The 57671-nt window shown below is 47.4% G+C and carries 51 protein-coding genes, 2 tRNA genes and 1 other RNA gene (1 of these 54 only partly in view); 47 read left to right on the top strand and 7 right to left on the bottom strand.

The genetic code is table 11. The features are described 5' to 3' along the window. The 11 genes from pta to ilvA all read left to right on the top strand — a co-directional run. On the top strand, positions 1-40 hold the end of the coding sequence (gene pta / locus DWX00_RS06880) for a phosphate acetyltransferase (RefSeq protein ID WP_022462726.1). Its footprint begins 956 nt before the window's first position; the window shows 40 of its 996 coding nt (coding positions 957-996); the start codon falls outside the window, past its left edge; the stop codon is at positions 38-40. 99 nt (positions 41-139) lie between these two features. Further along, positions 140-1336: an acetate kinase gene (locus tag DWX00_RS06875; RefSeq protein WP_118594899.1), complete on the top strand. Its 1197-nt coding sequence runs from the start codon at positions 140-142 to the stop codon at positions 1334-1336. 74 nt (positions 1337-1410) lie between these two features. Further along, positions 1411-1938 carry a YceD family protein gene (locus tag DWX00_RS06870; protein ID WP_055267341.1) on the top strand — a complete coding sequence of 176 codons (528 nt, stop codon included), beginning with the start codon at positions 1411-1413 and terminating at the stop codon, positions 1936-1938. A gap of 2 nt (positions 1939-1940) precedes the next feature. After that, positions 1941-2120 (top strand): 50S ribosomal protein L32, encoded by a 180-nt coding sequence (rpmF, locus tag DWX00_RS06865; RefSeq protein WP_022462729.1) that lies wholly within the window; start codon positions 1941-1943, stop codon positions 2118-2120. A 207-nt stretch (positions 2121-2327) separates the two neighbouring features. Further along, entirely contained in the window at positions 2328-3113 is a 786-nt protein-coding gene (locus tag DWX00_RS06860; RefSeq protein ID WP_055218872.1) for a hypothetical protein, read from the top strand. 228 nt (positions 3114-3341) lie between these two features. Continuing rightward, entirely contained in the window at positions 3342-4382 is a 1041-nt protein-coding gene (gene plsX, locus DWX00_RS06855) for a phosphate acyltransferase PlsX (RefSeq protein ID WP_118594898.1), read from the top strand. Next, the gene (acpP, locus tag DWX00_RS06850; protein ID WP_117802558.1) at positions 4372-4605 is read left to right on the top strand and encodes an acyl carrier protein; all 234 of its coding nucleotides are present in this window, start codon (positions 4372-4374) and stop codon (positions 4603-4605) included. The genes plsX and acpP overlap by 11 nt, the downstream gene beginning before the upstream one ends. Before the next feature lie 105 nt (positions 4606-4710). Beyond that, complete coding sequence (gene rnc, locus DWX00_RS06845; protein ID WP_055218876.1) at positions 4711-5403, top strand: ribonuclease III; 693 nt, start codon at positions 4711-4713, stop codon at positions 5401-5403. Positions 5404-5410: 7 nt separating this feature from the next. Further along, positions 5411-8971 (top strand): chromosome segregation protein SMC, encoded by a 3561-nt coding sequence (gene smc / locus DWX00_RS06840; RefSeq protein WP_118594897.1) that lies wholly within the window; start codon positions 5411-5413, stop codon positions 8969-8971. 60 nt (positions 8972-9031) lie between these two features. Continuing rightward, positions 9032-9973 (top strand): signal recognition particle-docking protein FtsY, encoded by a 942-nt coding sequence (gene ftsY / locus DWX00_RS06835; protein ID WP_022462735.1) that lies wholly within the window; start codon positions 9032-9034, stop codon positions 9971-9973. A gap of 35 nt (positions 9974-10008) precedes the next feature. Next, positions 10009-11220 carry a threonine ammonia-lyase gene (gene ilvA / locus DWX00_RS06830; protein ID WP_055219017.1) on the top strand — a complete coding sequence of 404 codons (1212 nt, stop codon included), beginning with the start codon at positions 10009-10011 and terminating at the stop codon, positions 11218-11220. 124 nt (positions 11221-11344) lie between these two features. On the opposite strand, the gene DWX00_RS06825 is transcribed toward ilvA, so the two are convergent. Together DWX00_RS06825 and DWX00_RS06820 are read right to left on the bottom strand one after the other, a co-directional pair. Then, a tRNA-Leu gene (locus DWX00_RS06825) sits at positions 11345-11429 on the bottom strand. Between the two features lie 25 nt (positions 11430-11454). Next, a tRNA-Leu gene (locus DWX00_RS06820) sits at positions 11455-11539 on the bottom strand. 203 nt (positions 11540-11742) lie between these two features. Between DWX00_RS06820 and DWX00_RS06815 the strand changes: the two genes are divergently transcribed. The 18 genes from DWX00_RS06815 to DWX00_RS06730 all read left to right on the top strand — a co-directional run bounded on the left by DWX00_RS06815 (position 11743) and on the right by DWX00_RS06730 (position 29787). After that, the gene (locus tag DWX00_RS06815) at positions 11743-12750 is read left to right on the top strand and encodes a deoxyguanosinetriphosphate triphosphohydrolase (protein WP_055218880.1); all 1008 of its coding nucleotides are present in this window, start codon (positions 11743-11745) and stop codon (positions 12748-12750) included. 16 nt (positions 12751-12766) lie between these two features. Continuing rightward, on the top strand, positions 12767-14545 hold the full coding sequence (dnaG, locus tag DWX00_RS06810; RefSeq protein WP_055228390.1) for a DNA primase: 1779 nt from the start codon (positions 12767-12769) through the stop codon (positions 14543-14545). A 105-nt stretch (positions 14546-14650) separates the two neighbouring features. Next, positions 14651-15793 (top strand): RNA polymerase sigma factor RpoD, encoded by a 1143-nt coding sequence (gene rpoD, locus DWX00_RS06805; RefSeq protein WP_055228389.1) that lies wholly within the window; start codon positions 14651-14653, stop codon positions 15791-15793. 22 nt (positions 15794-15815) lie between these two features. Beyond that, on the top strand, positions 15816-16514 hold the full coding sequence (locus DWX00_RS06800; protein WP_118594896.1) for a tRNA (adenine(22)-N(1))-methyltransferase: 699 nt from the start codon (positions 15816-15818) through the stop codon (positions 16512-16514). 118 nt (positions 16515-16632) lie between these two features. Beyond that, entirely contained in the window at positions 16633-18288 is a 1656-nt protein-coding gene (locus DWX00_RS06795) for a nucleoside kinase (RefSeq protein ID WP_243037597.1), read from the top strand. Positions 18289-18379: 91 nt separating this feature from the next. Continuing rightward, positions 18380-18730: RNase P RNA component class A (rnpB, locus tag DWX00_RS06790), an RNA gene on the top strand. 182 nt (positions 18731-18912) lie between these two features. After that, positions 18913-19509, top strand: coding sequence for a Maf family protein (locus DWX00_RS06785; protein WP_117510305.1), 597 nt, complete (start codon positions 18913-18915; stop codon positions 19507-19509). Between the two features lie 16 nt (positions 19510-19525). Further along, positions 19526-21700, top strand: a complete 2175-nt coding sequence (locus DWX00_RS06780) for a M3 family oligoendopeptidase (RefSeq protein ID WP_118594895.1) — start codon at positions 19526-19528, stop codon at positions 21698-21700. Positions 21701-21933: 233 nt separating this feature from the next. Beyond that, positions 21934-22143: a FeoA family protein gene (locus tag DWX00_RS06775; protein ID WP_022462744.1), complete on the top strand. Its 210-nt coding sequence runs from the start codon at positions 21934-21936 to the stop codon at positions 22141-22143. A gap of 19 nt (positions 22144-22162) precedes the next feature. Beyond that, positions 22163-22384 (top strand): FeoA family protein, encoded by a 222-nt coding sequence (locus DWX00_RS06770; RefSeq protein WP_022462745.1) that lies wholly within the window; start codon positions 22163-22165, stop codon positions 22382-22384. 116 nt (positions 22385-22500) lie between these two features. Beyond that, positions 22501-24651, top strand: coding sequence for a ferrous iron transport protein B (gene feoB, locus DWX00_RS06765; protein WP_022462746.1), 2151 nt, complete (start codon positions 22501-22503; stop codon positions 24649-24651). Positions 24652-24748: 97 nt separating this feature from the next. Beyond that, on the top strand, positions 24749-24883 hold the full coding sequence (locus DWX00_RS06760) for a FeoB-associated Cys-rich membrane protein (RefSeq protein ID WP_022462747.1): 135 nt from the start codon (positions 24749-24751) through the stop codon (positions 24881-24883). A 33-nt stretch (positions 24884-24916) separates the two neighbouring features. Then, positions 24917-25372: a transcriptional repressor gene (locus DWX00_RS06755; protein ID WP_022462748.1), complete on the top strand. Its 456-nt coding sequence runs from the start codon at positions 24917-24919 to the stop codon at positions 25370-25372. 176 nt (positions 25373-25548) lie between these two features. Next, positions 25549-25860 (top strand): DUF6110 family protein, encoded by a 312-nt coding sequence (locus DWX00_RS06750; protein WP_022462749.1) that lies wholly within the window; start codon positions 25549-25551, stop codon positions 25858-25860. Between the two features lie 97 nt (positions 25861-25957). Continuing rightward, positions 25958-28045 carry a heavy metal translocating P-type ATPase gene (locus tag DWX00_RS06745; RefSeq protein ID WP_118594894.1) on the top strand — a complete coding sequence of 696 codons (2088 nt, stop codon included), beginning with the start codon at positions 25958-25960 and terminating at the stop codon, positions 28043-28045. A 364-nt stretch (positions 28046-28409) separates the two neighbouring features. Beyond that, a complete protein-coding gene (locus tag DWX00_RS06740) occupies positions 28410-28700 on the top strand; it encodes a DUF2325 domain-containing protein (protein WP_022462751.1) in 291 nt (96 codons plus the stop codon). Positions 28701-28718: 18 nt separating this feature from the next. Then, on the top strand, positions 28719-29273 hold the full coding sequence (locus DWX00_RS06735) for a DUF3793 family protein (RefSeq protein WP_055228382.1): 555 nt from the start codon (positions 28719-28721) through the stop codon (positions 29271-29273). 91 nt (positions 29274-29364) lie between these two features. Then, complete coding sequence (locus tag DWX00_RS06730) at positions 29365-29787, top strand: flavodoxin (RefSeq protein WP_022462753.1); 423 nt, start codon at positions 29365-29367, stop codon at positions 29785-29787. Between the two features lie 94 nt (positions 29788-29881). Here DWX00_RS06730 and DWX00_RS06725 read toward each other — a convergent pair whose 3' ends face one another. Further along, positions 29882-31036, bottom strand: a complete 1155-nt coding sequence (locus tag DWX00_RS06725; RefSeq protein ID WP_022462754.1) for a DUF4317 domain-containing protein — start codon at positions 31034-31036, stop codon at positions 29882-29884. Positions 31037-31311: 275 nt separating this feature from the next. Here DWX00_RS06725 and DWX00_RS06720 point away from each other — a divergent pair, with 275 nt between their 5' ends. The 4 genes from DWX00_RS06720 to nadC all read left to right on the top strand — a co-directional run bounded on the left by DWX00_RS06720 (position 31312) and on the right by nadC (position 36056). Then, on the top strand, positions 31312-32526 hold the full coding sequence (locus DWX00_RS06720; RefSeq protein ID WP_242991186.1) for an AI-2E family transporter: 1215 nt from the start codon (positions 31312-31314) through the stop codon (positions 32524-32526). A 384-nt stretch (positions 32527-32910) separates the two neighbouring features. Beyond that, a complete protein-coding gene (gene nadA, locus DWX00_RS06715; protein WP_118594893.1) occupies positions 32911-33819 on the top strand; it encodes a quinolinate synthase NadA in 909 nt (302 codons plus the stop codon). Between the two features lie 40 nt (positions 33820-33859). Next, positions 33860-35236 carry an L-aspartate oxidase gene (locus DWX00_RS06710; protein ID WP_118594892.1) on the top strand — a complete coding sequence of 459 codons (1377 nt, stop codon included), beginning with the start codon at positions 33860-33862 and terminating at the stop codon, positions 35234-35236. After that, positions 35202-36056 (top strand): carboxylating nicotinate-nucleotide diphosphorylase, encoded by an 855-nt coding sequence (gene nadC / locus DWX00_RS06705; protein ID WP_022462757.1) that lies wholly within the window; start codon positions 35202-35204, stop codon positions 36054-36056. Before DWX00_RS06710 ends, nadC begins: the two co-directional genes overlap by 35 nt. 141 nt (positions 36057-36197) lie before the next feature. Here the strand turns inward: nadC and DWX00_RS06700 are convergent, their stop codons facing one another. Both DWX00_RS06700 and DWX00_RS06695 read right to left on the bottom strand, forming a co-directional pair. Further along, on the bottom strand, positions 36198-36830 hold the full coding sequence (locus DWX00_RS06700) for an SdpI family protein (RefSeq protein ID WP_022462758.1): 633 nt from the start codon (positions 36828-36830) through the stop codon (positions 36198-36200). Continuing rightward, complete coding sequence (locus tag DWX00_RS06695; protein WP_022462759.1) at positions 36814-37098, bottom strand: autorepressor SdpR family transcription factor; 285 nt, start codon at positions 37096-37098, stop codon at positions 36814-36816. The genes DWX00_RS06700 and DWX00_RS06695 overlap by 17 nt, the downstream gene beginning before the upstream one ends. Positions 37099-37292: 194 nt before the next feature. Between DWX00_RS06695 and DWX00_RS06690 the strand changes: the two genes are divergently transcribed. Then, positions 37293-38474: an MFS transporter gene (locus DWX00_RS06690; RefSeq protein ID WP_022462760.1), complete on the top strand. Its 1182-nt coding sequence runs from the start codon at positions 37293-37295 to the stop codon at positions 38472-38474. 60 nt (positions 38475-38534) lie between these two features. On the opposite strand, the gene DWX00_RS06685 is transcribed toward DWX00_RS06690, so the two are convergent. Both DWX00_RS06685 and pyrB read right to left on the bottom strand, forming a co-directional pair. After that, positions 38535-38972 (bottom strand): aspartate carbamoyltransferase regulatory subunit, encoded by a 438-nt coding sequence (locus DWX00_RS06685; RefSeq protein ID WP_022462761.1) that lies wholly within the window; start codon positions 38970-38972, stop codon positions 38535-38537. Between the two features lie 19 nt (positions 38973-38991). Beyond that, the gene (pyrB, locus tag DWX00_RS06680; RefSeq protein ID WP_022462762.1) at positions 38992-39912 is read right to left on the bottom strand and encodes an aspartate carbamoyltransferase; all 921 of its coding nucleotides are present in this window, start codon (positions 39910-39912) and stop codon (positions 38992-38994) included. Between the two features lie 413 nt (positions 39913-40325). On the opposite strand from pyrB, the gene pheA reads away from it, so the two are divergent. The 13 genes from pheA to tnpB all read left to right on the top strand — a co-directional run bounded on the left by pheA (position 40326) and on the right by tnpB (position 57420). Further along, a complete protein-coding gene (gene pheA / locus DWX00_RS06675; protein ID WP_055222099.1) occupies positions 40326-41456 on the top strand; it encodes a prephenate dehydratase in 1131 nt (376 codons plus the stop codon). A 76-nt stretch (positions 41457-41532) separates the two neighbouring features. Beyond that, positions 41533-42861, top strand: coding sequence for an ATP-binding protein (locus tag DWX00_RS06670; protein ID WP_055222098.1), 1329 nt, complete (start codon positions 41533-41535; stop codon positions 42859-42861). A gap of 83 nt (positions 42862-42944) precedes the next feature. Continuing rightward, the gene (locus DWX00_RS06665; RefSeq protein WP_022462390.1) at positions 42945-44486 is read left to right on the top strand and encodes a Ppx/GppA phosphatase family protein; all 1542 of its coding nucleotides are present in this window, start codon (positions 42945-42947) and stop codon (positions 44484-44486) included. A gap of 13 nt (positions 44487-44499) precedes the next feature. Beyond that, positions 44500-46686, top strand: a complete 2187-nt coding sequence (locus DWX00_RS06660) for an RNA degradosome polyphosphate kinase (RefSeq protein ID WP_022462391.1) — start codon at positions 44500-44502, stop codon at positions 46684-46686. Between the two features lie 605 nt (positions 46687-47291). Continuing rightward, positions 47292-48446 carry an ABC transporter ATP-binding protein gene (locus tag DWX00_RS06655; RefSeq protein ID WP_118594891.1) on the top strand — a complete coding sequence of 385 codons (1155 nt, stop codon included), beginning with the start codon at positions 47292-47294 and terminating at the stop codon, positions 48444-48446. Between the two features lie 55 nt (positions 48447-48501). Continuing rightward, positions 48502-49329, top strand: coding sequence for a carbohydrate ABC transporter permease (locus DWX00_RS06650; protein WP_118594956.1), 828 nt, complete (start codon positions 48502-48504; stop codon positions 49327-49329). Positions 49330-49430: 101 nt separating this feature from the next. Then, a complete protein-coding gene (locus DWX00_RS06645; RefSeq protein ID WP_416388118.1) occupies positions 49431-50243 on the top strand; it encodes a carbohydrate ABC transporter permease in 813 nt (270 codons plus the stop codon). Between the two features lie 53 nt (positions 50244-50296). Beyond that, a complete protein-coding gene (locus DWX00_RS06640) occupies positions 50297-51715 on the top strand; it encodes an ABC transporter substrate-binding protein (protein ID WP_118594955.1) in 1419 nt (472 codons plus the stop codon). Between the two features lie 478 nt (positions 51716-52193). Beyond that, a complete protein-coding gene (locus DWX00_RS06635; RefSeq protein WP_117802584.1) occupies positions 52194-52922 on the top strand; it encodes a glycerophosphodiester phosphodiesterase in 729 nt (242 codons plus the stop codon). Continuing rightward, positions 52919-53743, top strand: a complete 825-nt coding sequence (locus tag DWX00_RS06630; RefSeq protein ID WP_243037976.1) for an HAD-IIA family hydrolase — start codon at positions 52919-52921, stop codon at positions 53741-53743. The genes DWX00_RS06635 and DWX00_RS06630 overlap by 4 nt, the downstream gene beginning before the upstream one ends. A 258-nt stretch (positions 53744-54001) precedes the next feature. Then, on the top strand, positions 54002-55558 hold the full coding sequence (locus DWX00_RS06625) for an ABC-F family ATP-binding cassette domain-containing protein (RefSeq protein WP_117802549.1): 1557 nt from the start codon (positions 54002-54004) through the stop codon (positions 55556-55558). 324 nt (positions 55559-55882) lie between these two features. Beyond that, complete coding sequence (tnpA, locus tag DWX00_RS06620; RefSeq protein ID WP_055222090.1) at positions 55883-56296, top strand: IS200/IS605 family transposase; 414 nt, start codon at positions 55883-55885, stop codon at positions 56294-56296. A gap of 5 nt (positions 56297-56301) precedes the next feature. After that, positions 56302-57420: an IS200/IS605 family element RNA-guided endonuclease TnpB gene (gene tnpB / locus DWX00_RS06615; RefSeq protein ID WP_117802548.1), complete on the top strand. Its 1119-nt coding sequence runs from the start codon at positions 56302-56304 to the stop codon at positions 57418-57420. Positions 57421-57671: the final 251 nt, after the last annotated feature.

Raw genomic sequence — 57671 nt, 5'->3', positions numbered from 1 at the left:
TGTTGTAGCAATCACTGCTGTACAGTGCCAGGCACAGTAAGCACGAAACAAAACCAATTACAAGCGGTTTTCTGGCCGGCTGCGGAGAACAGGCCGGCCAGAAGTTTTAATAAGACTTTTAAAATAGGAGAATTTAGAAATGAACGTATTAGTAGTAAACTGCGGAAGTTCCTCTCTGAAATTCCAGCTGATCAATTACGATAACCGTGACGTCCTGGCAAAAGGACTCTGTGAGAGAATCGGTATCGACGGACGCCTCGTTTATGAGCCAAAGAACGGCGAAAAAGAGGTAACAGAAGCAGCAATGCCGACACACGTAGAGGCAATCCAGATGGTTCTGGACGCTCTGGTAAACGAGAAGAGCGGCGTCATCAAGAGCCTGGAAGAAGTAGATGCCATCGGACACCGCGTTCTGCACGGCGGAATGAAGATCACAAACTCTGTTATCATCGATGACGAAGTAATCAAAGTTATCGAGGAGTGCGCTGACCTTGGTCCTCTGCACAATCCGGCAAACCTGATGGGAATCAATGCCTGCATGAAACTGATGCCGGGCGTTCCAAACGTAGCAGTATTTGATACCGCATTCCATCAGACCATGCCTCCGAAAGCATATATGTACGGTATTCCGAAAGAGTACTATGAGAAATACGCAATCCGTAAATACGGCTTCCACGGAACTTCTCATAAATTCGTATCCAAGAGAACCGCAGAGTTCCTTGGCAAAGACTACAACGATCTGAAGATCATCGTATGCCATATGGGAAATGGTGCTTCCCTTTCCGCTGTAAAGAACGGCAAATGTGTAGATACCTCCATGGGCCTTACCCCGCTCGAAGGTGTGATCATGGGAACCCGTTCCGGAGATATCGATCCGGCTTTTGTTGAGTATCTGTGCAACAAAGAGAACCTGACCGTATCCGAGGTTCTGAACATTCTGAACAAGAAATCCGGTATGCTCGGCATGACCGGCATCTCCAGCGATTACCGTGATGTATCTGCAGCAGCAGAGGCAGGTAATCAGGATGCCATCAACTGTCTGGAAGCATACGCTTACCGCATTATCAAATACATCGGTTCCTACATCGCAGCTATGGGCGGCGTAGATGTGATCACCTTCACCGCAGGCCTTGGAGAGAACGCTATTCCACTTCGTGAGACCATCTGCAAAGCATTTGAGTTCATGGGTCTGGAATTCGGTTCTGAGGCAAATAACTGCCGCGGCGTTGAGAAGATCATCACCAAAGAAGGCTCCAAGATTACAGCATGCGTGATCCCGACCAACGAGGAAATCGCAATCTGCGAGGAGACTGTAGAGTTAGTAAAAGGAAAATAAAAAATAATTCAAAAAGCAGTTGACAATTCTTACCTTCCCGGGTATAATTGGTAAAGTGTGATTAGGAGAACAATATGAAAATCAGTCTGACCAAGTTATTTGCGCAGGACGGAAAGTCCGAAAAGTATGAAATTCCGCTTACATCCGAAACTTTTTCGATCGGCGGGCAGGACTATCGGGTAATCGAAAAACATCCTGTTATCCTTGGCCTTACGCATGAAGGCAATCGTGTGATCACGATCACCGGCAGCGCAGACCTTACAATGGAGATTCCATGTGCAAGATGCCTGACACCGGTAGCGACTCCATTCCAGCTCGAGTTCGATCTGCAGATTGATCTGAATCTGTCAGAGGAAGAACGCGAGGAAAAAGAAGAGGACTCTTCGTTTGTGGAGGGAGACGAGCTCGATGTGGAAGAACTGGTTCGTAATGAGCTCATAGTCCAATGGCCGATTCGAGTGCTGTGTAAAGATGACTGTAAAGGAATCTGCAGCCGTTGTGGTGCGAATCTGAATATTCAGACCTGTGATTGTGATACCACAGGGCTAGACCCCCGAATGGCTGCAATCAAAGATATATTCAGCAAATTTAAGGAGGTGTAACTATGTCCATTTGTCCTAAGAATAAATCTTCCAAAGCAAGACGCGATAAGAGAAGAGCAAACTGGAAAATGTCTGCTCCGAACCTTGTAAAATGCAGCAAATGTGGTGCTCTTATGATGCCGCACAGAGTTTGCAAAGCTTGTGGTTCTTACAACAAAAAAGAAGTCGTTGCAATGGACTAATATTCATAAATCGGAATCAGTTCCGATGTGCAATGCAGCAAAAGGCTCCCGTCACCGGGGGCTTTTTTGTTGTCTCTGCGGGTTGTCTGGAAGCGTCATATAAAAGATTTGACGTGGTGTGTCGTGATGTGCTATAATGGTCTCGGTGAGAATTGAAACAATATTGCAACATTTTCGTAACAATTATAAAAAAGGAGTGCAAAGCATATGAAGAATAGACGAATCATATTTCTGGCAGCATGCATGTGCAGTGTAGTATTCCTCTCAGGATGTTCCACAGACAGTCTGATGGATAAAATGATGGGAACTGAGACGACGGTTTCGTCTTCGGCCAGTGTAGATATTTCAAAAGAGGACAGCGATGCTGTTCATGTAGATGCCAATCTGGAAAAGCCGGTTTTTTCGGTAAATCCGGTGGAGAGCCTGCAGATTCCCGTTGGAAATACATCTGGAAAGCTGACTTGTGAGGCAGGAATAACGGGAGAAGGCACAGTAACATATCAGTGGTATAAGAACAACGTAAATTCCAACGGCGGAGGAACGCCGATTGAAGGCGCAACAGAAGTGACATACCAGGTCGATACTTCGGCGGAGGGCAAAGATTACTATTACGTTGTGGCAACAAACACGGTTGGAAATACCGTTTCCATGGCGACGAGTACGGTAACAGAAGTTACGGTAATTCCGGCAGGGAAATGGGTTCAGAATGAAAACGGATGGCAGTATCAGAATAATGATGGAAGCTATGCAACCAATACCTGGCAGAATATCGACGGCTACTGGTACGTGTTTGATGAAAATTCATACATGGTGACAGGATGGTACTGGAGCGGAGAAGAATGGTATTATCTGGCGGACAACGGTCAGATGCAGACCGGCTGGTTCACGCAGGATGGTGAGGAATATTATCTGGATCCGGATACCGGTGTCATGGCACGGAATACAACCATAGACGGTCATGAGATGAATTCGAGCGGAGTCAAGGTTTCTTAAGAAAAATAAGACAAAACAGAGCGGGTGGATTTTGGAAAGATAAATCCACCCGCTTTTTTGGAATACAGGAGAAAGCGCGGATGGGCATTTGTGCTTGATTTTTGCAAAGGAGTTTAGTATAGTTAATACAGCACTTGCATGAGTGCTTTTAGAGCGTGGTTGAAAACGGTTTTTTGAAAGAAAAAGAGTTTTCAAACGCGCTTTAGAAAAGAGAAAAGAGGAAAAAACATGAGTGACTTAGTCAGAGTTGCAGTGGACGCGATGGGCGGCGATTATGCGCCTGCGGAGCCGGTAAAAGGCGCCGTTGAGGCCGTAAACGCAGATGAATGTGTCAAAGTCCAGCTGGTCGGCCAGGTGGATGTCATCGAAAAAGAACTGCAGAAATATACGTACCCGAAGGAGCGGGTTGAGATCGTTCCGGCAACCGAGATCATTGAGACGGGAGAGCCGCCGGTCAATGCGATCCGCCACAAAAAAGATTCTTCGATCGTTGTCGGCATGAAAAAAGTGCGCTACGGAGAGGCAGACGCGTTTGTCTCATCAGGAAGCACCGGAGCAGTCCTGGTCGGCGGACAGACGATCGTAGGACGCATCAAGGGCGTAGAGCGCCCGCCGCTGGCTCCGCTGATCCCGACGAAAGACGGTGTATCCCTTCTGATCGACTGCGGTGCGAATGTTGATGCAAGACCGTCCCATCTGGTGCAGTTTGCCATGATGGGTTCCATCTATATGGAACACGTTGTCGGCATTAAAAATCCGCGTGTGGGAATCGTGAATATCGGTGTGGAAGAAGAAAAAGGAAACGCGCTCGTCAAAGAGACGTATCCGCTTCTGAAAGAAACCCCGTATATCAACTTTGTCGGCAGTATCGAAGCAAGAGAAATTCCAAACGGAGCCGCAGACGTTGTTGTCTGTGAGGCGTTTGTCGGAAACGTTATCTTAAAGCTGTATGAGGGCGTCGGCGCGACCCTGATTTCCAAGGTAAAACAGGGCATGATGACATCTCTGCGCAGTAAAATCGGAGCCCTTCTTGTGAAACCGGCGCTGAAAGAGACACTGAAGTCTTTTGATGCCAGTGAGTACGGCGGAGCACCGCTGCTTGGCTTAAAAGGACTCGTTGTAAAAACGCACGGAAGCTCAAAAGCCAACGAATTTAAAAATTCCATTCTCCAGTGCATTTCATTTAGCGAGGAGAAGATTCCGCAGAAAGTGCAGGAGCATCTGGCAGACTATAAGAGCAGCAGGGAGGCAGCGAAAGATGGAATTTGAGAAATTACAGGAGATCATTGCGGATGTATTAAACGTAGATCCGAATGAAGTAACCATGGAGACAACCTTTACAGATGATCTGGGAGCGGATTCCCTGGATGTATTTCAGATTGTGATGGGAATTGAAGAAGAATTTGATATCCAGATCGAAGCAGAAGAAGCAGAGCACATCGTATCGGTTGAGGATGCGGTGGAAGCGATCAAAAAGAAACTGGCAGAATAATAGAAAATGGCGAAGGGGCTGTTTGCTACAGGACAGCCCCTTTGTTACCGTCCGCAGAACACCTGCAAACGGTAACTATGAGGAAGGACAGGCTTAAAACAGGTTATGAATAATATTGATAAACTCGTGGATTTGGAAAAGAAGATCCAGTATAAATTTCAGGATTTCGGACTGCTGGAGATGGCGATGCGCCATTCTTCCTACGCAAATGAGCACCATATGGAGCGCCTGGAGTGCAACGAGCGTCTGGAGTTCTTAGGAGATGCCGTGCTGGAAGTTGTATCCAGCGAATTTTTATACAAGACATTCCCGCGTCTCCCGGAGGGCGAGATGACGAAAAAACGCGCCAGCCTCGTCTGTGAACCGGCACTGGCATTCTGTGCCCGTGAGATTGACCTTGGAAGCTTTCTACTCCTTGGAAAGGGCGAGGAGGCAACCGGCGGCCGTCACCGCGATTCCATCGTTTCGGATGCTATGGAGGCAACGATCGGTGCGATTTTCCTGGACGGCGGCTTTGAACCGGCAAAAACGTTCGTTCTGAACTATATCTTAAACGATATCGAACACAAACAGCTTTTCTACGACAGCAAAACGATTCTGCAGGAGCTGATCCAGGGTGAGACGGATGAAGAGATTGTTTACACCATCTTAAAAGAAGAGGGACCGGATCACGACAAGAGCTTCTGGGCACAGGTCAGCGTCGGAAAGAAAGCGCTCGGTACCGGAAAGGGCAGAACGAAAAAAGCGGCAGAACAGGCAGCGGCATACGATGCAATTCTTGCCAGAAAAAAAGCGTAGGTGAATTATGTATCTCAAATCCATTGAAATGCAGGGATTTAAGTCGTTTGCCAACAAAACCATTCTGCAGTTCCACGACGGTATTACCGGCGTTGTAGGGCCGAACGGCAGTGGAAAGAGCAATGTTGGCGATGCGGTGCGCTGGGTGCTCGGCGAACAGAGCGCCAAGCAGCTCCGCGGCGGAAATATGCAGGATGTTATTTTCTCCGGAACCGAGACGAGAAAGCCGCTCGGCTACGCGTCGGTTGCAATTACACTCGACAATTCCGACCACAAGCTGAATGTCGATTTCGAGGAAGTCACGGTGACGAGACGGCTCTACCGCTCCGGTGAGAGCGAGTATCTGATGAACGGCGCATCGTGCCGGTTAAAGGACATCAACGAGCTGTTCTACGATACCGGTATCGGAAAAGAAGGCTATTCCATCATCGGACAGGGTCAGATTGATAAGATTTTAAGTGGTAAGCCGGAAGAGCGCCGGGAGCTGTTTGACGAGGCGGCAGGAATTGTCAAATTCAAGAGAAGGAAGGCCGTGACCGAAAAGAAGCTGGCGGAAGAGCAGCAGAATCTGGTGCGCGTCAACGACATTCTCTCGGAACTGACAAGGCAGTTAGAGCCGCTGGAACGCCAGTCTGAGACGGCAAAGATTTATTTAAAGAAGAAAGAGGAATTAAAGCTCCTCGATATCAATATGTTTCTGCTCGAGATGGAGCGCATCCGGAACGATCTCGCGAAAGTAGAAGACCGGTACCGGATTACAGAAGAGCAGTTAAAGAGCACGAAAGAGGCTTTTGAGCATACGAAGCAGGAGTATGAAAAGCTGGAACAGGAGCAGGAAAAACTGGACCAGACGATTCTTTCTGCGCGCGATCAGGCGGGGGAGAATGCACTGAAACGTCAGCAGCTCGAAAACCAGATCGAGGTGTTGAACGAGCAGATTCATGCATCAGAGAGGAACAGCGACACATTAAGAGAACGTCTGGAGGCGATCCGCGCGGAGAGCCGCACAAAGACGGCAGAAAAAAATACATATCAGGCAGAAAAGGACGGGCTTCATGAAGCACTTCTTGCGTCAGAGACGGAAAAGAGTGAGAAAGAGGCCGCTCTCTCGGAATGCCAGGAGCAGATCCAGGCAGTCGAGCTGCAGAGTGAACAGGATAAGAGCGAAGTCATCGGCCTTCTGAACCAGCGGGGTTCCACGAAGGGAAAAATGCAGCGCTACGATGCGATGCTCGAGCAGATCGGCATCCGAAAGGCAGAATTAAGCCAGAGGGTGCTGCATTTAAAGACGAGCGAGTCCGAACAGAACGGGCAGATGGAAGAACTGCAGAACGCGTTTGAAGCGCTCGAAGAGACGGTAAGCAGCCTGAAACAGCAGTACCAGGAGGCAGATCAGAAGATTACCGCGCTGACGGCGGATCTCTCGAACCAGACGAAAGAGATGGAAGCCGGCCAGACCAATTACCACAGAGAAGCGTCAAGGCTCGAATCCTTAAAGAACATCACCGAGCGGTACGACGGCTATGGAAACAGTATTCGGAAGGTCATGGAGCAGAAAGACCGGAATCCCGGCATCCACGGCGTTGTGGCGGATCTTCTGCAGGCGGAGAAAAAGTACGAGACGGCGATCGAGACCGCACTTGGCGGCAGCATTCAGAATATTGTCACCGACAATGAGGCGACGGCGAAATACCTGATTGAATACCTGAAACGGGGCCATTTCGGCCGTGCGACGTTCCTTCCGCTCACCAGTATGCGCGGGAAAAAAACGCAGGTGAATGAGGATGCGGCAAGAGAAACTGGTGTGCTCGGTGTGGCAAATGCACTTGTTTCGTACGACCCGGTGTATGAGGGCCTTGTGGCACAGCTGCTTGGAAGAACGCTGGTGGTCGACACGATCGACCATGCCATTGTGATCCAGCGGAAATACCGTCAGACGCTCCGCATGGTAACCCTCGAGGGCGAGCTCTTGAGCCCGGGCGGTTCCATGACAGGAGGTTCGTTCCGGAACAACAGCAACCTGCTCGGAAGACGGCGTGAGATTGAGGAACTCGAAAAGAGCGTACAGGGTCTTGCGAAGGAACTGCGGGAAATCCAGCAGGAACTTGAAGAGAAGAAAAATAAGCGGAATGAAATCCGCGATCTCCGCACCGAGCTGAATGAAAAACTGCAGCGGCAGTACATCGAGCAGAATACGGTGCGCCTGAATCTGGAAAAAGCGCGCGAGAAAAAGACGGAAATCCGTCTGGATTTTGAAGCGCTTCAGAAGGAGAGTCTCGAGATTGAAAATCAGATCGCCGAGATTGAGCGGAACCGGAAAGTCATCGGTCAGGAAATGCAGGAATCGGTGGAGCGGGAAAGCACGCTACAGGAGAATATCCAGAAGGCACAGGAGGCGCTTACAGGGCTTCGCCGCCGGGAAGCAGAATATACGAAGGATCTTGAAGAAATCCGGTTAAATTACGCAAATCTGTCCCAGAAGGATGGATTCCTTGCCCAGAACATCCGCCGTCTTGAGGAAGAGACGGGAAAACTGGAAGCGGAAAGCCGCACCATGCTGGAAAAAGCGGCGGAGGAAAAAGACGATGTCAAAAGGAAACAGCAGGACATCGTGGAGATCCAGAAGACGATTGCAGCAGCAGTGCAGGCAAAAGAAGAGGAAGACCGCCGGATTGTGGAACTGCAGGAGAAAAAAGAAGCATTAAGCGCAGATCACAAAGAATTTTTCGAGAAGCGGGATCAGCTCTCCGACCAGATTTCCCTGATGGACAAAGAGTGCTTCCGTCTGAACAGCCAGAAAGAAAAGCTGGAGGAGACAAAAGAGGCACAGACCTCGTATCTCTGGGAAGAGTACGAAGTGACACCGGGCCACGCAAGAGAGTTCCAGATGGAGGAGATTCCGGAGCGCAGTGAATTAAAGCGGCGTGTGCTGGAAGTAAAAGATGCGATCCGGAAGCTTGGCTCTGTCAATGTGAATGCGATTGAGGAGTACAAAGAGATTTCGGAGCGCCACGCCTTTCTCGATGCACAGCACACCGATCTTGTCAAGGCGGCAGAGACACTGCAGGGCATCATCGATGAGCTGGATGCCGGTATGCGCAAGCAGTTCACGGAAAAATTCGAGGAGATCCGGAAAGAGTTTGACCGCGTGTTCCGCCAGCTGTTCGGCGGCGGAAAGGGAACGCTGGAACTCGAGGAGGACACGGATGTACTCGAGGCAGGTATCCGCATCATTTCCCAGCCGCCGGGAAAGAAACTGCAGAATATGATGCAGCTCTCCGGAGGCGAGAAGGCACTGACCGCGATTGCGCTGCTTTTTGCAATCCAGAACTTAAAGCCGTCCCCGTTCTGTTTACTTGACGAGATCGAGGCGGCGCTCGACGATTCCAACGTAACGCGTTTTGCACAGTATCTGCATAAGCTGACAAAAAATACCCAGTTCATCGTCATCACCCACAGGCGCGGTACGATGACGGCGGCAGACCGTCTGTACGGCATCACGATGCAGGAGAAGGGTGTTTCTACCCTTGTTTCTGTCGATTTGATCGAGGGAGAACTGGACAAATAGAAACGAATAAGATACAATACGAAAGAAGTAAGATAGAAAAGATAAAGGGAGGCGAACGGTATGGCGGAGGAGAAAGTAGGCTTTTTCAAACGTCTTGTCAACGGTCTGACGAAGACCCGAGACAGCATTGTAGCTGGAATTGATTCTATTTTCAGCGGCTATTCCAATATTGATGACGATTTTTATGAGGAGATCGAGGAGATTCTCGTCATGGGAGATATCGGCATCAATACAACGACCAAAATTATTGACCACTTAAAAGAGCGGGTGGCAGAAGAGCACATTACCGATCCGGCAGAGTGCAAACAGCTTCTGATCGAGAGCATCAAAAAACAGATGGATGTAGGCGATACAGCCTATGAATTTGAAAACCGGAAATCGGTAGTGCTGGTGATCGGTGTCAATGGAGTCGGAAAAACGACCTCCGTCGGAAAGCTGGCCGGCCTTCTGAAGGATCAGGGCAAAAAGGTTGTTCTTGCGGCAGCAGATACGTTCCGTGCAGCGGCAGGCGAGCAGCTCACGGAGTGGGCGCACCGCGCCGGCGTGGATATCATCGGCGGACAGAACGGAGCAGATCCGGCGTCCATCGTGTACGATGCAGTCGCAGCGGCAAAAGCCAGAAATGCGGATGTGCTGATCTGTGATACGGCAGGAAGACTTCACAACAAGAAGAACCTGATGGAAGAGCTCCACAAGATTTACCGGATTCTGGAAAAAGAGTACCCAGAGGCATACCTGGAAACGCTGGTGGTGCTGGATGGTACCACGGGCCAGAATGCGCTGCAGCAGGCAAGACAGTTTGCGGAAGTGGCAAATGTCACCGGTATCATTCTGACGAAGCTGGACGGAACTGCAAAGGGCGGTATCGCCGTTGCCATCCAGTCCGAGCTTGATATTCCGGTCAAATACATCGGCGTGGGCGAGAGCATCCACGATCTGCAGAAATTTGATGCAGACCAGTTTGTAAATGCACTGTTCCATACATCCGAAGAGAATGCTTAAAAAGACAACAAGGAGAAAAGACTATGGCAGAAGAAATGCTGACACTCCCGAAATTTGAGGAAGCGTCTGAAATTGTAAAAAAAGTAACACAGGAGACCAAACTGGTTTACAGCAAATATTTCAGCGAGCAGACGGGAAATAAAGTCTACTTAAAACCGGAAAATATGCAGCTGACCGGCGCCTATAAGCTGCGCGGTGCCTATTACAAAATCAGCACCTTAAGTGAAGAGGAGCGCGCAAAAGGACTGATCACCGCATCTGCAGGAAACCATGCACAGGGCGTTGCGTATGCGGCAAAATGCTACGGTGCAAAGGCTGTCATTGTGATGCCGACGACCACACCGCTCATCAAAGTAGAGCGTACCCAGAGCTACGGCGCTGAGGTTGTTCTGTACGGAGATGTGTACGATGAGGCATGTGCAAAAGCATACGAGCTTGCAGCAGAGCATGGCTATACCTTTATTCACCCGTTCGATGATCTGACCGTTGCAACCGGCCAGGGAACCATCGCTATGGAAGTGATTCAGGAGCTTCCGCTCGTAGATTATATCCTTGTTCCGATCGGAGGAGGCGGACTGGCTACCGGTGTTTCCACACTGGCAAAACTGCTGAAACCAAACATCAAAGTCATCGGTGTTGAGCCGTCCGGAGCAGCCTGTATGAAGGCTTCTTTTGAAAAAGGCGAGGTAACGACCGTATCTCCTGTCAGCACAATTGCAGACGGTACTGCAGTACAGACACCGGGATCCAAGATTTTCCCGTATGTAAGACAGAACCTGGACGAGATCATTACCGTGGATGATGATGAGCTGATCGTAGCATTTCTTGATATGGTAGAAAACCACAAGATGATCGTCGAGAACTCCGGTCTTCTGACTGTGGCTGCATTAAAGCATCTGGATGTCAAAGGCAAAAAGATTGTTTCGATCTTAAGCGGCGGAAATATGGACGTCATCACCATGTCTTCCGTGATCCAGAACGGACTGATCCAGAGAGACCGTATCTTTACTGTATCCGTTCTTCTGCCGGATAAACCAGGCGAGCTGGTACGCGTTTCCCAGGTGATTGCAAACGAGAACGGAAACGTCATCAAACTGGACCACAACCAGTTCTTCACAACGAACAGAAGTGCTGCAGTAGAGCTCCGCATCACAATGGAGGCATTCGGCACCGATCACAAGAATCGTATCGTCAAAGCACTGGAAGAGGCAGGCTATACACCGAAGATTGTAAGACCGAATCTGTAAGAATAAAAATTGCAGAGAAAATTCTGAAAAAAGGAAAAATAAAAATCAGAGGAGATCCGAAAAAGAATTTCCTCTGATTTTTTTGAGAAGGAAAAAACCCTTGCATGCACAAGGGTTCTCATTCTGCGGAAGATGGGACTTGAACCCACACGATCGCAATGACCACCAGATCCTTAGTCTGGCCTGTCTGCCAATTCCAGCACTTCCACATGTTATGTAGTTTTTTAAATTTCGTGCGGAAGATGGGACTTGAACCCACACGATCGCAATGACCACCAGATCCTTAGTCTGGCCTGTCTGCCAATTCCAGCACTTCCGCATGTTCTTTAAGTTTTTGTCATCTCGCTGACGACAAGATGTATTATAGCACCAGAGTTGTAAGCCGTCAACACTTTTTTTGAAAAAATTTGAAAAATTTGAAAAATAAAAAAGGAAATCGGAATCGGGCACCGAATATAGGAAATAGGAGGACAATGAAAAGAACTGTTACAGGCATATTACCGGGAAAGAGGTGGTCTTCGTTTGAACTTGAGAGAATCGTTTGAAGAACGGGAATTTCAGGAGCTGAGTCCTTATGCGGCGCACAGCCGGAATTCCAGAGGAAGGGACCGATATGAACCGGAGTGTGACATCCGCACCGTCTACCAGAGAGACCGGGACCGGATTCTCCACTCCAAAGCCTTTCGCAGGATGAAAGACAAAACACAGGTGTTTCTCGCTGCGCAGGGCGATCATTACCGGACCCGCCTGACGCACACACTCGAGGTGTCCCAGATTGCCCGCACGATTGCGCGGGCGCTGAATCTGAATGAGGATCTGACCGAAGCCATTGCGCTTGGCCACGATCTCGGACACACGCCGTTTGGCCATTCCGGGGAAGCGGCGCTCAATGCGGTGCATCCCGGGGGCTTCCGCCACGCGGAACAGAGCGTCCGTGTCGTGGAGGTTCTAGAAAAGGAAGGACAGGGCCTGAACCTGACCTGGGAAGTGCGGGATGGAATTCTGAACCACCGCACGGCGGGAAAGCCGTCGACCCTGGAGGGACAGGTTGTGCGTCTCTGCGACAAGATCGCCTACATCCACCACGATATGGACGATGCCATCCGTGCCGGCATTTTAAGCGAGGATGACATCCCGATTACGATCCGCGTCGTCCTTGGCGATACATGCCGCGAGCGGCTCAATACGCTGATCCACGACATTGTGGAGCAGAGCCGCGGAACGGAGTATGTGCGCCAGTCGGCGGAGATTGCCGAGGGCATGCGCATGCTGCGGGAGTTGATGTTCGCGAACGTCTACCGCAACCCGGAGGCGAAAAAAGAGGAGGAGAAGGCAAAAAAGATGCTGATTTCCCTCTACACCTACTACCAGGAGCACCCGGAACAGATGTCCCGCGAGTACCGGAATCTGATCGGGTGCGGCGAGGACAAGACACAGGTAGTATGCGATTACATTGCCGGTATGACCGATCAGTATTCCATGCACAAATACGAGGAGCTGTTCGTGCCGAAAGCCTGGGCGGTTTATTAGATACAGGGAGGAAAAAATGCGATATTCCGATGATTTAGTGGAAGAGATTCGTATGAAAAATGACATCGTAGATGTGATATCCGGCTACGTAAAGCTGACAAGAAGAGGAAGCTCTTACTTCGGGCTCTGCCCTTTCCACAATGAGAAGTCCCCTTCCTTTTCCGTCAGCCCAGGAAAGCAGATGTATTACTGCTTCGGATGCGGAGCCGGAGGAAATGTTTTCACATTTTTGATGGAATACGAAAACTTCACGTTTGTGGAAGCCTTGAAATTTCTGGCCGACCGGGCCGGGGTGGAGCTTCCGCAGATGGAGTATTCGAAAGAAGCAAAGGAGCAGGCGGATTTAAAGAACACGCTGCTGGAAATCAACAAACAGGCGGCGAAATTCTATTATTACCAGCTCCACACCGAACGCGGAAAACAGGGCTACGATTACCTGAAGGGGCGCGGCCTTTCGGATGATACGATTCGAAAATTCGGCCTTGGCTATTCAGATAAGTATGGAAGCCTGCTGTACCGTTTCTTAAAAGAAAAAGGGTATGACGATGAAATCCTGCGTCAGTCGGGCCTTTTTCTGGCGGACGAGGTGCATGGCATGCAGGACAAGTTCTGGAACCGTGTCATTTACCCGATCATGGATGCCAACAGCCGTGTCATCGGCTTCGGAGGCCGTGTGATGGGGGATGGAAAGCCGAAATACCTGAATTCGCCGGAGACAAAGATTTTCGATAAGAGCCGCAATCTCTACGGGCTGCATCTGGCGCGCTCTTCACGGAGAAAAAATCTGATTATCTGCGAGGGCTATATGGACGTCATCTCCATGCACCAGGCAGGATTCAATAACGCGGTAGCTTCTCTTGGAACAGCACTCACATCGCTGCAGGCGGGGCTGATGAAACGGTATACCGACGAGGTTCTTGTGATCTATGACAGCGATGAGGCAGGCGTCAAAGCGGCGCTTCGTGCGATTCCGATGCTCAAAGGGGTTGGTCTTACAACGCGTGTCGTCAATTTGAGACCGTATAAGGACCCGGATGAGTTTATCCAGCACGAGGGCTGCGAAGCGTTCGAAAAACGTCTGGAAGAGGCGGAGAACAGCGTTTTGTATGAGATCCGCATGAAGGAACGCGATTTCGACCTTGCCGACCCGCAGGGCAAATCCGATTTCCTGCATGAGGCGGTGCGTCGTCTCGTTGCAATCGAGGATGAGATCGAGCGGAACAGTTATCTTGAGGCAGTGGCAGGAAAATACGGGATTGCCGTCGAAGTACTGCGAAAGCAGGTCGGTCAGATGGCACTATCAGGAGCCGGAAGGACGGAGCGTGTCAAGCCGCGGAATACAGCCGCAAACAAAAAAGAGAAAGAGGGCGGTGTCGAAAAAGCACAGAAGCTGATGCTGACATGGATGACCTCTTATCCGGCGCTCATTGGAAAACTGGAAAAATATATTACGCCGGAGGATTTTACCACACCTCTTTACCGCCAGATTGCAGAGATGATTGTGCTGCAGTATCACGAGGGCGGGGTGAATCCGGCAAAGCTTTTGAATCAGTTTGTTGATTCCGAGGAGCAGAAAGAAGTTGCAGGCCTTTTTAATGCCAGAATCCCGCTGGAGACAGAGGAGGAAAAACGGCGCGCGCTGCATGATGTGATCTGCAATATGAAAGAAAACAGCATTGCGTATCAGTCGGCACATATGAATGTGACCGATATGGCGGCGCTGCAGAAGCTGATGGCGGACAAAAAGAGCCTGGAGCGGTGGAAAGCAGGGGAACTTCCGGATTTCGCTTTTTAAGGAGGCCTGGATACCAAAGAAAAACCCTGGAATCTTCTGTTCTGCGTGTTTAATTTCGCAGGGCAGGGACAGAATATATACAAGCTATGGAAGGATGGACAGTCAATGGAGTTCGATAAAGCAAAATTTATGGAAAAATTAAAAGAGCTGGTAGCATACGGCAAAAAGAAAAAGAGCGTCCTGGAATATCAGGAAATCAACGACTTTTTCCGCGATATGCCGCTGGATGCGGAGCAGATGGAGAAGGTATTTGAATACCTGGAGGCAAGCGGTATCGACGTACTGCGCCTCTCCGATATGACCGAGGATCCAAATGCGGCAGACCGCGATCTTCTCCTTCTGGACGACGATGACATCGACCTTTCCGAGGAAGAAGAGATCGATATGGAAAACATCGACCTTTCCGTTCCGGAAGGCATCAGCATTGAGGACCCGGTCCGCATGTACTTAAAAGAGATCGGTAAAGTGCCGCTTCTTTCCGCAGAGGAAGAGATCAAGCTGGCACAGAGAATGGAAGAGGGCGATGAGGATGCGAAAAAACGTCTGGCAGAGGCCAACCTTCGTCTCGTTGTTTCCATTGCAAAACGTTATGTCGGCCGCGGCATGCTGTTCCTGGATCTGATTCAGGAAGGTAACTTAGGCCTCATCAAAGCGGTTGAAAAATTCGATTACCGCAAGGGATACAAATTCTCCACCTATGCAACATGGTGGATCCGCCAGGCAATCACAAGAGCGATTGCAGACCAGGCGAGAACGATCCGTATTCCGGTTCATATGGTAGAGACCATCAACAAGCTGATCCGCGTTTCCCGTCAGTTACTGCAGGAGTTAGGCCGCGAACCTACTCCGGAAGAGATCGCAGAGGAGATGCACATGTCTGTAGAGCGTGTGCGTGAGATCCTGAAAATCTCCCAGGAACCGGTTTCACTCGAGACACCAATCGGTGAGGAAGAGGACAGCCACCTCGGTGACTTCATCCAGGACGACAATGTGCCGGTACCGGCAGACGCGGCAGCATTCACCATGCTGAAAGAGCAGCTGGAGGATGTCTTAAGCACACTGACCGACCGTGAGCAGAAGGTTCTGCGTCTCCGTTTCGGACTTGACGATGGCCGTGCGAGAACCCTCGAAGAGGTTGGTAAAGAGTTCAACGTTACAAGAGAGCGTATCCGTCAGATTGAGGCGAAAGCGCTTCGAAAGCTCCGCCATCCGAGTCGTTCCAGAAAACTCAAAGATTATCTGGACTAAGTTTTCAGTCAGGAGAAAAGACATGCAGTTATCAAAAAGACTTTCCGCGGTAGCGGAGTTTGTCACCCCGGGCGGCTGCCTGGTCGATGTGGGAACAGATCACGGCTATGTGCCGATTGCGCTGCTGGAACAGAAGAAGATTTCCTCCGCAATCGCCATGGATGTGAACCGCGGACCGTTAGAACGGGCCAGGGAGCATATCACGCAGTATAACATGGGGGACTACATAGAAACACGGCTTTCCGATGGCCTTCATGCCCTGCAGGCGGGGGAGGGGGATTCTCTCCTCATCGCGGGCATGGGCGGCGGGCTCACCGTAAGGATTTTAAGTGAGGGTGAGCCGCTGCTGTCCGGCTTTGGTGAGCTGATTCTGGAGCCGCAGTCAGATATCGACCGCGTGCGCGCATGGCTGCTGGAGCACGGATTTTACCTTGCACAGGAGAATTTCGTGGAGGAGGATGGAAAATACTATCCGATTCTGCGGGCAGTGCATGGGGAAAAGGAAGATCTGAAGGCGGAGGAGCTTTTCTATGGACCACGTCTTCTGGAAAACCAGAATCCGGTGCTGTTGGAATATCTGCAGAAGCAGCAGAACCAGAACAGAATGCTGATCGGCCAGCTCTCTGGCAATCCGGGGGAGAAGGCGACACAGAGGCTTTGTGAATTAAAAGAAAAAGAGGCAATACTGGAATCTGCGCTTGCGCGGTTCCATACGATGTAACGACAGCGTTTTATCATGAGGAGGCGTGTCTGAAAATTTCAGGTTTTATAATTTTCGGGCGCGCCTTCGTTTTTACTTCTGAATTTTCAGAAAGTTTTGCAAAAAGGAGGAATTACAAGTGATTCAGGTAACAATTGATGGAAAGAAATATGAATATCCGGAAAATTGCTCTTATTATGAGATTGCAAAAGATTTTGAGAAAACGATGGATGCTCCGATTGTCCTGGTGAAGGTGGACGGACGGCTGAGGGAGCTGCACAAGCAGCTGAAAAAAGACTGTGAACTGGAATTTGTGACGACGAAGGATGAGATCGGACATAAAACGTATCAGAGGAGTCTTTCTCTTCTGCTGGTAAAAGCGGTGTATCATGTGGGAGGCTACGATAAGATCCGCCATGTGATGCTGCATTTTTCGGCGGGTTCGGGCTTTTTCTACACGGTGGACGGCGATATCACGCTGAATCAGGAGTTTTTGGACGAAGTAAAAGCGTATATGCATGAACAGGTGGAAAAGGCGGTGCCGATTTATAAGCGGAGTGTCGATACGCACGAGGCGAGAGAACGGTTCCGGCTGCATGGCATGACGGATAAAGACCGCTTGTTCCGTTACCGCCGTGTCTCCCGTGTGAATCTGTACAGTCTCGGGGATTTTGAAGACTATTATTATGGATTTATGACGTATGATACGAGTTATCTGAAGTATTTTGATCTCTATTTATACGATGACGGCTTTGTGCTGCAGATGCCGGAGAAAAAGGCGCCGGAGACGGTGCCGGCGGCGAATCTCTCCCCGAAGGTGTTCCAGGTGCAGCGGGAATCGGAGCGCTGGGGTGAGCAGATGGGAATTTCCACGGTTGCCGACTTAAATGAACGCATCACGAAGGGCAATATTCAGCAGATGATGCTGATTGCGGAGGCGCTGCAGGAGCAGAAGATTGCGAAGATTGCGGAGCAGATTGCGGAAAGAAAGCAGGTTAAATTTGTGCTGATTGCGGGGCCGTCTTCCTCCGGAAAGACAACGTTCTGCAACCGGCTTTCCATCCAGCTTTCAGCGCATGGTCTGACGCCGCATCCGATCAGCCTTGATAATTACTATGTGAACCGGGTAGATACGCCGCGGGATGAAAACGGCGATTATGATTTTGAATGCCTGGAAGCACTGGATATCGAGCTTTTGAATCGGGATATGACAGCACTTTTGAACGGAGAGCGTGTGGAACTGCCGTATTTTAATTTTAAGACGGGCAAGCGCGAGTACAAGGGGAATTTTATTCAGATGAAGGAGACCGATGTGCTGGTGCTGGAGGGGATTCACGGGCTGAATGAAAAACTGACGTGGTCGCTTCCTTCGGAAAGTAAATTCCGGATTTATATCAGTGCGCTGACGCAGATTAATGTGGATGAGCACAACCGGATTCCGACGACGGATGGCCGGCTGATCCGGCGTATGGTGCGTGACAGCCGGACACGGGCGACGTCGGCGAAGGAGACGATTGCGATGTGGCCGTCGGTGCGCCGCGGGGAAGATCGTAATATTTTCCCGAATCAGGAGAAGGCGGATGTGATGTTCAATTCAGCGCTGGTGTATGAGCTTTCGGTGCTGAAGCTGTATGCGGAGCCGCTTTTGTTCCAGATTGAGGAGGGAGAGCCGGAATACCAGGAGGCAAAGCGGCTGCTGAAGTTTTTGGATTATTTTGTCGGAGTGCCGATTGAGGATATTCCCAAGAATTCGATTCTGCGGGAGTTTGTGGGGGGAAGCTGCTTTGATGTATGAGAGGCTGCTTTGCGGGATCTGTGATTTGGGGGATGGACAACAGAGAAAGTTTGTGATATGATTATTAACTGTCTGATGTTCCGTTTTTGACAAAGTAAGATATGTAATCGCGGCTGGCAGGACCGAAAGGGGCCAGGTGAGGAAAGTCCGGGCTTCGCAGGGCAGGATGCCGGATAACGTCCGGCGGAGGCGACTCCAGGGATAGTGCAACAGAGAGATACCGCCAGGTTTTTTCTGGTAAGGGTGGAAAGGCAGTGTAAGAGACTACCGTTTCTCTGGTAACAGAGAAAGCCATGTAAACCCCATCCGAAGCAAGACCGAATAGAAAACGTATATGGCTGCCCGTCATGTTTTCAGGTGGGTCGCTTAAGGGGACTGGCGACAGTTCCATTGGATAGATGATTACACACGACATAACCCGGCTTATCGTTTTGCTTTGCATAAGACGGAAATTCAGGCATCTGGATAAAATAAGTACGCCGGGAACGGACACGAGTGGATTGTGTTTGTTCCCGGCGTACTTATTTTATCCGGCCATCTGGCGCAAGCCGCACATTCCCGCGGACCGCTGCATGGTGTGAAAAAAATGCATGTCATGAAAGAAAAAATAAAGGAGACAGCAGGATGAAAGTGATATTGGCTTCGGGGTCACCCAGAAGAAGAGAGTTGATGGAGATGTTGGGAATACGGTGTAAGGTTCAGGCTTCAGGGGCGGAAGAAGTTGTGACGTCTGCGGAACCGGAGAAGGTTGTGGAGGAGCTTTCACGGCTGAAATGTCTGGATGTTGCGGAGATTACCGAAGGGGATGCCGTTGTGATCGGGGCGGATACGGTTGTGGCTTTTGAAGGGGAGATCCTTGGCAAGCCGAAAGGGATAGAACATGCCAGAAGCATGATGCAGCAGTTGCAGGGAAGGGTGCATCAGGTGTATACTGGAGTTACGATTGCGGTAACAGAGGGGGACGCAAAGCGTGTGGTATCGTTCTGTGACCGTACAGATGTAGAGTTTTATGCGATGACAGAGGAGGAGATAAACGGGTATCTTGCTCTTGAGAAAGAGGGGGAGGCTCCTGTGTGGTCGGATAAGGCTGGAGGATACGGAATTCAGACGGTGTTTGGGACAAAGTTTGTGAAAGGAATCCAGGGAGACTATTATAATGTGATGGGACTGCCGGCGTCCCGGGTTTATCATGAGTTGAAAAATCTGGGCGTTCTGGAATAGAAGGAGGTAAGAGAAGATGAAAAAGTTTTCGGAAATTGAATACGTAAGGCCGGACATGGAGGCAGAGCAGGAAAAAGTAAGAGCGTATACGAAGGCGCTCAAAGAGGCAAAATCATATGAGGAGCTGCGCGGACTTTTTATGGAAGAAAAAACGCGCGAGGATGCCTGGGCGACAATGGCGGAAGTGGCGCAGGTAAGATATACGGTGGACACCAGAGATTCGTTTTATGAAGGAGAGGTTCAGTTCTGGAATGAGACGATTCCGGCGATCCATCTGCTGATACAAAAGGCAGAGAAGGTGATTCTGGAGTCTCCGTTTATCAAAGAGTTTGCAGAGGAGTTTGGGGAATTCTTTGTGAAGAATATGGAGGTTGGCCAAAAATTAGCGGACGACTGTATCGTGGAGGATCTGATCGAAGAGGCGAATCTGACGCAGCAGTACAGTAAAATTACGGCGAATGCTTCGACGAAATTTAAGGGCGAAACGTGTAATTTTTATGGACTTCTGAAGGCGATGCAGAGTACGGACCGCCAGATGCGGAAAGAGGCGATGACGGCATGGGGAGATTTGTATGAAGAGATTTCCGGGGAGCTGGATGCGCTGTATGACAAGCTGGTTCCGCTGCGCGATAAAATTGCGAAGAAGCTGGGATTTTCTTCTTACATTGAATTTATTTACCTGAGCTATGGAAGATACGATTATACGGCGGAGGATGTTGCAAGGTTCCGTGCGCAGGTGAAGGAGAAGATTGTACCGCTCTGCCTGGAGCTTCGGAAGGAGCAGGAGAAACGGCTTGGAGTGGACAGGCTGCATTATTACGATGAGGAGCTGATTTTCCCGGAAGGAAACGCGGTTCCGGAAGGAACGACGGAGGAACTGGTTGCGAAGGCGCAGAAGATGTACCATGAGCTGTCGAAAGAGACGGGTGAGTTCTTTGACTTTATGGTGGAGCATGAGCTGTTTGACCTGGAGACGAAGCCGGGAAAACAGACAGGCGGTTACTGCACATTTCTGAATACGTTCAAGGCGCCGTTCATCTTCTCCAACTTTAATGGTACGAGCGCGGACGTTGATGTTCTGACTCATGAGGCGGGCCATGCATTCGAGGCGTATACGGCGGCAAAACAGATTCCGTTTATGGATATGGTATTCCCGACAAGCGAGGTGGCGGAGATTCACTCGATGACAATGGAGCATTTCGCATACCCCTGGATGAATGCATTCTTTGGAGAGAAAGCAGATGATTACCGTTATGCGCACCTGATGAGCGCGCTGGAAGTGATTCCGTACATGGTATGTGTGGATGAGTTCCAGCATAAGGTATTTGAAAATATCGGCATGACGGCCAAGGAGCGCCGTGCGATCTGGCATCAGTTAGAGCTGACCTATATGCCATGGAGAAATTATGACGGCCACAAGTTCCTCGAGGAGGGCGGTTTCTGGATGCAGAAGCAGCATATCTTTGTGAACCCGTTCTATTATATTGATTATGCGCTGGCACAGATCTGTGCTTTCCAGTTCTTTGAGCGTTTCAAAAAAGAGCCGGAAAAGGCGTGGGGCGATTATTACCGTCTCTGCCAGGCAGGCGGAAGCAAAGGATATTTTGCACTGCTGGAGCTGGCCGGACTGAAGAATCCGTTCGTGGATGGAACGGTGGAAGAAGTCGTTGCGGGACTGAAGCCCTATTTAAAACAAAAAGTAAAGTATACGATCCGTCCGGTAAAAGAGGAAGATCTGAAAAAGGTAGCCGAGGTGGAGGCGCTATGTTTCCCGGCTGCCGAGGCGGCAGGTTATGAAGACTTCATGGAGCGGTACAAAACCTGCAAAAACAGCTTTTTTGTAGCGGAAACTGAAGATGGCGAAATCGCAGGCTTCTGCAATGGCTGCTGTGCGGATACCGATTATCTGGCGGATGCACTCTACCATGACGCCACGCTGCACAACCCGGACGGCGATTATCAGATGATTTTCGGACTGGACGTCAATCCGAAGTTCCAGAAACAGGGCATTGGAGAAGCACTGATGCGTCATATGGTAAAAAGCGCAGGAGAGCGTGACAAAAAAGCCGTTGTTCTTACATGCAAGGATCATATGATTCCATTCTACAAAAGGATCGGATACGAATATATCGAACTTTCCGACTCGACGCATGGCGGTGCAAAATGGCATAAGATGATGTACCGTTTCTAAAAAGAAATGGAAAGCAAAAAGGGCAGAACAGGGAGATACGAAATTTCTCTGTTCTGCCTTATTTTTCAAAAAAACAGGGCTCTTAACGAAGGCTTTTTCTCAGTAACGGAGTAAATTTCAGAAAAAAATACAAAAAAATAGTAAAAAAGCAGTTGACATCTAACGTACGTTAGCATATACTAACAACTGAAATAGAGATGAAACTCATTATCATACACAGGAGGTAATTGACTATGCCTTTAACGATGGCAAATCCAGGCGAATGTTACACAATCAGAAAAGTTGGCGGAAAAGAAGAGACCAGAAGATTTCTTGAAAATCTTGGCTTCGTCGTTGGCGGAAACGTGACAGTCGTATCGGAAATCGACGGCAATCTCATCGTGAATGTGAAAGATTCCAGGGTAGCCGTTGGAAAAGATATGGCAGCCAAAATCCTGATTTGATAGGAAAGAAGGAGAGAAGATGAAGACTTTAAAAGAGACTTCCGTAGGAGAAACCGTTAAAGTTGTAAAACTCAACGGCTCCGGTCCGGTCAAAAGAAGAATCATGGATATGGGAATCACCAAGGGTGTTGACGTATTCGTGCGCAAAGTTGCTCCGCTCGGCGATCCGGTCGAAGTAACCGTCAGAGGATACGAATTATCCTTAAGAAAAGCAGATGCCGAAATGATTGAAGTAGAGTAAATTTTTTTTGCCTGCTTGTTAGCGAATGCTAACAAAAGCAAGCTGTGGCCAATATTGGTAAGGCTTGTGAAGTTATTAAAATCAGTAAAAATCAAAGAAAGAGGGGCATGGAAAAAATGGCAATTAAGATTGCACTCGCAGGAAACCCGAACTGCGGTAAGACAACATTGTTCAATGCACTGACAGGCTCCAACCAGTTCGTAGGAAACTGGCCAGGTGTAACCGTCGAGAAAAAAGAAGGAAAGCTCAAAGGCCACAAAGATGTCACCATCATGGACCTTCCGGGTATCTATTCTTTATCTCCGTATACACTGGAGGAAGTGGTAGCCAGAAATTACCTGATTAATGAAAGACCAGATGCGATCCTGAACATCGTAGATGGTACCAACATTGAGCGTAACCTGTATCTGTCCACACAGATCATGGAACTTGGTATTCCGGTGATCATGGCTGTCAACATGATGGATATTGTTGAGAAGAACGGAGACAAAATACATATCGACAAACTGGCGAAAAAGCTGGGCTGTGAAGTTGTAACCATCTCTGCTCTGAAAGGAACCGGAATCAAAGAAGCTGCTGATAAAGCAGTGCAGATTGCACAGAAAAAAGGTGCTGCTGTACCGGTTCATGAGTTTGACAAGGATGTGGAGGCAGTCATCCGCACCGTTGAGAGCAAACTCGGAAGTGATATTGTAAATGAGCAGAAACGCTTCTTTGCAATCAAACTTCTGGAGAAAGATGATAAGATCACAGAGCAGATGAAATCCGTTCCGGATGTATCTGCCGAGATCAAACAGCTGGAAGACAAATTTGATGACGATACCGAGAGTATTATTACAAACGAGCGTTACGTTTATATTTCCAGCATCATCGGTGACTGTGTCACAAAGAACAAGAAAAACGCCATGACAACATCGGATAAGATCGACCGGATCGTAACCAACCGCTGGCTGGCACTTCCGATCTTTGCAGTTGTTATGTGGGTTGTATATTATGTATCTGTCACAACAGTAGGTACTTTTGTAACGGACTGGACCAACGATGTACTCTTTGGAGAGATCATTCCGCCGGCCATTGAAAATCTGCTGAACGCGATCCACTGCGCTGACTGGCTGCAGGGTCTGATCCTGGATGGTATTGTTGCCGGTGTTGGTGCCGTACTTGGATTCGTACCGCAGATGCTGGTACTGTTCCTGTTCCTGGCATTTCTGGAGTCCTGCGGTTACATGGCGCGTGTTGCATTCATCATGGATCGTATCTTCCGTAAATTTGGACTTTCCGGAAAATCCTTCATTCCGATGCTGATCGGAAGTGGTTGTGGTGTTCCTGGTATCATGGCTTCCCGTACCATCGAGAATGACCGTGACCGTAAAATGACCATTATGACAACAACGTTTGTACCTTGTGGAGCAAAACTTCCAATCATCGCCCTGATCGCAGGCGCCCTGTTTAATGGAGCTTCCTGGGTTGCACCAAGTGCTTACTTCGTTGGTATCGCAGCAATCATCTGCTCCGGTATCATCCTGAAAAAAACAAAACTGTTCGCTGGCGATCCGGCTCCGTTTGTTATGGAGCTTCCGGCTTACCACTGGCCGACGGTAAGCAACGTTCTCCGCAGCATGTGGGAGCGTGGCTGGTCTTTCATCAAAAAAGCCGGTACGATCATCCTGATGTCTACCATCGTTCTGTGGTTCCTGATGAACTTCGGATGGGTTGACGGATCCTTCGGAATGCTGGAAGCTGAGCAGTTAAATGACAGTATCCTGGCTTCCATCGGAAGCGTGATCGCTCCTCTGTTTGCACCTCTTGGATGGGGCGACTGGAAGATGGCTGTTGCAGCTGTTTCCGGACTGATCGCAAAAGAGAACGTTGTTGGTACCTTTGGTATCCTGTTCGGCTTTGGTGAAGTTGCAGAAGACGGTGCCGAGATCTGGGGACAGCTCGCAGGAAGCTTATCTACGGTAGCAGCTTATTCCTTCCTGGTATTCAACCTTCTGTGCGCACCGTGCTTCGCAGCAATGGGTGCAATCAAACGTGAGATGAACAATACCAAATGGTTTTTTACTGCAATCGGATATCAGACACTGCTTGCCTATGTTGTATCCCTGTGCATCTATCAGATCGGTAACCTGTTCATCGGCGGCGGTTTTGGAATCGGAACGGTAGTTGCTGTTCTGCTCATCATCGGATTTGTATATCTGCTGGTAAGACCTTACAAAGAGAGCGCAACTCTGAGCGTTTCCACCAACAAAATGTTCAGCAAATAATTGCTGTGACAGATAGAGAACATGTATCTGATGAAGAGTCCGTATCCGGCATCCGCTGCAGGATGCGGACTCTTTTGAAAAGAAAGGAGTTGTTTCTATGGGAACTTTTATCACACTTGTAGTCGTTGTTGGTCTGGTAGGACTTGCAGTACGCAGTATGATTAAAGATAAAAAAAGCGGCAAGGGAAGCTGTGGTGGTAACTGCGGGCAGTGCAAGGGACATTGCGACTGACAGGACAGGAATCATCATCAGGAGGTAGAACGTATGCCGCAGGAACAGACAAAGCATGAAGCCAGAAATTATCACAGAACACAGATGAAGCGAGAACTGATTATTCAGAAGCTCCGGGAACAGGGATGCAGAATAACCAGACAGAGACGGATTCTGCTCGATATTATCCTGGAAGAGGAGTGCTCCTGCTGTAAAGAAATTTACTATAAAGCTCTGCAGAAAGACAGCAGCATCGGGCCTGCTACGGTGTATCGCATGGTGAATACACTGGAGAGCATCGGTGCAATCAGCCGCAAAAATTTTTACAAGATTGCCTGTGGAGAAGAATGCTTCAAAGATCAGGGCTGTACCGTAGAACTGAGCGATCATACCATCTGCCGCTTAAGCGGAGAGATGTGGATGGACGTGATGAAATCCGGACTGAAGGCAAAGGGCTATATTCAGAATCAGGATATTGAAAATGTGATTGTTTCAGCGGTGGAAGGCTGAAAAACGGGGAAAACGGGTGAAAATTCCTTCCGTTTTCCCTGTTTTAATGAAAATAATTATCAAAAAGAACTGTACGTATTGTCTAACCGAGCAGGTGAGTGCTATACTGTGAACCACAGCGGGGGAAAATGTAAAATTCAGAAAAAATTTATTTTAATAACAGGAGGAAATGTAATATGACAATCAAAGATTTAAAACATCCAGGACTTTTCGCAGCAGGAGTATTATTCGGAACAGCAGGTATCAAAGCACTGTCCAGCAAGGATGCGAAAAAACTTTACACCAACTGCACCGCAGCTGTTCTTCGTGCAAAGAAAGTTGTTATGGATACGGTAACGACCATCCAGGAGAATGCGGAGGACATCTATGCTGACGCAAAACAGATCAACGAAGAGCGTGAAGCAGCAGAAGAGGCAGTAGAGGATGTAGCTGAAGAGACAGCAGAGGAAGCTGTTGAAGCAGAAGCAGAGGATACGGTTGAGGCATAAGCTGTACACAGCAACATCTGATTTACGTCGTATTCATACGGAAAAAACAAAACGCCTGCAGAATTCTCTGCAGGTGTTTTTCTAGGAGGCATAAGATTTGAAATTTTATATTAAACACGAAAGCAGAGGCAGAATCCGAATCCATCTGGCACAGAAGCGCATGTCCTCCGTACAGGCAGAGACACTGCTGTACTATCTGCAGAATCAGAACCAGGTATCTTTCGCGAAGGTATATGACAGAACCGGCGATGCCGTGATCTGTTACGAGGGAGAACGAGCCGCTGTGATTCGGATGATACAGCTCTTCCACTACGAGGAAGTAGAGCTGCCGACCGGACTGCTTGAGAGCTCCGGCAGAGCGTTAAACAACGAATATCAGGAAAAGCTGATCAGCAAAGTGATTTACCACTTTGGAAGAAAATGGCTTCTTCCGGCACCGATCCGTGCCATCTATACTACGGTTGTTTCCGTAAAATATATCTGGAAAGGAATCCAGACACTGGCACAGGGAAAGATCGAAGTTCCGGTTCTTGATGCAACCGCAATCGGTGTTTCGATGCTCCGCGGCGACTATGGAACCGCAGGCTCTGTCATGTTCCTGCTCGGCGTAGGAGAGCTGCTTGAGGAATGGACGCATAAAAAATCCGTCGGAGATCTGGCACGCAGCATGTCGCTGAACGTCGGAAAGGTATGGCTGAAAAAAGACGGCCAGGAAATTCTCGTTCCGTCTGAAAAAATTGTTGCGGGCGACGAGATTGTCGTACATATGGGAAATCTGATTCCATTCGACGGCGAGGTATCCAACGGCGAGGGTATGGTAAACCAGGCTTCTCTGACCGGAGAATCTGTTCCGGTACGCCGTACCTTAGGTTCCGTTGTCTATGCGGGAACGGTTCTTGAGGAGGGCGAGCTTACCATTCTTGTGAAGCAGACCGGCGGATCCAGCCGTTACGAGAAGATTACCGCGATGATCGAAGAGTCCGAGAAACTGAAATCCGGACTGGAGAGCAAGGCAGAGCATCTGGCAGACCGTCTTGTACCGTATTCCCTTGGCGGAACGGCGTTGACGTATCTTCTGACCAGAAATGCAACGAAAGCACTCTCTATTCTGATGGTAGACTTCTCCTGTGCGTTAAAACTTGCCATGCCGATTTCCGTTCTCTCTGCAATCCGCGAGGCAAACCAGCACAAGATCACCGTAAAGGGCGGTAAATTCCTGGAGGCTGTGGCGGAAGCGGATACGATCGTTTTCGATAAGACCGGAACACTGACAAAAGCGCAGCCGACCGTAGCAGAGGTGGTATCCTTCAGCGAAACAAAGAGCCCGGATGAGCTTCTGCGCATCGCAGCCTGCCTGGAAGAGCATTTTCCGCATTCCATGGCAAAAGCCGTAGTAGACGCGGCAAAAGAGAAACATCTGGATCACGAGGAGATGCACTCCAAAGTAGAATATATCGTTGCACACGGTATTTCTACAACGATCAATGGCGAAAAAGCGATTATTGGAAGTTATCACTTCGTATTTGAGGATGAGAACAGTATCATTCTGGAAGGAATGGAAGAGAAGTTCCGTCATCTGCCGGAGGAGTATTCTCATCTCTATCTTGCCTTAGAAGGTGTACTTGCAGCAGTTATCTGCATTGAGGATCCGCTTCGTCCGGAGGCGGCCGAAATTATCCGTCAGCTGAAAAAAGCAGGTCTGAAAAAGATCGTCATGATGACCGGAGACAGCGAGCGCACGGCAAAAGCGATCGCGAAGAAGGTCGGCGTGGACGAGTACTATGCTGAGGTACTGCCGGAGGATAAGGCAAACTTTGTGGAGAAAGAAAAAGCAGAGGGACGTAAAGTCATTATGATCGGTGACGGTATTAACGATTCACCGGCACTTTCTGCCGCAGACGTTGGAATCGCCATCAGCGAGGGCGCAGAGATTGCGCGTGAGATCGCGGATATCACCGTTGCCGCAGACGATCTGGCAGAAATTCTGGTGCTTCGTATGCTGAGCAACCGTCTGATGAAACGGATTCATAAGAATTACCGCTTTATCGTTACGTTCAATGCCGGACTGATTCTGCTCGGCGTGGGCGGTATTTTACAGCCAACCACTTCCGCACTGCTTCACAATACATCTACTCTTTACATTGGCTTAAAGAGTATGGGTAACCTGCTGGACGAGCCGGTATAAAAAACAGAACAGAATAGCAACGGGAAAGCCGCCGGAGTCTTCTTCTTAAGATTCCAGCGGCTTTTTAACAAAAGCAGGGAAAGTCTCTGCTTCCATTGCGAATATTCTTTCACCAGCGTGATGTGAAAAAGAAAATGATACAATTTTCTCAAGAAAAGCCGGAAAAATTTGCAGGATATCCTTGACAAAATCCGACAAAAACGGTATGATATACCCAACAGTTAGATGTAGCTAACTAAAGTACAACGGATAAAACCAAAAATCATACGGGATCCCGGTAGAGGGATTCTTTCTTAAAACACAGGAGTTAGAATAAACTAATTTCAAGTAGCATAAGATAACAACAGAAAGGCAGGTAGAGAAGATGAGTGTCGTAATTATCGGTGGAAATGAAAGAATGGTGTGTCAATATACAGATATCTGTAAAGACTATGGATGTAAAGCAAAGGTGTTCCCGAAAGAGCATGGCTCCGTTAAGAAAAAAATTGGGAATCCGGATCTGATGATTCTCTTTACCAACACCGTATCCCACAAAATGGTCATCACTGCTTCCCAGGAAGCAAAGAAAAACAATATTCCGATCGCAAGAATCCATACCAGCAGTGCCACCGCACTTCGCTCGGTATTAGATGAGCACTGCGCAGCAGCAATGTAAGAAGGAGACGTAAAAGGCATGATTGAGAGATTTCTGATCGAACACTGTTCGGCAACGCTGGCTTCCATCAAAGCCGCAAATTTATGTAATATGACATTTTCATCCAAAGAAGAACTGGAAGATCAGATTTCATACTGGAGTGCCTGTCTGGAACCAAAAGGAATTCACATCTTTGTATTGCGGGAGCATGAGACGAGAGCACTGGTCTATGTGTACCGTGAAGGGCTTCTCCAGAAGGAGCTGGAAAATCCGGAGAATGCAGCGTTTTTAAAATCCTATGGATATGAAAATACAGACATTGCCTATGCACTGAATCGCCTGAAAACCCGGGTAGCAGAGTGTAAAGAAGGATTTCCGCATGAGATCGGTGTGTTTCTCAACTATCCGCTCGGTGATGTGATCGGTTTTATTGAGAACAAAGGCCACAATTATAAATGCAAGGGATGCTGGAAGGTCTATTGCAATGAGTGCGAAACACAGAAAACATTTCAGCGCTATCAGAAATGCAGAAACGTGTATCTGCGTCTCTGGAAGCAGGGAAGAAGCGTTTTACAGCTCACCGTAGCTGTTTAACATAAAATCCTGCATACCATAAAAAGGGCAGTAGGATCGGGGAAAGAAAAATCCCCCGGAATCAGAAAATAAAGAAAGAAGGATTTGAAACATGAGCAAAGTAGCAGTAGTTTATTGGAGTGGAACCGGCAACACAGAAATGATGGCACAGAAAGTAGCAGAGGGAGCAAAAGAGGCAGGCGCAGAAGTTTCTGTTCTGACTTGCGCAGATTTCTCTGCGGATGATGTAGATGCATACGATGCAATCGCTTTCGGATGCCCGGCTATGGGGGCAGAAGAGCTGGAAGATACCGAGTTCGAGCCAATGTTCTCCGCATGTGAATCCAAACTCTCCGGAAAGAAAATCGCTCTGTTCGGTTCCTATGGATGGGGAGACGGCGAGTGGATGCGCACCTGGGAAGAAAGCTGCAAAAATGATGGCGCCGAGCTGGTATGCGACAGCGTGATCTGCGCAGACGCGCCAGATGATGAAGCTGAGGCAGCATGCATTGCACTTGGAAAAGCACTCTGCTAAGCATAAATAAAAGGAAGAAAAAGCGGCAGCCCTTTTGTCTGGGACTGCCGCTTTTTTTTTCGGACAATGAGAAAGACTCGCTGTCATTTGGCTGTTAAAATTCGGTATCATCCGCATCGGATGGCCGTGACGGTTTTAAAAGAATTCCGTTGATTTCCACTTCATCGGCTGCCTCGATCAGAATATACGGTGTTCCGTCGATCGTACGGGTTTCGATGAGCTGGGCCTTTTCCGGGCTGACTTTGATGATAACATCCGGGGTGCGGATCTCGTAGTTCCGTGTACTGGCCACGTTCGAGGCAACGAAGCTTGCTTTCTCATCCGCAATGGATTCGTACTTCTCGTCGAACTCGTCAAGCTGTTCATTCGGTACGCCGCTGCTGGCGAGCAGACGTTTTACCTCGTGTTTATCGAGCACCACCGGTTCCGGATCGTCTTTCCGCTCTTCAATCATGGTATTTAAGTTCTCCTGAATGGTCATAACAGTAGAAAAATCACAGGCGGAATCGAGAGTTTCTTCTATAATAGACTGAAACGTTTCTTTCTGAGATTTCGCGGAAAGCGGCGCCTGACAGCCCAGGAAGTGGTCGAGAAAGTCCGGCTGATCCATCTCTGCGTTTTTCGTGAAATACAGCAGATTGTGGATATCCGTGTTGCGGTCTGTGAAGGCCGGGAAGAGAAAACCGTTTTCCGGTGCGCCGACCACCCAGTCCTGCACGCGGTTTTCAATCGTATTGTGGGACACATTGTAGCAGAGACCCGGTTTGTCGAGTTTTACCGGGCAGATGCTGCAGAGGATAAATTCATAGACGTAATCGGAAGCATCGTCCATATCCAGATTATCAGAAGCGCGTCCCGGTACATCGTATGCACCATGGATCAGAATAATATAGTAGTTTTCCGGATAGAGATAATCCGCCATCACCTTTTCATAAAATTCATCAATCAGCGCTTCGTCCTTCAGCTCACTGTTGCGGAGTTTTAAGAGAAACTCCTGTGTGCCGCCCTCACTTTCCTGGGAGAGCGGGAACTCCATATTCAGCAGATTCTTTCCGATGGTACCGGAGAGGGTGCTTTTAAAAATCTTAAAATACTTAAACATTTCTTCCTCTTCGAGAGAGAGAAACGCTTCTTTTAATTTTGTCTTAATATTCTTTTCCGCATCCACATAGCATCCGCAGATTCGCGTGATCGCACAGTGGGATGGGGTAAACAGTTTTTTAATTTCGGCAATTTCCTTTTTGTTCATATAGAATGCTCCTTTATCAGCAATTTCGTATCTTAGACAAGTACTTTCTATTATAGACCATAGGGAAGGGAAAAGGCAAGAAAGAAAATAGCGACTATATCTTATTATACTTTAAATATAATTTCAAAAATCTTGACAGAGGTACCGATTCTGTTATACGATTAGGTCTAATAAAGGGGAGTAATTTGAGTTTGAAAATTTGCGTTTGCAAGTTTTCCGATTATTCAGCTACTTAAATGGATACGCATGAAATTAAGAAAAAGAGGAGAATGATAGTGGATATAAGTAAAAAATCTGTAAAAAAAATCCGGGAACTTATTGTGTTTACAGCATTTCTTGTGGTCGCACTGTGGAAGTTTAATGTGGTACTCGATGTGTTGAAAGCAATATGGGGGATCGTATTTCCATTTGTACTTGGCGGAGCGATCGCATTTGTGACCAACGTGCCAATGAGCTTTTTGGAAAAGAAAATTTTTGGAAGGGCAAAAAAAGAAAATAAGATAGTCGAAAAACTGGCAAGACCGATAAGCCTGTTCCTCACGATCGTATTTGCGGTTGGCGTGATTGTACTGGTGATGTTTGGTGTGATTCCGCAGCTTACGCGGACAATAGGAACCCTGATGATGAGTATCGCTGATTTTATTCCGCAGATGCAAAGCTGGATCCGGGAGTTTTCCCATAATAACCAGGAAATCATGAAGCTTGTAGATCAGGTACAGTTTAATCCGGATCAGGCGATCAAGTGGGGGATAAGCCTACTTGGAAATGGTGCAGGAAATATGATGAATATCACAATGTCAGCAGTGGGTTCCATAGTTAGTGGATTGGCAGCCTTTTTTGTTGCATTTTCCTTTGCCTGCTATGTCCTTTTTCAGAAGGAAACGCTGCAGGTGCAGATTCGAAAAGTATTTTTCGCTTTTCTTCCAAAGGAAAAAGCAGATGCTTTTCTTAAAGTCTGCTCTCTGACTTATCAGACATTTGCAAATTTTCTTACAGGTCAGTGTCTGGAAGCCGTGATCCTTGGCTGTATGTTTGTTGTGATATTGAGCATTTTGAGGATGCCATATGCACTTTTGATTGGAGTTTTAATTGCGTTTACGGCATTGATCCCGATTTTCGGAGCCTTCATCGGGTGTGCAGTGGGAAGCTTTTTGATCTTTATGGTAAATCCGAAACAGGCAATTTTATTTATTATAGTATTTCTGGTGCTGCAGCAGATCGAGGGAAATCTGATCTATCCTCATGTTGTGGGTGAGTCTGTAGGGCTTCCATCGATTTGGGTTCTTGCAGCAGTTACGATCGGCGGAAATCTTATGGGAATTATAGGTATGCTTGTTTTTATTCCGTTGCTTTCCGTGTTCTATACTATTTTTCGGGAATTCGTATATCTGCATCTGAAAAAAAAGCATATCAAACAGGTGACAAAGACAGAAATAGAAGAAGATACGGCGGAAGAAATGGTAAATAGTGAGATACCAGAGGTGAAATGATAGAATCCCGTCTTTGACAGCTGTATGGTGATAAAACGGTTACAAACCCAGTAAATATGGGTATTGTGGCCGTTTTTTTTTGTAGATCATTATTCAACCGTCAAACTTCCGGGTGTTTTTTATAGCAGTCCCAGAAAATAATGCAAAACTTCAGCACTGCAGAACGTGAATTACTGCGTCACAGATTTTTGTATCTTAGACAAGTACTTCCTATGATAGACTACAGGGAAGGGAAAGGCAGGAAAGAAAAAAATGTACAATGGATATTACAACTGTCTTGTCACATGACAAAAGTTGTGGTATACTAAGCGCTAAAGTGTTAAAAAAATATCACGATTCAGGGTTCTGAATCGTTATAGTAAAAATAGGAAGGAAACAAAACCAATGGATACCAGAAGAGAAAAGCTGGAAGCATTAAAGAAAGAAAAAAACGCTGTCATCATGGCACACTATTACGTGCCGGATGAGGTGCAGGAAATTGCCGATTACATCGGGGATTCGTATTACTTAAGCGACATGGCGACGAAAGTGGACGCCAGTGTCATCGTTCTCTGCGGCGTTCGTTTCATGGGTGAGAGCGCCAAAATCTTAAACCCGGGCAAAAAAGTACTGCTCCCAGATCTGCATGCCGACTGTCCGATGGCTCACATGGCAGCGATTGAAAAAATCAAGGAAGTCCGGCAAGAGTACCCGGATGTGGCTGTCGTATGCTATGTCAATTCCACCGCGGAATTAAAAAGTCATTCCGACGTCTGTGTCACCTCCTCCAACGCAGTAAAAATTGTAAAAGAACTGCCGAACCACGACATCTTCTTTATCCCTGATGAGCATCTTGGTACCTATGTGGCTGAGCAGGTGCCGGAGAAACATATCATCTTAAATGACGGTTTCTGCCACGTACATGCTGCCATCCGCCCGGAAGCCGCAAAGGCTGCAAAGGAAGCGCGCCCGCAGGCAAAGCTTCTCGTTCACCCGGAGTGCAGAAGTGAAGTCGTTGCACTTGCCGATTATGTCGGAAGCACCGCAGGCATCATCAAATATGCCGAGGCAAGTAAAGATACCGAGTTTCTCGTTGCAACCGAGCTTGGTGTTTTCGCGGAGCTGAAAAAGCGCTGCCCGGATAAGAAGTTTTATGCAGTGGGAAATACGCAGATCTGCCCAAATATGAAAAAAGTAACATTGGACAAATTAATAGAAGCACTGGAAAACGAGGAGAATGAAGTTCTGTTAAGCGAACAGGAAATTTCAGACGCACATGCGCCGCTGTTAAGAATGCTCGAGCTTGCAAAGTAACAAAATAAGCAGAACGCAGAAGCGGAAAAGAGGAAACGAAATGAAAAAGTATTATGATGCAGTGATTGTAGGATGCGGTGTGGCAGGATGCTTTACGGCACTTCATCTGCCCCAGGAAGCCGATATTCTGATGATAACAAAAGCAGATACCGAGGACAGCGACTCCTTCCTCGCACAGGGCGGTATTTGTGTTCTGAAAAACGAGAGCGATTACGATGCGTTCTATGAAGATACGATGCATGCCGGGCACTATGAAAATACGCCGGAATCCGTCGACATTATGATCCGTTCTTCCCGAAATGTTATCAATCAGCTCATTGCCTGGGGTGTGGATTTCCGTCGCGATGAGAACGGAGAACTCTGCTATACGAAAGAAGGCGCACATTCTACCAACCGCATCCTGTTCCACGACGATGTAACCGGAAAGGAGATTACGAGCAAGCTTCTCGCGCAGGTAAAAAAGCTGCCGAACGTGACGCTTCTTGCGCACACGGAAATGTGTGATATTCTTTCCGGCAAAAATGGCTGCGAGGGTGTTCTGATCCGGGATGAAGAAGGAAAGCTGGTTCCGGTTTATGCCAGGGATGTGATCTGGGCGTGCGGCGGTATTGGCGGAATTTATGACAATTCTACGAACTTCCCGCATCTGACAGGAGATGCACTTGCAATTGCGATCCACAGGAACGTAGCACTGAAAAATGTCAATTACGTACAGATTCACCCAACAACGCTGTATTCCCAAAAGAAAGGCCGCCGTTTCCTGATTTCCGAATCTGTCCGCGGAGAGGGCGCTGTACTGCTCGATAAAAATGGCGAGCGTTTCACCGATGAACTGCAGCCGCGTGACATGGTATCCCGTGAGATCCACCGTCAGATGGAAAAGGACCACACGAAGCACGTATGGCTTTCCCTGAAAACGATTCCGCTCGATGTAAAAGAACGGTTCCCGAATATTTACCAGAAATGCCTGGAAGAGGGATACGATATCACGAAAGAACCGATTCCGGTTGTACCGGCACAGCATTACTTTATGGGCGGCGTCAAGGTAGACAGCAATAGCGAAACGACGATGGATCATCTGTATGCAGCAGGTGAGACGAGCTGCAACGGCGTGCACGGTGCAAACCGTCTGGCAAGCAATTCTCTGCTGGAGAGCCTTGTATTCGCAGAGCGCGCGGCAAAGAAGATGGCTGCCGAATGGGCCGCAGAGGGTCTTGTAGAGAACGCAGACCGCAAAGAAACGGCAACGGAGCCGAAGGAAGATGAATGGAAGCTCCTTGCAAAACGGTACGATATTAGAAAAGAAGATTACCAGGATATGGAAGAATATGCAGAACGCTGCAAAGAGAGCATCTGGGATGCGATCAGAAAGGAAGACAAATATGAATCCAATCACAAGAACACTAAATGTGGATAATCTGCTGCTGTTGGCGCTGCAGGAAGATATCTCCAGTGAAGATGTAACCACGAATGCTGTCATGCCAGAAGCCTGCCAGGGAACGGTACAGCTTCTCTGCAAACAGGACGGCGTCATTGCCGGTATGGAAGTATTTGCAAGAGTATTTACGCTGCTCGATGAGAAAACCGAGATTATTCCGTATGTGAAAGACGGCGATGAAGTCAAAAAAGGCGATCTGCTCGCAACCGTAAACGGCGATATCCGTGTTCTGCTGTCCGGTGAGAGAACCGCGCTCAATTATCTGCAGCGGATGAGCGGAATCGCAACGTATACGAGAAGCGTTGCGAAGCTGCTCGAAGGTTCCAAAACGACCCTTCTCGATACCAGAAAAACGACCCCGAATATGCGTATTTTTGAAAAATATGCAGTCAAAATCGGTGGCGGCCAGAATCACCGCTACAATCTGTCCGACGGCGTTCTGTTAAAGGACAACCATATTGGAGCTGCAGGCAGTGTCACAAAAGCGATCGAGATGGCACGCGATTATGCTCCGTTTGTGCGTAAGATTGAAGTCGAGTGTGAAAACCTCGATATGGTCCGCGAAGCAGCAGATGCAGGTGCCGACATTATCATGCTCGACAATATGACTCCGGCGCAGATGAAAGAGGCGGTAGCCGTCATCAACGGCAGAGCAAAAACCGAGTGCTCCGGAAATGTGACAAAAGAAAATATCGCCACTATCCTCGACACCGGCGTAGACTATGTTTCCAGCGGTGCACTGACGCATTCTGCACCGATTCTTGATGTATCATTGAAAAATCTGCATCCAATAGAATAAGTATAAAAATAGGAATCATTTCCTTATAGATATAAAAATCGCGAAATAAAAAAGCTTCTGTTCCTCCCGGAAAAAGGGAAGAACAGAAGCTTTTTTAAACAGGAAACTTCGTTGAATTTTCTTATAAAAAATTCTCCGGGTTTAGATTCCTTTTTTAAACAGGAGAAAGGAATATCCGATCGGAATCAAAACCAGCGCTGCGATCGTGAGAAATAAAATCCATTCAAGCTGCAGAAAGCTGTTTACGATCATGGCAACGCCGCCGATGATCCAAACCCAGCCGGCGAGGCGGTGAGTGCGGTTCCAGTTTTCCTGACTGTGAAGGGTCCATGGAACCTTGATGCCGGTTGTGTAGTTCTGTTTGCATTTTGGCATGTAATTGCCGATGAGAATAAAGAGAAGGCCGACAATCCCATTGCTAACAAAACCGATATCAACTGCGATGCCGACTGCGTTTGCGTAGATGGAGCAGCAGACGATCAGAGAGGTTACAGGTATGATCCACAGAACAAGACGGATCATCTTCGGGCCGATGTTCTGCCGCTTCGGATCAGAAAAAGTGAGAACAGCGGTAAAAATCTGCAGAGCGGCAAGAAACAGAGGAATACCGATCACTGCCATCGTTTTGCTGCTCCAGCCGTTTGGAACATTGTTTGTGCCAAAATGGGTGGCAATGGTGTCCGGCATGCGATTCCAGAGCAGAAGTCCGATCACCATCGGAAAAAGAGAAATGAGTGTTGTCAGAATCAGTGTTGTTTTATATTTTTTCCACATCAGAAGTGCCTCCTTTGAGCTCTGAAATCCAGAGCATGATTTCTTCCAGGACGGAAGTGTTGAGTTCATAATAAATAAAATTTTTCTCCCGGGATTCCAGCACAAGGTCTGCTTTTTTCAGAATACCGAGATGGTAGGAGATGGTTGCACCTGCCATATCAAAGTGCGATCCGATCTCCCCGGCAGAAAGTCTTTCGTTTTTCAGAAGCTCCAGAATCCTTCGCCGGACAGGATCGGAGAGAGCTTTAAACGTTTCTGCGAATGCCATGGAAACCTCCTTTCCGGCAGTATGAATGCAAATTAATTAGAAATTCATCTAAATACTTTTTATCACATGGAAAGCGAAAAGTCAATAAGCATTTCGAAAAAATTCCAAATAGTTTTATTGTTGATTTTGAGTTGCTATTTTCTGCAGAATACGCTACGATAAGGGAAAAGTTGTAGAAAAAGGGGGACAAAAACATGAAAAAACACCTGTCCGTGCGCTACGGCACGATTCAGGGCTGCTACTGGATGGGATACGCGGCACTGATGGGGTATGCCAGCGTTTATCTTCTTGAAAAAGGCTTCACAAACACACAAATCGGCCTTCTGACGGCAGTTGGCTGTATCGTGTCAGCGGTTCTGCAGCCTGCGCTGGCATCCTACGCAGATCGGCCGGAAAGCCCGTCCGTACGAACAATGCTCCTTGGAGCGAACCTGATTCAGCTTGTTCTTATCATTTCCCTTGCTGCAACGGCAGAAAGCAGTTCTATGGTGGTAAGGACACTGCTGTACGGCGCAAGCATTACGATGCTGATGCTGATGATTCCGTTCGTTAATTCTCTTGGTATGGAGACGATCCGCCAGGGAGAGGAACTTGATTACGGAATCGGGCGCGGCATGGGTTCCGTTGCATATGCGATTGCATCATGGCTGCTCGGCCGGCTGACCGCATCCTTTGGAGCAGACATGATTCCGATCTGGGCTATCGCACTGACCATTCTTTTCCTCATCTGTGTATTTCGCTTTCCGTTTAAAAAGGACAGGAAAAAAGCAGAAGCAGAAAAAGAAGAGACAGGAGCAGCCGGTCCGGTCGATTTTCTGAAACGGTATCCGTCCTTCGTGGTAGTACTGCTTGGCTGCATTCTGATCTTTATGTCACATAGCCTGATTAACAGCTTCAATTATCAGATTGCAATGGCAAAAGGTGGTGGCAGCGGTGAGATGGGAAATGCGATGACCATCTCTGCAGTTTCCGAGCTGCCAACGATGTTTCTGTTCGGCTATCTGCTGAAAAAGAAGAGCAGTGTTTTCTGGCTCCGTCTCTCCGGCCTGTTTTTTGTCCTGAAAAGCATAGGAACCTTCCTGGCCTTTAATATTCCGACATACTACGCTGTTCAGCCGTTCCAGATGTTCGGCTGGGCGCTGATCAACGTCGCCTGCGTCTATTACGTGGACGGCATCATGGAGCCGCAGGATTCGATTAAAGGACAGGCATATATGGCGATGACCATCACCGCAGGAAATGTAATGAGCTCCCTGTTTGGCGGCTGGCTTATCGATGCAGCCGGTGTTGGCGCGATGCTGATCTGCGCATCTCTTGCGGCCTTCATCGGCTGGCTGATTGTGTGCCTCGGTTCGAAAGAAGCAAAAACTGCATAGGAAAGATAAAAGAAAGCGCCCGAAACCGAACGTGGTTCCGGGCGCTTTGCCGTACAGCTCTTATTTATTTCTGTTTCCTGTATACTTCTCATCACAGTATTTGCAACGGTAAACCTCTTTTTCCGGGTCAGCCAGGATAAAGACATGTTTTAATCCCTGCTCAATAGAGGTGATACAGCGCGGGTTTTTACATTTAATCACATCAACCACCTGTTTCGGCAGATGAAGTTCTTTTTTCTCCGTAATCTCGCCGTCTTTAATGACATTGACAGTGATATTGTGATCGATAAAGCCTAAGATGTCAAGATCCATCTTATCAACCGAACACTCAACTTTCAGAATGTCCTTTTTTCCCATTTTTTCACTTTTGGCATTTTTAATAATGGCTACGGTACAGTCCAGCTTGTCCAGTCCCAGATCATGGTAAATGGTCATAGCCTTTCCTGCTTTAATATGGTCGAGCACGAAGCCCTCTTCAATACGTCCTACGTTCAGCATAGCGAAAGATGCTCCTTTCTTAATCGACTTTGATGTTCAGCAGCGTCAGAATCAGGGCCATACGTGCATAAACACCGTACTGAACCTGTTTAAAGTAAGCAGCGCGCGGGTCATTATCCACGTCAACGGAGATCTCATTGACACGCGGCAGCGGATGCAGAACCAGCATTTCCGGAGAAGCAAGATCCATTTTGGACTGATCCAGAATATAGAAATCCTTCATGCGGATGTAATCATCCTCGTTGAAGAAACGTTCTTTCTGGACACGGGTCATATAAAGAACATCCAGCTTCGGGAGAACATCTTCCATTTTAATAACTTCCTCAAATGGAACATTGTTCGCCCGCAGCACATCATCACGGATGTAATCCGGGAGACGAAGCTCCTCCGGGGAGATTAATACAATTTTAATGCCGGTATAACGAACCAGCGCTTCAATCAGGGAATGAACCGTTCTGCCGAATTTAAGATCACCGCAGAAGCCGATGGTAAGATTGTTCAGGCGACCCTTTAAAGAACGGATGGTGAGAAGATCGGTAAGAGTCTGCGTCGGATGCTGATGTCCGCCATCACCTGCGTTGATCACAGGAATACGGGAGTACATCGATGCAACGAGCGGAGCGCCTTCTTTCGGATGACGCATGGCACAAATATTTGCAAAGCAGGATACCACGCGGATGGTGTCGGCTACGCTTTCACCTTTGGAAGCGGAAGAAGAATTGGCAGAAGAAAAACCAAGAACAGTACCGCCAAGATTCATCATGGCAGCCTCAAAGCTGAGACGGGTGCGTGTGCTTGGTTCATAAAATAAAGTAGCAAGTCTTTTGCCATCGCAGGCATGTGCATATTTCTCCGGGTTCTTTTCAATATCGTTCGCCAGATCCATTAACTGATCCAGTTCTTCGACCGAGAAATCAAGGGGACTCATTAAGTGTCGCATATATTACCTCCTATGAAGATCCTTATTTTTGTTACCGTTCACAGGTTCCCTGCGAACGGTAACATTCGCAGCCCTCATTTAAAGTTTTGCTTCGCAAAAGGAGGGCTGCTCACGCCTGAATCACTTTCTTACGCAGCGAAACAGCAGGTGTTTCCCTGCTGAGTGAACAGTAACTTATTTTTTCTGTGTTCCACCTTAACACAAAAACAGGATAAATGCAAGATAAAAAATGGCAGGAAAAAGGTCGAAAAGCAGAGTAATATGAAATGTGAAAAAATAAAGTGAAATAGCAGTCAAAAAGGAAAAAGATTGTACAAAAGCCGAATTTCGGAAGATCTTTTCTTGTAAATTAAACGGAGATGGAGTAAAATATTGATATCTGCAACAAATGCAGAGTATCAGGAGGACCAGATATGCTAGACTTAGGAAAAATCCGCGACGAGATCGATGCCACCGATGACGAGATCGTCCGCCTGTTCCAGCACCGGATGGCGCTGACGGCGGAGGTTGCGCAGTACAAGATAGAGACAGGAAAAGCCGTTTTTGATGCGGAACGTGAGCGCCAGAAGCTGGAAAAGCTGACAGGCGAGGGAACAAATGCATTCAATATAAAAGGCATCCAGGAGCTGTTCCAGCAGATCATGTCGATCAGCCGGAAGCGTCAGTATCAGCTGCTGACAGAAAACGGCGGCGAGGAGATGACCGATTACACGCAGGTTGACCACCTCCCGACACACGGCAAAAGAGTTGTTTTCCAGGGTGTGGAGGGCGCCTACAGTTTCGGTGCGATGAAAGAATTTTTCGATGATACGATTACAAGCTTTCACGTAGATACCTGGAAAGAGGCGATGGAGGCGATTACGAGGGGCGAAGCCGATTATGCCGTGCTTCCGATCGAGAACTCCACAGCAGGCATTGTATCCGATATTTATGATCTTCTGGTGGAATATCCGCACTACATCGTCGGTGAGCAGGAATTGCCGGTGGAGCATGTGCTGATGGCACTGCCGGGAGCAAAGGCTGAGGAGATCCGCACCGTGATTTCCCATCCGCAGGCGCTGGCGCAGTGCCGCCGTTTCCTGGATTCCAATGAAAACTGGAAGACGGAAGAGCGTCTCAATACAGCCGCCGCTGCAAAAGAAGTATCCGAGAGCGGTGATCTTACGATGGCAGCCGTCGGAAGTCCGTACGCTGCAGAGCATTTCGGACTGCAGATCTTAAAAGAAGGTATTTTTGATGCCCAGGGAAATACGACACGCTTTGTTATCATTTCTGGGCAGAAACGCTTTGTAAAAGATGCACAGAAAATCAGCGTATGCATGGAACTGCCGCATCAGAGCGGTTCTCTTTACAACGCACTGGCACATTTTATTTACAACGATCTGAACATGACCAAAATCGAGTCCCGCCCGATTCCGCAGCGGAAATGGGAGTACCGTTTCTTCGTGGATTTCGAGGGGAACTTAAGCGATCCGGCAGTCAAAAACGCACTGCGCGGATTGCAGGCAGAATCCGCGAAATTCCGGATTTTCGGAAATTATTAATCCAGAAGAGAGGGCCGTACCAAGCGGCCTTTTCGCATAAATAAAATGAAAAATGACAGGAAGGAAGAGACAAAAGATGATTAGAATAGAAGAATGTATCCTCTACCGCGATTTCGCAGAGGGGGAGGTACTGCGCGATATGACGATACTGGTGGAGACCTACAAAAAACTGGTCAATGCTCAGATTTCCCTGAAGGACCGCCGGTTCCGTGAGAATATGAGCGCATATGAGCCGCAGTTTTATGAGGCACTGAACCGCCTTGTCGAGATGGCAAACCGCTACGGCTTCTCCGGAAATCTCTGGCACGATTATCTGACATATCTTCTGGTCAACAAAGAAAATGCATTTTCTACCTCCTGCGAGATTGTCGGAAAAGTCGAGGGAAGCATCAACCAGATGGCAAAACATGATTTTGTCCGTTTCAAAGAGCTGTTCGATTTCGATATCTGTGTTTTTGATGAGATTTTTGAGTCCGGCGATGCCTCTGTCATCAGTTCCTATGAGAACACGGACAGCCCGAATAAACTATTCAACAAAGAAGTCCGGGATCGTATCTGTGAGCTGGCCATCCGTCTGGCAAAGGCTGCATCCGCAGATGAATTTATGGCTGATATGGTTCAGTTTTACAAAGATTTCGGAGTGGGAAAACTGGGACTTCACAAGGCATTTCGTATTGCGCATACAGGAGAGAACGTTGAGATTATCCCGATTACCAACATTCCGGATGTGCGCCTTTCTGATCTTGTCGGCTACGAAATTCCAAAGCAGAAGCTGATCGACAACACGAAAGCGTTTGTCGAGGGCAAGAAAGCAAACAACTGTCTGCTTTTTGGTGATGCCGGAACCGGAAAATCCTCCAGCATCAAGGGCATCCTGAATGAATATTACGATCAGGGACTGCGAATGATCGAGGTTTACAAGCATCAGTTTCAGGATCTAAATGAGCTGATTGCACAGATCAAAAACAGAAATTATAAATTCATTATTTACATGGATGACCTTTCCTTTGAAGAGTTTGAGATTGAGTACAAATACCTGAAAGCTGTCATTGAGGGAGGCCTGGAAAAACGTCCGGACAATATTCTTATTTATGCAACCTCCAATCGTCGCCATCTGATTAAAGAGGATTACAGTGATAAAGAAGGAACAAGACAGGATATGCATACTTCCGACACCGTACAGGAGAAACTATCCTTGGTATACCGTTTCGGCGTCAGCATCTATTTTGGTGCACCGGATAAGAAAGAATTCCAGAAGATTGTTTCCACACTGGCCGAACGATACGGCGTGACGCTGCGTGAGGAAGAGCTTTTGGCAGAAGCGAACAAATGGGAACTGTCCCACGGCGGTCTGTCCGGCCGTACCGCACAGCAGTTTATCGATTATCTGCTCGGAAAACAGTAAAAAGAAAAAGGTCAAAAAGTCCGCTTGGTATTGGGAGCGGGCTTTTTGGGATATCCTTTGAAAAAGAAGGAGGAAAAGCATATATGCAGTATTCCACATTTGCTGCCATTGATATCGGCAGCTACGACGTCATTCTGGAGATTTTCGAGATCTCCAAAAAACAGGGAATCCGAAGCGTGGATAAGATCTGTCATCGGATGGAGCTTGGAAAAGATACGTACACGTTGGGAAAAATTCGCCCTGAAATGGAAGAAGAGCTGTGCCGTGTACTCGCAGATTTTGTGCGGATTATGGAAGGCTATCGCGTGGACGATTACCGTGCAACGGCATCCAGTGCGATCAGTGAGGCGTCGAACAGTCTCTATGTCCTTGGAAAAATTCATCAGCTGACCGGTTTTTCTGTCACTGTTCTCTCCAACTCGGAGCAGCGTTTTCTTAGCTATAAAGCGCTCGCGGCGATGGAGGACAATTTTAACAAGATCATTGAAAAGGGAACTGCGATTCTCGATCTTGACGGTGGCAGTTTTCAGATTTCCCTGTTCGACAAGGATGCACTTGTCACAACACAGAACATCCGCATGGGAAGTCTTCGCATCCGCGAGCGTCTTGCCGGAATTCAGAGTGAGACGGAACATTACGAAGAGATGGTCGAAGAGCTGATTTGGAATGAAGTATCGAGCTTTAAAAAGATGTATCTGAAAGACCGTAAAATCGAAAACATTATGCTGATCGGCGATGTTTTCACCGACAGTGTTTATCAGAATATCGAAGAAAAAACGACAAAAATCATTTCCCGTGAAAACTTTAATACCTGGTATGAGAAAATTATCCGTCAGTCACCGATGGAGCTTGCTGTAAAACTTGGTATTCCGCTGGAAAACGCTTCACTGATGTACCCGTCTGCTGTGATTTATAAATGTCTGATTGATATGATGGGTGCGGAGCATATCTGGATTCCGGGCGTGCATATGACACGTGGTATTGCATACGAGTATGCGGAGCAGATGAAACTGCTGAAAGGCGGTCATAATTTCGAAAATGATATTCTGATGGCGGCAAAAAATATCGGAAAACGGTACGCGGTGAATCGCCCGCACGTCCAGAACCTGGAGATGACGGCCCTTGCCATGTTTGATGCGACGAAAAAGATGCACGGCATGAAAGAACGCGAGCGGCTGCTGCTTCGGATGGCGGTGATGCTGCACGATGTCGGAAAATACATCAGCCTTAATAATGTAGCGGATTCTTCCTATAATATTATCATGTCAAACGAAATCATCGGACTGTCCCATATTGAACGGGAGATGGTCGCACTGATTGCAAAATACAATACGGCAGTGCTTCCATCCTACGATGAGCTGGTGATGGAATCGTCGCTTAGTGCAGAACAGTATCTGACCGTATCGGAGCTGACAGCAATCGTCCGTCTGGCGAATGCACTAGATCGGAGTCACCTGCAGAAAATCCAGTCGATCCGCGCTGCCTTAAAGGAGAGAGAACTGCATCTGTCTCTGACGGTTGACCGTGATTTCACACTGGAGCAGGGACTGTGCCAGGATAAATTAGATTTTTTCAATGAGGTATTCAGCATACAGCCGATTATTAAGATGAAACGGCAGATGTAAGGAGGCGAACAAGATGGATATAACACCATATAAGAAACCGGAATATTTTCGAAACCGGGAATTGAGCTGGATCAGCTTCGACGAGCGTGTTTTAAACGAGGCGCGGGATAAGAGTATTCCGCTGTTTGAACGTCTGAAATTTATCAGCATTACCTCCTCCAACCTGGATGAGTTTTATATGGTTCGTGTGGCTTCACTAAAAGACCAGGTGCATGCAAACTATACGAAAAAGGATCTGTCCGGCATGGATGCGAAGGAGCAGCTTACCGAGATCAGCAAACGGACGCATGAGCTAGTGCAGCTGCAGTACAATACGTACAATCGCTCGGCGGTTCCGTCTCTGGAGCACGTTGGCCTTACGATTATCAGTGAGCACGAGAAGCTGACGAAGGAGCAGGCGGAGTATGTGGATTCCTATTTTGAGGAAAACATTTACCCGGTTCTGACCCCGATGGCCATGGATTCGGCCCGCCCGTTCCCGTTGATCCGGAACAAAACATTGAATATCGGTGCACTGGTGCAGAAGAAAGAGGATTCGCTTCTGAGCCGTGCGGAGGATAAGAAAGAGAAGAAAGGCAAGGAGAAGGAAAAGGAGAAAGAACTGGAATTTGCGACGGTTCAGGTTCCTTCGGTACTGCCGCGTTTTATTCTGCTTCCGCAGGATGAAAAGACGGGACAGCGGTATGTGATTCTTCTGGAGGAGATCATCGAGCGGAACATTGGAAAGCTGTTCTTAAGCTACGATGTGGTCTGCGCGCATCCGTACCGTGTTATGCGAAATGCAGATCTTTCGATCGATGAGGATGAGGCTTCCGACCTGTTAAAAGAGATCCAGAAGCAGCTTAAAAAACGTCAGTGGGGCGAAGTGATCCGTCTGGAAGTGGAAGATAAGATGGATAAGCGGCTCCTGAAGATGCTGGAAAAAGAGTTTGACATCGATGAAGACGACCTGTTCCGGATTCCGGGACCGCTCGATCTGACGTTTTTAATGAAAATGTATGGGCTCGACGGCTTTGATGAGTATAAAATTCCAAAATACATTCCAGCAGCAGTTCCGGCGCTGATGAATGAGGATGACATTTTTACAAACATCCGAAAAGGAGACATCTTACTGCATCATCCTTATATGACGTTTGATCCGGTCGTGCAATTTGTACAACAGGCAGCAAAGGATCCGGATGTACTGGCAATCAAACAGACGCTGTACCGTGTGAGCGGCAATTCTCCGATTATCGCGGCACTGGCGCAGGCGGCGGAAAACGGCAAGCAGGTTTCCGTACTGGTGGAATTAAAGGCACGGTTCGACGAAGAAAACAATATTGTCTGGGCGAAGATGCTGGAAAAGGCGGGATGCCATGTGATTTATGGTCTTCTGGGACTGAAAACACACAGTAAGATTACACTGGTGGTTCGGCGCGAGGAGACAGGCATTCGCAGATATGTACATCTTGGCACGGGAAACTATAACGATTCTACGGCAAAGCTGTATACGGACTGTGGCCTGTTGACATGCAATGCAAAGATCGGTGAGGATGCAACAGCAGTATTTAACATGCTTTCGGGCTATTCGGAGCCGGATCACTGGAACAAACTGGTGGTTGCGCCACTCTGGATGAAAGACAGATTCCTGCATCTGATTGCTATGGAGGAGGAACACGCGAAGAAGGGACAGAAAGCGCATATTATTGCGAAGATGAACTCGTTATGCGACCGCGATATTATTGCGGCGCTTTACAGTGCTTCGGCAGCCGGAGTAAAGATTGACCTGATTATCCGGGGAATCTGTTGTCTGAAGGTTGGAATCCCGGGTGTCAGCGAGAATATTACCGTTCGCTCGATTGTCGGCAATTTCCTGGAACATGCGCGGATTTTCTACTTCTACAGTGGTGGAAATGAAGAGGTGTTTATGGGAAGCGCGGACTGGATGCCGCGAAATCTGGAAAAACGGGTGGAGATTGTGTTCCCGGTTGAGGATGAGCAGATCAAGAAAGAAGTAATGCATATTCTTGATATCCAGATGAAGGATAATGTGAAAGCCAGTATTTTACAGGCAGACGGAACGTATACAAAGCCGGATAAGCGCGGAAAGATGCTGGTGAATTCACAGGAGTATTTCTGCAGGGAGGCAACGGAAAGAGCGGAAAAACCAAAAGAACAGGAAAACAGCAGGGTGTTTGTGCCGGCGGAACCGGTGGAATAGGTTTGGACGGACGCCCCGTAACGCACACAAGGGTGATGCGCGGTTTCGGGAGCTAGTAATTCTAAGGCTCTGTCATTTTGCTAAAACCATGCGCCAAAAATCAAAACTCGCTGTCGCTCAGACAGTTGATTTTTGGCGCATAACGCAAAATGCCAGAACCTAAGAATTACACGCTCCCTGCAAATGCGCATCACCCTTGTGTGCGTTAAGGGGCTGTGTGAAGGACGGACACGGATGTGGGAGCGGGAGCGCCCACTGCGTTGACATGAAAGAAGAATATGGTATGTTGTGATGAGAAAGAGCTGCAGCTTTGAGAGTTGCGGCGTTTTTTTGTGTCAAAAATAATCTGTTGGGTATTGGGAAAAGGAATGGCTATTCAGAATTTGTTTTGAAAATTGGTTTTGCGGGTGATTTTCGGGGATTTTACAAAGAGTGATCTGGAAGAGTGGCTGGAAAAGAAGGGGATGGAGATAAGGGAAAATGTGGACATTTTTTGTAAAGTAACCGGTTATTTTATTAACGGATATTTTACAAAGCGGTGGTAGTGGGCTTTACGGAAGGAAAGGTATAATGAGTCTCGACAAGACGAGGAGGAAGAAAAACGAATGTCAAATATTGTGTTGAAGAATGTCTGTAAATCTTATGATAAGGAACATTATGCGGTTCAGGATTTTTCGCTTGAAATACCGGATCGGGAGTTTGTGATTTTTGTTGGACCTTCCGGCTGCGGAAAATCGACGACGCTTCGGATGATTGCCGGTCTTGAGGAGATTACGAGCGGGGAGCTCTGGATTGATGGACAGCTTTGTAATTATGTAGAAGCAAAGGATCGCGATCTTTCGATGGTATTTCAGAACTACGCGCTTTATCCGAATATGACGGTATATGAAAACATGGCGTTTTCTCTGAAAATCCGGAAACAGCCCAAGGATGAAGTTGATAAAAAGGTACATGAGGCAGCTAAAATGCTTGGAATTGAGCATTTACTTGACCGGAGACCGGCAGCACTTTCCGGTGGTCAGAAACAAAGAGTTGCGATTGGAAGCGCAATTATGAGACGGCCGAAAGCATTTTTAATGGATGAGCCGCTTTCAAATCTGGATGCGAAGCTGCGGGCACAGATGCGGGTGGAGCTGGCAAAATTACATAAGGAACTGAAAACGACGGTGATTTATGTTACCCATGATCAGACGGAGGCGATGACGCTTGGTACAAAAATTATTGTTATGAAAGACGGTGTTGTGCAGCAGGCGGATGCACCGGAGCGGATTTACCGCCATCCGACAAACAAATTTGTGGCTGGTTTTATCGGAGCTCCGAGTATGAATTTTATGGAAACGATGGTGATGGAAAGAAACGGAGCGGTTTATCTGGAGGCAGACGGAGGAGTTACCCTTCGTGCAAAAGGAGAGAACGAAATGGTGCTTCGTCGCGCTTATCTCGGAAAAATGGTGATCTTAGGTCTGAGACCGGAGGATTTACAGGACGAAACAACCGCTTCCGCACATCGGATCTGTTACGAAGAGAATCAGTTGAAGGCATTTGTTGACCTGCGGGAGATGATCGGTGCAGAAGCGTATCTGCATATGAATACCGGAAAAAATCTGATTACAGCAAGAGTGCCTTCCGAGGTGCCGGTTACTGTAAAGGAAAGCATTACATTGTATGCAGATATGGAGAAAGCACAGATCTTTGATCCGTTTACAGAAGAAAATATTTTATCTCTGCCGGTTGAAAAAGAAGAACGTGCAACAGCATAAGAAGGAGCAAGAAGTGAAAAAAGTAATCGAAAAGTGTAAAAAAGCAGAAGTTTATATGTATCTAATCCCGAGTATGGTGATCTTTAGCATCTTTCTGTTTTATCCGTTTTTTAAAACCATTTATCTGAGCCTGTATAAGACAAACAAGCTTGGAGAAGCGAAATTGTATGTGGGACTGGATAACTATAAAAGCTTATTATCGAATCCATCCTTTTACAACAGTCTCTGGGTTACACTGGAATTTGTGGCGATTGTTGTAGTCGGAAGTATGGCGCTTGGCCTTCTGGGAGCAGTTCTTTGCAGCAAGGCTTTCCCGGGAATCCGGGTATTCAGTACTTCCTATGCACTCCCAATGGCAGTAGCATCGAGCTCAGGCGCCATGATTTTCAAGATTATTTTAAATCCCACGATCGGTATCGTAAACAAATTGCTGCATGTGAGCATTAACTGGGTCAGTGATCCGAAATATGCGCTGATCTGTGTGGCTGTCCTTACGGCATGGCTGAACAGTGGCATCAATTTCCTGTATTTTTCGGCGGGACTTGGAAACATTGATGATTCGATTTATGAGCGTGCTTCTGTAGATGGAGCGAATGCAGTACAGAAATTTTTTAAGCTGACACTGCCGGGGCTTTCTCCGATCATGTTCTACACACTGGTTGTTAACATTATTCAGGCATTCCAGTCATTCGGACAGGTGAAAATCCTGACACAGGGAGGACCGGGAGAATCCACGAACCTGATTGTATATTCGATATACCGTGATGCGTTTTTTAATTACCGGTTTGGAAGCGCAGCCGCACAGTCCGTTGTTTTGTTTCTGATTGTCATGGCGCTTACCCTGGTTATGTTCCGCATGGAAAAGAGAGGAGTAAAATACTGATGTCTACAATAGCAACTACGATTGCCGGACCAAAAACTTATTCTGCAGAGGAGCTGCAGGCACTGCATCTGGCAATGAATGCAAAAGCAAAAAGAAAGAAAATGCTTCAGAAAACAGCGTTGGTTACCATGAACCTGATCGTTTGTCTGTTTATGCTGTTTCCGCTGCTTTATACCATCAGTGTAGCGTTTATGCCGTCCGGCGAGCTTTACACAATGGCAATGAACATCGTGCCAAAACATCCGACGCTGGAAAATTTCGTGGAAGCATTTCATAAAATTCCGCTGGTACGCTTTGTCCTGAACTCATTTTTGGTTGCGGGCAGCATTACGCTGGGTCAGATTGTAACGTGTTCTCTTGCGGCATTTGCCTTCTCTTTCCTGGATTTCAAAGGGAAAAATATTCTGTTTATGCTGGTAATGGCGACCATGATGGTGCCGGGTGAGGCAACCATTATTTCCAATTATCTGACGGTAGGAAGTCTCGGACTGCTCGATACCTATATTGTTCTGATTCTGCCTTCTCTTACCTCTGCAATGGGAATTTTCCTGTTCCGCCAGTTCTACATGACTTTTCCGGTTTCTCTTTATGAATCGGCGAAGCTGGACGGCTGCGGGAATCTGCGGTTTATCGTAAAAATCCTGATGCCGCTGACAAAGTCAGCAATGGGAGCAATGGCGGTTTACACCTTTATCAATGCATGGAATATGTACATGTGGCCGCTGCTGGTTACAGGTTCGGACAGCAAGCGTACCGTACAGATTGGTATCAGTATGCTGAACAGCGTCGACGCACAGTCGATTACCCTGATGCTGGCGGGCGTGGTAATGATTATCATTCCATCCATTTCCATCTTTATCGTGGGCCAGAAGGCCTTAATCAAAGGAATGTTTTCGGGAGCAGTCAAGGGCTGATTCCTGTGACAGAAAAAAGAATAGAAAACTGTATGAAAAACGAGGAGAAAAAAATGAAGAAAAAAGTGATTGCATCAATTCTTGCGGCTTCTATGGCAGCTATGGCGCTTACCGGATGCGGAGGCGGAAAAACAACGAGTGAGGCACAGAGTGCGACAACAGATGAAACCACAGCCAGCACAGAGGCAGGAAGTACGGCAGATGGCGCAGAAGCACCGGATTTAAACCAGGATACGAAGGGAACCACGATTACCTTCTGGCATTCCATGGGCGGTGTCAATGGCGAGGCAATGGATTATCTTGTCAATAAATTCAATGAAGAGAATACCGATGGCATTACCGTTGAGGCGGTTTATCAGGGAGAATATGATGATACGATTAACAAACTGAAAAGTGCACAGATCGGAAATATGGGAGCAGACCTGGTACAGATTTATGATATCGGAACACGCTTTATGATTGATTCCGGCTGGGTCATTCCGATGCAGGAGCTGATTAATGCAGATGGCTATGACATTTCCCAGATCGAGCCGAATATCGCTGCTTATTATACGGTAAACAATGAGCTGTACTCGATGCCATTCAATTCGTCCACACCGATTCTGTATTACAACAAAGATATGTTTGAAAAAGCAGGGATCACTGAGGTTCCGACAAGCCTGGAAGGAATTCTTGCTATCGGTGATGATCTGAAAACAAAGGGCGGAGCCGGTGAACCGCTGGCACTCTCCATCTATGGATGGTATTTCGAACAGTGGCTCTGTAAACAGGGACTTTCCTATGCGGATAATGGAAATGGCCGTGATGCCGCTGCTACTGCAGTTGAATTTGATTCCAACGGCGGAGCGCTCAACATCTTAAATGAGTGGAAAGCCCTGAACGATGCCGACGTTGCACCAAACGTAGGCCGTGCCGGAAGTGATACCGCAACGACAGACTTTACTTCCGGAAAAGCAGCGATCACCCTTGGCTCTACCGCATCTCTGAAGCAGATTTTACAGGATGTCAATGGAAGCTTCGAAGTTGGAACCGCATATTTCCCGACAATCAAGGACGGCGATGAGGGCGGTGTTTCCATCGGAGGAGCATCTCTCTGGGCATTGAACAACAACGATGATGCAAAAGCAGCAGCTACCTGGAAATTTATTAAATTCCTGATTTCCCCGGAATCTCAGGCATACTGGAATGCCGAGACGGGTTACTTCCCAGTAACAACAGCTGCTGATGAGGAGCAGACCTTTAAAGATAATGTAGAACAGTATCCGCAGTTCCAGACCGCAATCGACCAGCTGCACGATTCCAAGCCGCAGTACGCCGGCGCACTTCTCTCTGTATTCCCGGAGGCAAGACAGATTGTGGAAACAGAAATCGAGAATATGATCAACGGAAACGAGACTCCGGAGAAAGCAGTAGAATCAATGGCTTCCCAGATCAACAGCTCCATCGAGGACTATAATCTGGTAAATGAATAAGAGACAGGCTTTACAAAAATAAGATTTCGTCCTATAGTGAAGAAAAACGAGTTCCCAAAGCGTGTTTGAACGGTTTCTATGAAGGGGAAGATCCGAGTTACGGAAATGATTTTTCAGATATGACTGGAAATGCGTCGGAGACAAAAATCCGGCGTGTTTCCGGATTTATAGTAAGCCGCCAAATAATGCAAAAGAGTCAGTACCGCTTTTTTTAACCGAATCAAGTAAGTCCCCTGCTTCCATTGCGTGAAGCAATAAGCAGTGGGTGGGGACTTGCTTGTATCAGGAGGAGTGCAAGCTCCTTCTGATAAACTGCGGAGCAGTTATTCGGTTATGAGCAAGTAGCAAAGCGGATTGCGAATATCCGCTTGACTTATTTTCAGGGTTTACGATAAAAGAAAAAAGCTGCAGCCGGGAAAAAAGATAGAAAAGAGTGCAGGTTTGGAAATGGGAACGGAAAATGGAGGACAGATACGAGATGAAAACAAAAGTATGGGCACACAGAGGAGCCAGTGCATATGCACCGGAAAATACACTGGAAGCGTTTCTTCTTGCAGCAGAGCAGGGAGCAGACGGTGTGGAACTGGATGTACAGCTGACAAAAGATGGCGAGATGGTTGTTGTCCACGATGAGGAAATCGACCGGGTCAGTGACGGAAGCGGATTTGTCAAAGATTATACGCTTGCGGAATTAAAGATCCTGAACTTTAATAAGACACATCCGGAGTATCAGGATGTAAAAATTCCGACGCTTCGCGAAGTATATGAAGCATTAAAACCAACGGGAATGACGATCAATGTCGAGCTGAAAACCGGTATTTTCTGGTATAAAGACCTGGAAAAAAAGGTACTCGAGCTGACAAAAGAGATGGAGATGGAAGATCGCGTGATTTATTCTTCCTTTAACCATTACAGCATTGCAAAAATTCTGGAACTGGATCCGAAAGCCAGCACCGGCATCCTCTACGCAGATATTATTTATGATGTCGTGAATTATGCGAAAAAAATCGGAACAGGAGCTCTTCATCCGGCAACCTTTCATGTGCAGATGGCAGACTTTCTTCAGCGGTATGTGGAAAGCGATCTTGCGGTGCATGTGTGGACGGTCAATGATAAGGCGGAGATCGAGCGTCTGATGGAGGCCGGTGTTGACGCAGTCATCACTAATTATCCGGATGTGGCCGTTTCCTGCCGCAACGCGAAGTGATACCGATTGGAGAAAAAAAGCTGTTCCTTTTGGATATCGACGGAACCATCTGCGTGGGGAACCGTCTGATTCCGGGAGCAGACCGGTTTTTAAACGGACTGTCCGAGTACGGCGGAGATTATGTGTTTATCACAAATAATACGACGATGAGCGTAGCAGATTACCGGAAAAAATTTGCAAAGCTGGGCATCCCGACAACAAGCGCGAACTTTCTGACGGCTTCTGTTGCAACAGCGCATTATCTGAAGCAGAAATATGGATCCCGTCCCGTCTATGTGCTGGGAACGGACTCTCTGATCCGGGAATTGGAGAGCTTCGGTGTGTGTACCACCCGCGATCCGGAGAAAGAAGGAATTGCGTGTGTGCTTGCAAGCTATGACAATGAACTGACGTATCAAAAACTGACGGATATCTGTCGGCTGTTGATAGAGCGCCCGGAGCTCGATTACGCTGCAACGAACCCGGACTATGCTTGTCCGATTGAATTCGGCTACGTGCCGGATTGCGGTTCCATCTGCGAGATGATCGGTCATGCGATCCATCGTATGCCGACTTATATCGGAAAACCAGGCATACGGATGGTTGAGATGGCACTTGATATGACAGGCAGAACGCGCGATGAGGCTGTTCTTGTGGGAGATCGTCTCTATACGGACATTGCGTGCGCCAACATGGCGGGCATTTCTGCAGCACTTGTGCTTTCCGGTGAATCTACGCGTGAAGAAATGCAGAACTCGCAGTATCTTGTGGAGTATGTGTATCCATCCGTAAAAGAAATGTATGCGGAGTGGGTGTATGGACAAAAGAAGAAGTGTTCTTAAAATTCCGAAATGGTTATGGTTTTGGAACAAAAAAACAAAAAGAAGAATTCTGAGAGGAGAACCTTTTTCCGAAGGAGTTCTTCTTTTTTGTTGCGGAAAAGGATACTTTCCGGATACGGGATAAAAGCCTGGGACGGTATAGAAAAAGCTTGCCAAAAGAGGGAATTTCCCTATATAATGATTCAGACTATAATATGAAAAAGAAAACGGTCAGGAGATCGGAAAATTCCAATACAACAGAAGAAGGAGAATTTATGCATGAGTATTTTAAATGTAGAACATCTGTCCCACGGCTTCGGCGACCGTGCGATTTTTGAAGATGTATCGTTCCGCCTGCTAAAGGGGGAGCACATCGGTCTGGTAGGTGCAAATGGCGAGGGAAAATCAACCTTTATGAACATCATCACCGGAAAGCTGATGCCGGATGAGGGAAAGGTTGAGTGGGCAAAAAACGTCCGTGTCGGCTATCTGGACCAGCATACCGTTCTGGAAAAAGGTATGACGATCCGTGATGTGTTAAAAAGTGCTTTTTCCTGGTTGTACGAGATGGAAGAGCGGATGAACACGATCTGCGATTCCATGGGCGATGCCTCCGAGGACGAGCTGAATGCAATGATGGAAGAACTCGGCGTGATCCAGGAGATGATGGATGCACATGATTTTTATATTCTGGATTCCAGAATAGAAGAGATTGGCCGTGCGCTTGGTCTTGAAGAGATCGGTCTCGAACGCGATGTCACCGAACTTTCCGGCGGACAGAGAACGAAGGTACTTCTGGCAAAATTACTTTTGGAAAAACCGGACATCCTTCTTTTGGATGAGCCGACCAACTACCTGGATGTGGAACATATCACTTGGCTGAAACGATACCTTGAAGAGTATGAAAATGCCTTCATTCTGATCTCTCACGATATTCCATTCCTGAACAGTGTTGTCAATCTGATCTATCATATGGAAAACAAAGAGCTGAATCGTTATGTTGGTGATTACGATCACTTCCAGGAGGTTTATGCGGTCAAAAAAGCGCAGAAGGAAGCTGCCTATAACCGTCAGCAGCAGGAGATCAGTGAACTGAAGGATTTCGTGGCACGAAACAAAGCCCGTGTGGCAACCAGAAATATGGCTATGTCACGGCAGAAGAAGCTGGATAAGATGGATGTGATCGAGCTTGCGAAAGAAAAACCAAAGCCGGAATTTCATTTCCGCACTGCGCGCACTTCGGGCCGCTTCGTTGTGACTGCAAAAGAACTTGTGATCGGCTATGAAGAACCGCTCTCCAGACCGCTGACCTTTGCGATCGAGCGTGGCGAAAAGATCGTGCTCACCGGTGCCAACGGAATTGGAAAAACAACGCTCTTAAAGAGTATCCTCGGTTTGATCCCGTCCCTTGGCGGAGACGTGGAGCTTGGCGATTATCTGGAAATCGGATATTTCGAGCAGGAAATGCCAAAAGGCAACACCAACAGCTGTATCCAGGAAATCTGGGAAGAATTTCCATCCTATACTCAGTATGAAGTCCGTGCAGCGCTTGCCAAATGCGGTCTTACCACACAGCACATTGAAAGCCTGGTGCGTGTGCTCTCAGGAGGAGAACAGGCAAAAGTTCGCCTCTGTAAACTGATCAATCGCGAAACCAATCTTCTTGTCCTCGATGAGCCGACCAACCATCTCGATGTAGACGCAAAAGAGGAGTTAAAAAACGCACTGAAAGAGTACAAAGGAACTGTTCTTATGGTCTGCCATGAGCCGGAATTTTATGATGGCCTGGCAACCAGCGTATGGGACTGCTCGGAGTGGACGACGAAAGTGATTTAATCGAATCAAGCAAGTCCCCTGCTTCCATTGCGTGGAGCAATAAGCAGTGGGTTGGGACTTGTTTGTATCAGGAGTGGTACAAGTCACTCCTGATAAGCTGCGAAGCAGTTATTCGGTTATGAGCAAGTAGCGAAACGGATTGCGAATATCCGCTTGACTAATAATAAGAAGAAAAGTCAGCAGAAAACGGACTTTTATCCTCTTTCAGCAAGAAGACTCCGACCTCTAAGGTGGGAGATGAATTGCGTCCGTTACCTTCTTGATAGTGGGTTCTAATCATGGTATAATAGAATCAGTCGAATGGCAGAAAGGGGTCGAAATACAATGGATTTGGATAATAATGCACATTCAGTGTTTTTGCTGCACTATCATCTTGTTCTTGTGGTTAAGTACCGCAGACAGGTTTTTGATGACGCAATTTCCGGCAGGGCAAAAGAGATCTTTGCGTATATTGCTCCAAATTACAATATCACCCTTGAAGAATGGAATCACGATAAAGACCATGTGCATATACTTTTCAAGGCGCATCCAAATACAGAAATAAGCAAGTTCATAAACGCATATAAAAGTGCAAGCAGCAGACTTCTGAAAAAAGAATTTCCACAGATAAAGCAAAAATTATGGAAAGAACATTTCTGGAGCCAGAGTTTTTGCCTGCTCACAACGGGCGGTGCCCCGATGGAAGTAATCAAAAAATACATTGAAAGTCAGGGACAAACGGATCGAAAAAGGAAGTGACCAACATGGCAAACAAAGCATATAAATTCAGAATATACCCCGACGATGTGCAGAAAGTTTTGTTTGCCAGAACGTTCGGCTGTGTCCGAATGGTGTACAACCATTGGCTTGCCAGAAAAATCAGGCAGTATGAGGAGGACAAAACCGCGGTAACTTACACGGTTTGTGCAAAAGAAATGGCTGAAATGAAGAAAACAGAAGCATACGCATTTTTGAGGGAAGTAGACAGTGTCGCATTACAACAATCGCTTCGGCATCTTGATACGGCATTTCAGAATTTTTTCAAACAGCCGAAGACAGGTTTTCCAAAGTTTAAATCTAAAAAACAGAATAAAAAGAGCTATTCAACGATCTGTATCAACGGAAACATTGCCATATTGAATGGATATTTGAAATTGCCGAAAGCCGGCCAAGTCCGGTTAAAACAACACAGAGCTGTTCCGAAAGAATACAAATTAAAATCTGTAACAGTAAGCCAGACACCAGGCGGAAAATATTATGCAAGTATTCTTTTTGAGTATGAAAATCAAGTACAGGAAAAAGAGATGCAGAGTTTTCTGGGGTTAGATTTTTCCATGCATGAATTATATCGTGACAGCAACGGGAATGAACCTGCATATCCGAAGTATTACAGGAATGTAGAGGAAAAATTAGTGAGGGAGCAGCGCAGACTTTCCAAAATGCAGAAAGGTTCGAACAACCGTAGCAAGCAGAGAATCAAGGTGGCAAAACTCCACGAAAAGGTTTCCAGTCAACGAAAGGATTTTCTGCATAAGCTGTCAAGGCAGCTAGCAAATGCTTATGATTGTGTATGTATAGAATCCCTAGATATGAAAGCAATGTCACAGATGCTGAACTTTGGAAAATCTGTTTCAGATAACGGGTGGGGAATGTTCACAGGGTTCTTGAAATACAAACTTGAGGAACAGGGTAAAAAACTTGTGAAGGTGGACAAATTTTTCGCCAGCAGTCAGATTTGTTCAGTTTGTGGTTACAGGAACGCAGAGACAAGAAAACTTGCGGTCAGAGAGTGGGATTGTCCGCAGTGCGGAACCCATCACGACAGAGATGTAAATGCGGCTGTTAATATCAGAAATGAGGGAATGCGGCTGGTAGTGGCATGACCGTAACGTAATATAATAAAACCGTGGGACACACGGGGATAGCTCGCCTATGCTTAGCACATTGGTGCTATCGAACGAGAACCAAACCTACCGAGGTTAGGGAAGCCCCCACCTCTACAGGTGGTGGAGGATGTCACAGAAAGTGTTTTCTGTTGATTTTTTGCATTTAACAAGTAGTTAGATAAAAGAATGAATATACAGAATTAACTATATTTTTCTAAAAATAAGAAAATTCGAAAAAAGGTGTTGAC

The organism is Blautia sp. AF17-9LB, assembly GCF_003479185.1.
Classification (GTDB): domain Bacteria; phylum Bacillota; class Clostridia; order Lachnospirales; family Lachnospiraceae; genus Fusicatenibacter; species Fusicatenibacter saccharivorans.
Note: the sequence above shows the minus strand (reverse complement) of the source record. Positions and strands in the feature narration are given on the sequence as shown.

What these genes read in the sequence shown, in the direction of transcription:
- DWX00_RS06875 (WP_118594899.1), top strand. Translation starts at nt 140, where the DNA reads ATGAACGTATTAGTAGTAAACTGCGGAAGTTCCTCTCTGAAATTCCAG.
- DWX00_RS06870 (WP_055267341.1), top strand. Translation starts at nt 1,411, where the DNA reads ATGAAAATCAGTCTGACCAAGTTATTTGCGCAGGACGGAAAGTCCGAA.
- rpmF (WP_022462729.1), top strand. Translation starts at nt 1,941, where the DNA reads ATGTCCATTTGTCCTAAGAATAAATCTTCCAAAGCAAGACGCGATAAG.
- DWX00_RS06860 (WP_055218872.1), top strand. Translation starts at nt 2,328, where the DNA reads ATGAAGAATAGACGAATCATATTTCTGGCAGCATGCATGTGCAGTGTA.
- plsX (WP_118594898.1), top strand. Translation starts at nt 3,342, where the DNA reads ATGAGTGACTTAGTCAGAGTTGCAGTGGACGCGATGGGCGGCGATTAT.
- acpP (WP_117802558.1), top strand. Translation starts at nt 4,372, where the DNA reads ATGGAATTTGAGAAATTACAGGAGATCATTGCGGATGTATTAAACGTA.
- rnc (WP_055218876.1), top strand. Translation starts at nt 4,711, where the DNA reads ATGAATAATATTGATAAACTCGTGGATTTGGAAAAGAAGATCCAGTAT.
- smc (WP_118594897.1), top strand. Translation starts at nt 5,411, where the DNA reads ATGTATCTCAAATCCATTGAAATGCAGGGATTTAAGTCGTTTGCCAAC.
- ftsY (WP_022462735.1), top strand. Translation starts at nt 9,032, where the DNA reads ATGGCGGAGGAGAAAGTAGGCTTTTTCAAACGTCTTGTCAACGGTCTG.
- ilvA (WP_055219017.1), top strand. Translation starts at nt 10,009, where the DNA reads ATGCTGACACTCCCGAAATTTGAGGAAGCGTCTGAAATTGTAAAAAAA.
- dnaG (WP_055228390.1), top strand. Translation starts at nt 12,767, where the DNA reads ATGCGATATTCCGATGATTTAGTGGAAGAGATTCGTATGAAAAATGAC.
- rpoD (WP_055228389.1), top strand. Translation starts at nt 14,651, where the DNA reads ATGGAGTTCGATAAAGCAAAATTTATGGAAAAATTAAAAGAGCTGGTA.
- DWX00_RS06800 (WP_118594896.1), top strand. Translation starts at nt 15,816, where the DNA reads ATGCAGTTATCAAAAAGACTTTCCGCGGTAGCGGAGTTTGTCACCCCG.
- DWX00_RS06785 (WP_117510305.1), top strand. Translation starts at nt 18,913, where the DNA reads ATGAAAGTGATATTGGCTTCGGGGTCACCCAGAAGAAGAGAGTTGATG.
- DWX00_RS06780 (WP_118594895.1), top strand. Translation starts at nt 19,526, where the DNA reads ATGAAAAAGTTTTCGGAAATTGAATACGTAAGGCCGGACATGGAGGCA.
- DWX00_RS06775 (WP_022462744.1), top strand. Translation starts at nt 21,934, where the DNA reads ATGCCTTTAACGATGGCAAATCCAGGCGAATGTTACACAATCAGAAAA.
- DWX00_RS06770 (WP_022462745.1), top strand. Translation starts at nt 22,163, where the DNA reads ATGAAGACTTTAAAAGAGACTTCCGTAGGAGAAACCGTTAAAGTTGTA.
- feoB (WP_022462746.1), top strand. Translation starts at nt 22,501, where the DNA reads ATGGCAATTAAGATTGCACTCGCAGGAAACCCGAACTGCGGTAAGACA.
- DWX00_RS06760 (WP_022462747.1), top strand. Translation starts at nt 24,749, where the DNA reads ATGGGAACTTTTATCACACTTGTAGTCGTTGTTGGTCTGGTAGGACTT.
- DWX00_RS06755 (WP_022462748.1), top strand. Translation starts at nt 24,917, where the DNA reads ATGCCGCAGGAACAGACAAAGCATGAAGCCAGAAATTATCACAGAACA.
- DWX00_RS06750 (WP_022462749.1), top strand. Translation starts at nt 25,549, where the DNA reads ATGACAATCAAAGATTTAAAACATCCAGGACTTTTCGCAGCAGGAGTA.
- DWX00_RS06740 (WP_022462751.1), top strand. Translation starts at nt 28,410, where the DNA reads ATGAGTGTCGTAATTATCGGTGGAAATGAAAGAATGGTGTGTCAATAT.
- DWX00_RS06735 (WP_055228382.1), top strand. Translation starts at nt 28,719, where the DNA reads ATGATTGAGAGATTTCTGATCGAACACTGTTCGGCAACGCTGGCTTCC.
- DWX00_RS06730 (WP_022462753.1), top strand. Translation starts at nt 29,365, where the DNA reads ATGAGCAAAGTAGCAGTAGTTTATTGGAGTGGAACCGGCAACACAGAA.
- DWX00_RS06725 (WP_022462754.1), bottom strand. Translation starts at nt 31,036, where the DNA reads ATGAACAAAAAGGAAATTGCCGAAATTAAAAAACTGTTTACCCCATCC.
- nadA (WP_118594893.1), top strand. Translation starts at nt 32,911, where the DNA reads ATGGATACCAGAAGAGAAAAGCTGGAAGCATTAAAGAAAGAAAAAAAC.
- DWX00_RS06710 (WP_118594892.1), top strand. Translation starts at nt 33,860, where the DNA reads ATGAAAAAGTATTATGATGCAGTGATTGTAGGATGCGGTGTGGCAGGA.
- nadC (WP_022462757.1), top strand. Translation starts at nt 35,202, where the DNA reads ATGAATCCAATCACAAGAACACTAAATGTGGATAATCTGCTGCTGTTG.
- DWX00_RS06700 (WP_022462758.1), bottom strand. Translation starts at nt 36,830, where the DNA reads ATGTGGAAAAAATATAAAACAACACTGATTCTGACAACACTCATTTCT.
- DWX00_RS06695 (WP_022462759.1), bottom strand. Translation starts at nt 37,098, where the DNA reads ATGGCATTCGCAGAAACGTTTAAAGCTCTCTCCGATCCTGTCCGGCGA.
- DWX00_RS06690 (WP_022462760.1), top strand. Translation starts at nt 37,293, where the DNA reads ATGAAAAAACACCTGTCCGTGCGCTACGGCACGATTCAGGGCTGCTAC.
- DWX00_RS06685 (WP_022462761.1), bottom strand. Translation starts at nt 38,972, where the DNA reads ATGCTGAACGTAGGACGTATTGAAGAGGGCTTCGTGCTCGACCATATT.
- pyrB (WP_022462762.1), bottom strand. Translation starts at nt 39,912, where the DNA reads ATGCGACACTTAATGAGTCCCCTTGATTTCTCGGTCGAAGAACTGGAT.
- pheA (WP_055222099.1), top strand. Translation starts at nt 40,326, where the DNA reads ATGCTAGACTTAGGAAAAATCCGCGACGAGATCGATGCCACCGATGAC.
- DWX00_RS06670 (WP_055222098.1), top strand. Translation starts at nt 41,533, where the DNA reads ATGATTAGAATAGAAGAATGTATCCTCTACCGCGATTTCGCAGAGGGG.
- DWX00_RS06665 (WP_022462390.1), top strand. Translation starts at nt 42,945, where the DNA reads ATGCAGTATTCCACATTTGCTGCCATTGATATCGGCAGCTACGACGTC.
- DWX00_RS06660 (WP_022462391.1), top strand. Translation starts at nt 44,500, where the DNA reads ATGGATATAACACCATATAAGAAACCGGAATATTTTCGAAACCGGGAA.
- DWX00_RS06655 (WP_118594891.1), top strand. Translation starts at nt 47,292, where the DNA reads ATGTCAAATATTGTGTTGAAGAATGTCTGTAAATCTTATGATAAGGAA.
- DWX00_RS06650 (WP_118594956.1), top strand. Translation starts at nt 48,502, where the DNA reads ATGTATCTAATCCCGAGTATGGTGATCTTTAGCATCTTTCTGTTTTAT.
- DWX00_RS06645 (WP_416388118.1), top strand. Translation starts at nt 49,431, where the DNA reads ATGCTTCAGAAAACAGCGTTGGTTACCATGAACCTGATCGTTTGTCTG.
- DWX00_RS06640 (WP_118594955.1), top strand. Translation starts at nt 50,297, where the DNA reads ATGAAGAAAAAAGTGATTGCATCAATTCTTGCGGCTTCTATGGCAGCT.
- DWX00_RS06635 (WP_117802584.1), top strand. Translation starts at nt 52,194, where the DNA reads ATGAAAACAAAAGTATGGGCACACAGAGGAGCCAGTGCATATGCACCG.
- DWX00_RS06625 (WP_117802549.1), top strand. Translation starts at nt 54,002, where the DNA reads ATGAGTATTTTAAATGTAGAACATCTGTCCCACGGCTTCGGCGACCGT.
- tnpA (WP_055222090.1), top strand. Translation starts at nt 55,883, where the DNA reads ATGGATTTGGATAATAATGCACATTCAGTGTTTTTGCTGCACTATCAT.
- tnpB (WP_117802548.1), top strand. Translation starts at nt 56,302, where the DNA reads ATGGCAAACAAAGCATATAAATTCAGAATATACCCCGACGATGTGCAG.